Consider the following 55,362-nt stretch of genomic DNA (forward strand, 5'->3'; position numbering starts at 1 on the left):
GCAAACCCTGGCTTTCCTCACGGGCTACGTGCTGGAAAAAGCGCTGGCGGTGGATAACGTCTTTGTCTGGCTGATGCTGTTCAGCTACTTTGCGGTGCCGGCCGCCATTCAACGTCGGGTGCTGATCTACGGCATCCTCGGTGCTATCGTGCTGCGTACCGGGATGATTTTTGCCGGCAGCTGGCTGGTCTCTGAATTCAGCTGGATCCTGTATCTCTTCGGCGCGTTCCTGATCTTTACCGGCATCAAAATGGCGATGGAAGGCGGTAACGATGAAGGCAACGTCGGCGACAAGCCGGTGGTGCGCTGGCTGCGCAGCAAGATGCGCATGACCGAAACCATGGAAGGCGAGAAGTTCTTCGTGCGCCGGAACGGCGTGCTGTTCGCCACGCCGCTGCTGCTGGTGCTGATTATGGTCGAGCTGAGCGACGTGATTTTTGCCGTCGACAGTATTCCGGCGATTTTCGCGGTTACCACTGACCCGTTTATCGTCCTGACCTCTAACCTGTTCGCGATCCTCGGCCTGCGTGCGATGTACTTCCTGCTGGCGAACGTCGCGGAGCGCTTCCATATGCTGAAATATGGTCTGGCGGTGGTGCTGGTATTTATCGGTGTGAAGATGCTGATCGTCGATTTCTACCATATTCCGGTGTCGATCTCGCTGGGTACCGTCGGCGGCATTCTGGCCGTCACCCTGCTGGTTAATGCCTGGGTCAATCACCGTAACGACCAGAAGAAGCTGAGTCAGTAACGGCCTGACTGACATATGGCGGCTTCGCGGCGGCCATATGTCATTTTCCCAGCGAGGGTTTCCTTTACCCGCGCGCATCTTTAACCCCGCTCAACTTTTCGCGACTTTTCCCTTCCCCTGCCATCACATTTCCTTATACTCACCCCCGCAAACACACCAATGCCGCCCCATTCAGCGCACACGATGCTGAAGCGCCGCATTGTTATTTATCGAAAACAACACTGGTTTTTTACTATGCGTATGGAAAGAAGTCCCGGGCTGCTGCAGCGTTTGTTGCAGGGCAGCCTGGTCACCCAAATTATGATCGGTCTGATCGCCGGCATTGCTCTGGCGTGGTTCTCAAAAGAGGGCGCCCACTCTGTCAGCCTGCTGGGCACGCTGTTTGTCAGCGCGCTAAAAGCGGTTGCCCCCCTACTGGTGATGGTGCTGGTGATCTCCTCGATTGCTAACCATCAGCACGGCACCAAAACCAGTATCCGCCCAATCGTGATCCTCTATCTGCTGAGCACCTTTTGTGCCGCCGTGGTGGCCGTCGTCTTCAGCCACTTACTGCCGCAAACCCTGACGCTGAGCGACGCCAGCCAGCAGATCGTCCCGCCGTCCGGCATTCTGGAAGTGCTGAACGGCCTGTTGATGAGTATGGTGGCTAACCCGTTCGATGCGCTGATGCACGCCAATTATATCGGCATTCTGGTGTGGGCAATTGGCCTCGGCTTCGCCTTCCGTCACAGCAGCGACACCACGCGCACCTTCCTCAACGATGCCTCGAACGCCGTAACCTCGCTGGTACGGCTGGTGATCCGCTTTGCGCCGCTGGGCATTTTCGGGCTGGTGGCCTCGATCCTGGCGACCACCGGCTTCTCCGCGCTGTGGGATTACGCGCATCTGCTGGGCCTGTTGTTAGGCTGTATGCTGCTGATGGCGCTGGTGTTTAACCCGCTGCTGGTGTACTGGAAAATCCGCCGCAACCCGTATCCGCTGGTGTTTACCTGCCTGCGTGAAAGCGGCGTGACCGCCTTCTTCACCCGCAGTTCCGCCGCCAATATTCCGGTGAATATGGCGCTGGCGAAAAAGCTGGGGCTGGATGAAGACACCTACTCGGTGTCAATTCCGGTGGGGGCGAATATCAGTATGGCGGGGGCTTCAATTACCATTACCGTGCTGACGCTGGCGGCAGTGAATACGCTGGGCATTCAGGTGGATGTCAGTACGGCGATCCTGCTGAGCCTGGTGGCGTCGATCTGTGCCTGTGGCGCATCCGGCGTGGCGGGCGGTTCGCTGCTGCTGATCCCGGTGGCCTGTAATATGTTTGGTATTCCAAATGAAGTGGCGATGCAGGTTGTGGCGGTCGGCTTTATTATCGGCGTACTGCAGGATTCGGCGGAAACCGCGCTGAACTCCTCAGCGGATATCCTGTTTACCGCGGCGGCCTGTATGGCCGACCAGCGTCAGGAAGAACAGCAACGCGCCTGATGGCGTTAACCGGCTCGCTGCCTGGCGAGCCGGTCCGTATTCCCTTCCCTACAGCGTCACCCCACTTTTGAAAATCGCCAGCTCGCGGAAGTCATTCAGCTCATTTTTGGTCTGACGGCCGTTGGCGAATGCCACCAGCGTATCGACAAAGTTCTCCAGCAACACCGACATGTCGGTTCCCTTGATCAACGCACCCGCATCGAAATCAATCCAGTGCGGCTTTTTGGCCGCCAGTTCGCTGTTGGTGGCCAGTTTTACCGTCGGCACAAAGCCGCCGTAAGGGGTGCCGCGTCCGGTACTGAACAGCACCATATGGCAGCCTGCGCCGGCCAATGCGCTGGTGGCGACCGCATCATTCCCCGGCGCGCTAAGCAGGTTCAGTCCCGGCTGATGCAGGCGCTCGCCGTATTTCAGCACGTCGACCACCTGGCTTTGCCCGGCTTTCTGCGTACAGCCCAGCGACTTTTCTTCCAGCGTGGTGATGCCGCCCGCTTTATTGCCCGGCGAGGGGTTCTCGTAGATAGGCTGCTGGTGATCGATAAAGTAGCGTTTGAAGTCGTTGATCATGCTGACGGTTTTTTCAAAGGTCTGCTCATCGCGGCAGCGGCTCATCAGAATGCGTTCGGCACCGAACATTTCCGGCACTTCCGTCAGCACCGTGGTGCCGCCGTTGGCAATCATCTGGTCGGAGAACCGGCCCAGCAGCGGATTGGCGGTAATGCCGGACAGGCCGTCCGAGCCGCCGCATTCCAGACCGAACTTCAGCTCACTCAGCTTGCCCGGTTGGCGCTGGTCATCGCGCATGACGGCATACAGATGGCGCAGGTGTTCCAGCCCGGCTTCCACTTCATCATCATGTTGCTGCAACGCCATAAAACTGACGCGATCGGCATCGTATTCGCCCAGCGTCTCGCGGAAGACATCCACCTGATTGTTTTCACAGCCCAGGCCAATCACCAGCACCGCGCCTGCGTTGGGATGACGCACCATATTCTGCAACATGGTGCGGGTGTTCTCGTGATCCTGGCCCAGCTGTGAACAGCCGAAAGGATGGGTAAACAGATGCACGCCGTCGATGCCCGCCGCGTCGTCGCTCTCCTTCAGAAAACGGTTAACCATCTGTTTGGCGATGCCGTTAACGCAGCCGACCGTTGGCAAAATCCATAGCTCGTTACGGATGCCCACATCGCCATTGCGGCGGCGGAACAGCTGCACCTCACGGTCAGCGGCCTGAGCGGGCAGCGTGGCAAAATCGGGCTGATAGCTGTACTCATCCACATCGCTCAGATTGGTGCGGGTGTTGTGGGAATGCAGGATTTCACCTGCCGATACCGGCACTGTGGCGTGCCCAATCGGCAAACCGTATTTGATCACCAGATCCCCCACCGCCAGCGGCAGCAGAGCAAATTTGTGGCCGCGCTCGACGGCCTGCTTCAGCACCACGTTCAGCTCGCCGACGCTGACGGTTTCCCCTTCGGCGAGTTCCGCGAGGGCAACCGCCACATTGTCGTTTGGATGGATTTTGATATAACGCTGCATGGTGGTGTTCCTCAGTTCAAATGCGTCAGTGCCTGGCGCATATCGCCGCCGACAATACGTTGCAGGTGTTCGGTGACGGCAGCGGTTAAGCCCGGTACCGTATTAAGATCGCAGCCCCAGTGAGCAGAGTCGCGGAAAAGGGTTTCGACCAGCTGCTGCGGCGGCAGCTTGCCGCTGTCGACCTGCGGCCAGAGTTCGGCAAAGCGCGCCAGCCAGGCCGCGTCGTCCTGCAGGGGATAAACCTCGTCGCCGCGTTTACCGCGATAAAAGGCCAGCAGCGCCGCAAAGGCGAAGCTCAGACGCGGCGGAACCTCGCCGGTTTGCTGGCTGCTGGCCAGGATTTGCGGCAGCAGACGGGTGCGGAATTTGGTCATGCCGTTCAGGGCAATCGCCCGCAGCTGATGGCGGATAAACGGATTGCGGAAGCGGTTGAGCACCGCATCGGCAAAGGCATGTAATTCAGCCGGATCCTGCGACAGCGTGGGAATGATTTCCTGCCGCAGGGTGCGGTCGATAAACCCGGCGATATCGGCATCGGCCATCGCGTCACCCACCGTATCCAGCCCGGCCAGGTACGCCACCGGCACCATTGCGGTATGCGCGCCATTAAGGATCGCCACCTTCTGCTCCTTAAACGGTTTAATGTCGTCAACCAGGCGGATATTCAGCGGATAGCGATCCAGACAGAGCGCCTGCTCCAGCCACGCCGGCCCCTGGATCGCCAGCAGGTAATAGACTTCACCCGCCACCAGATAGGCATCCTGATAGCCCAGTTCGGCTTCAATCGCACTGGCTTCCTGCGGATAGCCGGTGACGATGCGGTCGACCAGCGTCGAGCAGAAGGTATTTGCCTGCTCCAGCCACTGCACAAACGCCGCAGGCAGCTGCCACTCCAGCGCGTAACGCAATACCAGCGCCTTCAGCGCCTCACCGTTGTCATCAATCAGCTCGCACGGCAACATCACCCAGCCGCGCTCTTTCGCGCCGGAGAAGTGCTGCCAGCGCGCGTACAGCAGTTGGGTTAACTTTGCCGGGAAGCTGCTGGCAGGCTTATCGTCCAGCCGATCGGCCGGGTCATACTGAATGCCCGCTTCGGTGGTATTGGAGAAGACGTAGCGAATCTCCGCTTCCCGCGCCAGCGCCAGAAACGCGTCGTGCTGCCGCCACGGTTGAATTTCCTCATTCACCGAGCGGATCAGGCGCGGTTCGCTAACCACTTCGCCGCGATCGTTGACGCCGCGGATCAGCGTGGTGTAGAGCCCGTCCTGGCTGTTGAGGCTGCGGGTGGCCTGGCTGTTACGCGGACGCACCACCACCACACCGGCGTTCAGCTCGGTATGTTCGTTTAACAGATCGATTTGCCAGTCGATGAAGGCACGCAGGAAGTTGCCTTCGCCAAACTGAATAATTTTGGTCGGGTGAGTCCGGCCAGCAAACTCCCTGCGATTGAGCGTCGACATTGCCAGATCCTTAATCGGGGTAACAAGCGAAGTCAGCCGCATCACGTGCGCTGACGAATGCCCTCATCTTTAAGAGGTATGGCAAGGGTTGTCCCTGCTGTCAGCGACTAATTGCCAGCCGGGTCACAAAATCAGGTTTTAATCCTGTATAAAAACCCGAAACGGTGGAAATGTAGCCATCACATTTTCAAGGTAAAATTGTGAAAGTGGTTAAAATCAGTCAGTCAGCCATTTTTCTGTCTCTATCGCCGATAAGTCGGATTTTTCGTGGCATCACAGTGGCCCTGCAAGCCGCAGAAACAGTGCTATAATGTCAGCCTGTGTAAAGCTTCTTTTCCCTTGTCGCTTGCCCCTGTAAAACAACGTTGGCGACACGTTTCTCCTGTCTCATTCGCCGGTATTTTGTTACAGTTACGCGCCTTTTCTTACCGTTTGAGACGGTCTTAAGGGAATACCTTATGGATATTTTTAAAGCCCTAATCCACGCCCTCTGGCAACAAGATTTCGAAACTCTTTCAGACCCTACCTTGGTCTGGGCAATCTATTTTGTCCTGTTTATGATCCTTTTCCTGGAAAACGGCCTGCTTCCTGCCGCTTTCTTACCGGGTGACAGCCTGCTGGTATTGGTTGGCGTATTGATTGCCAAAGGCACGCTGAGCTTCCCGATGACGCTGTTTATTCTTACCACCGCGGCCAGTCTGGGCTGCTGGTGCAGTTATATTCAGGGCAAGTGGCTGGGCAATACGCCCACCGTGCAAAAATGGCTTTCGCACCTGCCCGCCCAGTATCACGTTCGCGCCCACCAGTTATTTCATAAGCATGGCCTTTCCGCGCTGCTGGTCGGCCGTTTTATCGCCTTTGTCCGTACGCTGTTGCCGACCATTGCGGGCCTTTCCGGCCTGAGCAATGCCCGTTTCCAGTTCTTTAACTGGGTAAGCGCGCTGCTTTGGGTATTAATCCTGACGGTTATCGGCTTTGCGCTCGGCAAAACCCCTATTTTTCGCAAATACGAAGATCAGATGATGTTCTGCCTGATGATGCTGCCGCTGGTGCTGCTGGTCTTTGGTTTGTTTGGCTCGTTGTTCGTGCTGTGGCGCAAAAAGCGCGGCGTAAACAATGAGAAAGGAAACTTATAATGCTCGCCCTACTCAGACCCTATCTCTCCACGCGGGTACTCTGCGTGCTGGTCGTGTGCTTCTCGGCATTGATGCTGGTGGCTTTTATCCCGACCCTGTTTCGCAACGATACCGCGCTGCAAATTCGCGCCTCCCGTCAGGGCACCACGCTGCCGGACGGCTTTTATGTCTATCAGCGCCTGAATGCGGAAGGGATCCGCATCAAAAGTATTACCCCGGATAACGACTCGCTGGTGATCCGTTTCGACACCGAAGAACAGAGCGCCGCGGCGGAAAAAGTGCTGCATCAGCTGCTGCCGTATGGCTTTGATATTGGCCAGATGGATCCGTCGGGTTCTTCGCAGTTAATGAACCGCCTCAGCCTGCGCAAACAGTCCGTTGGTTGATTTTTATCCGGCTTTACTGCGCTATCCCTAAGAATCTTCTCTCTTTTTGAGCTTTTTGGGATTTCTGTCTATGCTTACTATGCCAGTATCCCCGAAGACTGTTTACAGGATTAACGGGACGTCCTGCGGCCCAACACAACGGAAGGTAACGATTAGCATGAAAACCCGCACTCTCCTTGGATTCGCTCTGTTCTCGCTGACCACCTTTGCCCATGCGGCAGATTCGTTGTGCCTGCAGAAAGAACAGGGGATCCAGCATGAAATTGAACTGGCGAAAAAGCATGACAACCAACGTCGTGTGACCGGTCTGGAGCGTGCATTAACGGAAGCGAAAGCGGGCTGTACCGACGAAAAGCTGAAGGCTCAGCATCAGGAAAAAATTGCTGCCCACAAGCAGCAGGTGGTTGAGCGTCAGAAAGAGCTGGAAAAGGAAAAAGCGGATGGCGATGACAGTAAAAAAATCGCTAAGCGTGAAGAAAAACTGGCAGAAGCAAAACATGAACTGAAAGAAGTCCAGGCCGCCCCTTACTGAGCCGGGCTCTAATTACTGAACATCAATGGAGTTTGTTATGTCAAAAGATACTACATCTGAACATCTGCGCGCTGAACTGAAAAACCTGGCCGATACGCTGGAAGAAGTGCTGAGCAACACCGGCGAGAAATCAAAAAACGAGCTGGATAAACTGCGCAGCAAAGCACAGAGCGCATTGAAAGACACGCGCGCCCGTCTGGGTGACTCTGGCGATCGTATTGCCAAAACCTCTCGCGAAGTGGCTGACCACGCTGATGTTTACGTGCGTGAAAATCCATGGACCAGCGTAGGTATCGGTGCCGCGATTGGTGTGGTACTGGGTGTCTTGCTGACGCGTCGTTAATAATGGCAGATTCTCAGCAAAGCCACGGCCCCGGCAAAGGGGTCATTAACATTGGACAGCGCATTGTCACCACCCTGGTGGGGATTGTGGAAACGCGCGTGCGGCTGGCAGTGGTTGAGCTTGAGGAAGAGAAGGCCAATCTGATACAGATGCTGTTGATGATTGGCCTTACCATGCTCTTTACCGCTTTTGGCTTGATGAGCCTGATGGTGTTAATCATCTGGGCTGTGGATGCGCAGTATCGTCTGATGGCGATCGGCATCACCACCGCAGTGCTGTTTGCCCTGGCGTTGATCTTCGGTCTGTGGACCCTGGCAAAATCACGTCGTTCCACCTTATTGAGCGCCACGCGTAAAGAACTGAAGTCTGACCGCCAGCTGTTGGAGGATGACTGATGAGCCGTGAGCGTGATGCACGTAAAGCCGATCTGCTAGGTCAGATCCAGCAGCAGCGGCTTGACCTGAGTGCCGGTAAGAAGCGCTTTCTGGAAAGCACAGCCCGCTACGATCACGGCTGGCTGACGCTGATTGGTCTGCGTCGCTATGTCGCCGTCGGCAGCGGCCTGATGGCAATCTGGTCCGTGCGTAATCCGCGTCGCCTCTCACGCTGGGCCAAACGCGGCATCGGCGTGTGGAGCACCTGGCGGATGGTCCGCAACTATCTCCCTCGTCGCTAGCCCCTTCAGCCCTCGCTGAATGGGGCTTTTCTTTTGCCCGCCATCTAAACACCTCCAGTGATTTCCGGCTCTGCCCTTCCTGTTCAATTTTCCTGATAAACATCGACAGTTTATCTCGCTTACAATGATTCCGATTCGCGAATATTATCTCCTGCAACGAACGGTACTAAGCGCTTAAGACGCTTCAGGCCTGAACTTAATACGGTGGGGAATGTTTCCTGCCAGTTAAAACTTGTTAGGGTGAATCATGAAAAAATTAGAAGATATCGGCTTTTTGGTAGCGCGTATTTTGATGCCTGTGCTGTTCATCGTGGCGGGCTGGGGCAAAATCACCGGTTATGCCGGCACTCAGCAGTATATGGAGCACATGGGCGTTCCGGGCTTCTTCCTGCCCCTGACCATCCTGCTTGAGTTTGGCGGCGGTCTGGCCATCCTGTTCGGTTTCCTGACCCGTTTTACCGCTATCGTCACCGCGATTTTCGCCGTGATCACCGCGATGATTTTCCATATCGATTTCTCGGTAGCCGGTAACTCAATCAACTTTATGAAAAACCTGACCATCGCCGGTGGCTTCCTGATGTTGTTCATCACCGGCCCTGGCGCAATCAGCCTGGATCGCCTGCTGAATAAAAAGTGGTAAGAAACACCCGCTATACTCAGTAGCATCAAAGCGACGACGATGCTGGCCCTTAGATTTCGATTTGCAGGAAGGCGGCTAACGCCCCGGCAACGCGAGAACTAAGGGCTTTGTTGCTTTCTCACTTAGGGACTGGAGGAAATATGGGACAACTGATTGACGGTGTCTGGCACGATAACTGGTATGACACCAAATCCACCGGCGGCCGTTTTAAACGCTCTGAATCGGCCTTCCGTAACTGGGTCACCGCCGAGGGTGAAGCGGGCCCTACCGGCAAAGGCGGCTTCCGTGCTGAGGCAGACCGTTATCATCTGTACGTTTCTCTTGCCTGTCCCTGGGCGCACCGCACGCTGATTATGCGCGCGCTGAAAGGGCTGGAATCGATGATTTCCGTCTCCGTGGTGCATCCGCTGATGCTGGAAAACGGCTGGACCTTCGACGACGATTTCCCGGCGGCCACCGGCGACAGCCTGTATCAGAACGAGTACCTGTATCAGCTCTATCTGCATGCCGATAATGAATACACCGGCCGCGTCACCGTGCCGGTGCTGTGGGATAAGCAGCAAAACACCATCGTCAGCAATGAATCCGCCGATATCCTGCGCATGTTAAACAGTGCGTTTGATGCGGTTGGCGCGCGGGCCGGGGATTATTATCCTGCCGATTTACGCGAAAAAATTGATGAAGTGAACAGCTGGGTGTACGACACGGTGAACAACGGCGTCTACAAGTCGGGCTTTGCCACCTCGCAACCGGCTTACGATGAGGCGGTGACCGCCCTGTTCAGCTCGCTGGATCGTCTGGAGCAGCTGCTGGGGCAACATCGTTATCTGACCGGCGATCGGCTGACCGAAGCCGATCTGCGTCTGTGGACCACGCTGGTGCGTTTCGATCCGGTGTATGTCACCCATTTTAAATGCGATAAGCACCGCATAAGTGACTACCTGAACCTGAACGGCTTCCTGCGGGAGATTTATCAGATGCCAGGCCTGGCCGAAACCGTCGATCTGGCGCATATCCGCCATCACTACTATTGCAGCCACAAAACGATCAACCCGTCCGGGGTGATCTCGATCGGCCCCGCCTTTAACTGGGACGAGCCGCATGGCCGTGACCTGCGCTTCCGCTAGTTGTCGCCTGCAGAAATAAAAACGGCCACCTCAGTGAGGGGCCGTTTTTTTGCGCGGAACGCAGTGGGATGACGCAGCCGGTTAACTCTGGCGTTTGGCCATCAGTTTCGGAATTTCACGCAGGCACCAGGCCTTCGCTTCGCCCATGCTGTCACGCCGCCACGCCATGATAATGTCAATTTCGCGGGTGTATTCCGGGCTAACCACCCGCAGGCGTCCTTCGGCGATATCCTTTTCCACCATCGGATATGGCATCGACGCCACGCCCAGTCCGGCCAGCAGGGCACGGTGTTTGTCTTCGATGGTGCTGACCGTTAGCCGTTGCTGTTTATCCAGCAGCTGCACGGTGAGCACCGGACGCTCGCGCGCGGTATCCGCCACCGCGATGCCACGGTATTTCACGCGGGTCACTTCGGACAGCGGTTCCGGCTCGTCATGAATCGGATGATCCGGGCTGGCGACAATCACGCTCATCATGCTGTACAGCTTGCGGGTGTTGATCTCCGACGAGGCGCGAAAATGCAGGTCCGGCGCAATCACGATGTCCGCTCTGCCCTGCTCCAGACGTTCCCAGGCACCGGCCAGCACTTCCGTCACCAGCGAAATCTGGGTATTTGCCTTATCGGCCAGCTTACCGATCAGTGGGAACAGGTATTCGCTGGGGATCAGCGCTTCGGTGACGATGGTCAGGTGCGTTTCCCAGCCGCGCGCCAGCGCTTCAGCATCGGTTGTCAGCTTATCTGCCGCTTCCAACAGCACCCGGCCACGCTCTAACAGCATCCGGCCGACGTTAGTAAACTTGGTGCGGTGGCCGGAACGGTCAAACAGCACCACGTCCAGCTCCTCTTCCAGCTTCTGCATGGTGTAGCTGAGCGCGGAAGGTACCCGACCCAGTTCGTCCGCTGCGGCAGCAAAACTGCCCCGGCGATCGATAGCATCCATCACTCTCAGCGCTTCCAGCGTCAGGGCGCGGTCTTTAGCCATTGCGGTTCTCTGTCAGGAATTTTGAATATACCGAGCAGATTAACTGGCTAACAATCCGGCGTCCAGAAACTTACTATAGATGCAGAATAAACGGTCGGGTAAATCACATCGACCGGGGAGGATTTATGATTACCAGTCGCACCGCGCAAGAGTGTGGCAAGGCTGATTATGGCTGGTTACAAGCCCGCTATACCTTTTCCTTTGGCCACTATTTTGACCCCAAATTACTGGGCTACGCGTCGTTACGCGTGCTCAATCAGGAAGTGCTGGCACCAGGGGCTTCCTTCCAACCGAGAACCTATCCAAAGGTCGACGTACTGAATCTGATTTTGCAGGGCGAGGCAGAGTATCGCGACAGCGAAGGCAACCACGCATTCGCGCAACAGGGCGAGGCGCTGCTGCTTTCGACGCAACCCGGCATCAGTTACAGCGAATTTAACGTCAGTAAAGAGCAGGAACTGACGCGGATGCAGCTCTGGCTGGATGCCTGTCCCGAGCGTGAGAACGCCGCGGTACAGCGCGTGAAGATGCCAGAAAACGCCCGTTATACGCTGTTGGCGTCGCCGGATGGCGCGGACAACAGCCTGCAACTGCGTCAGCAGGTTTGGGTGCATCATGTGGTGCTTGAACCTGGCGAGACGCTGACCCTTAAACTTCATGGGCCGCGCGCCTATTTGCAGTCGATTCACGGCGGCCTGAATGCGGTGACCGGAACGCAGGCAAAAGAAGCGTTGGTCTGCGGAGATGGCGCATTTATTCGTGAAGAAGTGAGCGTAACGCTGATGGCCGAGACGCTGCTGCGCGCGCTGGTAATTGATTTGCCTGTTTAATTTAAGCCGGCATCAGGGAAAGTCCAGAAACAGAAAACCCCGCCGAAGCGGGGTTTTCTGTTTCTGGCATCATCGTGAAGCGTTACTCAGGCGCGCGCTTCGCGGTCCAGTACTCATACAGCTTGAGCGCCGCCGGGCGGATGGCCTGCTGCGCCAGCACATATTCATCCGGCGTCATCTTTTCAAGCTTCGCAAACTGCTCTTCATCGCCGTGGACCGCAATCGCATCGAGCGACGGTTGCAGGCTGTCCGGTAAGCCGGACCAGTCATCCAGCGCCACGCCGCGCAGATAGCCAAAGCACCAGTCTTCGACCACTTCATAATCTTCATCATCAATGGTGCTGAAGCCAAACAGCGGTTCAAACTGGTCTGGCGCGGTCGCAAGACGTTCAGCGGTGTCATTGAGATGCTGGAAGATCAGGTCGTTGAAGCGGTTTTCATCCACATCGCTCGGCCATAGCGGGATCTGCTGTTCACCGCCCCACAGCGCGGTTAACCAGACTGAAGAAGGCAGTTTCGTCGGGCCAGACAGGATGGCCGTAAACATGCCGTCCAGTTCAGAGATATCCAGCACGGAGTTTTCGCTGCCGTGATTCATCAGCGCCTCATCCAGCCACTCCAGCTCTTCTTCGTTTAGCGGTCCACTGTTCATGCTGTTCTCCTCAGATCCTTCAATTTTTGCGGCGATAATCGCTCAAGCTTACCAGAAAAGCCTCTTTCCTGACGGAAAGGATCGGTCACCGGGGGCTAAGCAATGGGTTCAGGCACGCGAGAAGGCTGACGCTTCCAGCATCAGCGCTTCATCGGGACGCACGCCGGTATATAAGGCGAATTGTTCCAGCACCTGCAGGGCGATCACTTCCGCACCCGTCACCACGGTTTTGCCATATTCCCGCGCCAGCGCGATCAGCGGCGTTTCTGCCGGGAAGGCCACCACGTCAAAGACAAAAGTAGCGGCCTGCACGTCCTCTTTGCTGAACGGCAGCTGGTCCTGCTCTGCGCCACCGGTCATGCCAACCGGGGTGACGTTGACAAGGATATCGGCCTTCTCGCCGGTTGGCGTTTTGCTCCAGCGGAAGCCATATTTGTTGGCCAGTGCGGCGCCTTTCTCTTCATTACGCGCCAGTACCGTCACCTGAGTAAAGCCACTGTCTCGGAACGCTGCCACCACCGCTTTCGCCATTCCGCCGCTGCCCTGAATAATCACCGTCTGGTTGCTGTCCGGGAAGTTCTTCTCAATCAGCGTTTTCACCGCAATATAGTCGGTGTTGTACGCCGTCAGATGCCCATTGTCATTGACGATGGTATTGACCGAATCAATGGCTTTGACCGAGTCGGAGAGGGTGTCGAGGAAGGGAATACAGCTCTCTTTAAACGGCATGGAGACTGAACAGCCACGGATCCCCAACGCCTGCACGCCTTTCACCGCATGTTCAATATCCTGAGTGGAGAACGCTTTGTAGATGAAATCCAGATCGAGCTTTTGATACAGGTAGTTGTGGAAGCGGGTACCGATGTTGCTTGGGCGGGCTGAGAGGGAGATACAGAGTTGGGTGTCTTTGTTGAGCATATGAAGGTCCTTGTACAAAGTCTGCTGCCCGTTTGTTCAACCATCATAGTTGAAGCTGGGGGTTAAATCAGAAACCTGCCTGCCGTTTCACTCCGGGATCATCTGCTGATAATATGCTTGCCTTGGTTTTGATAGGGATCATCAAATGCCTCTTAATGAATCTGGCGTTATCGGGTCTCCCAACAGCGCGATAGCCCATCCTGACGGTCTTAAATGTTATGGGCGGATTCCCGAAATTAATACGCGGGGTGATGTTATTCCTGCCGGTGAGGTTTTCCTGCGTGCTGGCAGGCATACCGGCCCCAACAGAGGGTTTGGCGTTCGTCACATATGGGCTGAGCATCAAACTGAACTGACCCGATAAAGCAAAAACCCCGCCGAAGCGGGGTTTTTATTTGAATGAGTTGAAGCTGACCGTTAAGCCGGGTTCTGTCGTGGACAGTCATTCATCTAGGCCAGCAATCGCTCACTGGCTCAAGCAGCCTACCCGGGTTCAGTACGGGCCGTACCTGGTGAACCCCTATTTGGCCTTGCTCCGGGTGGAGTTTACCGTGCCACGAACTGTTACCAGCCGCGCGGTGCGCTCTTACCGCACCCTTTCACCCTTACCTGATCCCACAAGTGGGCCATCGGCGGTTTGCTCTCTGTTGCACTGGTCGTGGGCTTGCGCCCCCCAGGCGTTACCTGGCACCCTGCCCTATGGAGCCCGGACTTTCCTCCCCTCTGTCTGTCTCCCCCGAAGGAGGACGGCAACAAAGCGGCGACTGCCTGGTCAGCTTCGGCGCGGATAATAGGGGATCCCGCGCGATTTGTCACCCCTCTTGCTGCTCCAGGGCGTATTTATACAGCGCATTTTTTTTCACAGCGTGGATTTCGGCGGTTAATTGCGCGGCTTTTTTCAGCGGAAGCTCCTTCTGCAACAGCGCCAGGGTGCGCAGCGCTTCCGGCGGCAGCGCGTCTTCTTCGGCGTGGAAACCTTCGACAATCAATACCATCTCGCCTTTGCGGCGGTTTTCATCTTCCAGAACCCAGGCCAGCAGCTCGCCCACCGGCGCGCCCTGAATGCTTTCCCAGGTTTTAGTGATCTCGCGGGCCAGCACAACATAGCGATCCGGTCCCCAAACCGTCACCATATCCTGTAGACTCTCCAGCAGACGGTGGGTGGATTCGTAAAAGATCAGCGTGCGCGGTTCCTGTTCCAGCTCGCGAAGCGTATCGCAACGTCCTTTGCTTTTGGCCGGTAGAAATCCTTCGTAACAGAATCGATCGGACGGTAACCCCGCTGCGCTTAATGCTGTGATCGCGGCGCAGGCGCCAGGCAGAGGAACGACGCGGATACCGGCTTCACGGCAACGGCGCACCAGATGGTAGCCAGGATCGTTGATTAACGGCGTGCCGGCATCGGAAACTAAGGCGATGCTTTGGCCTTCCTGCAGCCTGGCAATCAACGTTTCGGCTTTGTACTGTTCGTTATGATCGTGCAATGCGAACAGGCGCGCATTGATGGCGAAATGTTGTAGCAACAGTCCGGTATGACGTGTATCTTCCGCTGCGATCAGATCGACGCCCGCAAGCACCGTCAGCGCACGCTGGGTGATATCGCCCAGATTACCGATCGGGGTTGGAACGATATAGAGCGTGCTGGCAGAAATATCATCGCGTTGTTTCATTGTGTGATCCGAATTGCCGATTTAATATTGAGCATCTTGAAAAAAACATCACTGGATACAGTATGCTTCCTTCGAAAGTCATTCATAACAAAGCAGGACGCTGCATGCCTGTTCTTCTGGCCGCCCTGTTCTTTGCGGGGTGTTCAAGCCAGGGTCCGCAAACGCCAGAGGCGAATGTGCAAGGCGCAGCTACAGGCACCTCTGACTATTATCTGCAGCAAATGCAGCAAAGTTCAGATGATAACAAGGTTGACTGGCAATTACTCGCAATCAAAGCGCTGCTCAACGAAGGGAAGTTCCCTCAGGCCAACGACCAGCTTTCCAGTCTGCCGCAGACGTTAAACGATACCCAACGTCAGGAAGCGCTGCTGTTACAGGCGCAGGTTAAGCTGACTCAGCAGGACGTGAATGGCGCGGCGGGCCTGTTAAAACAGGTTGATGTTAGCGCGTTATCGAAAGAGCAGCAGGCCCGTTACTACCAGCTGCAGATTGCCGCGAACCAGGGTCGTCCTTCGCTGGACGTGTTGCGTGCATACATCGCGCAAGAGCCGTTGTTGACCAATCCGGCCGACAAACAAAAGAACATAGATGCCACCTGGCAGACGCTGGTCCAGATGTCGCCTGCTCAGGTCAGCAACATGGTGATCAACGCTGACGAGAATACGCTGCAAGGCTGGCTGGATTTGCTGAGCGTGTATAAGGCCAACAGCAACGATCCCGACATGCTGAAAGCCGGTCTGCAGGACTGGCAGACCCGCTACCCGGTTAACCCGGCGGCCAAAATGCTGCCAACGGCATTGAGCCAGGTGCAGAATTTCCAGCAGTCGACCACCGGTAAAATTGCCCTGCTGCTGCCATTAAGCGGACAGGCGCAGATCTTTGCCAACGCCATTCAGAAAGGCTTTAACGACGCGAAAAACGGCGTGCTGACCCAGGCGGCCGCCCCGGCACCTGCCACGGCCAGCACACCAGCCGCCGATGGCAGCGCACAGCCGGCGGCGGCGACCAATCCAGCCGATCCGGCCGCAGCGGTCAGCCCATCCGCCGCGCCAGTGGAAGCCAATCAGAACGCCAGCGCGACGCCAGACGCCCATGCCGCTCAGGCGCAGCCTGCTGCCCAGTCCGGCAACGTCGCGCAAACCGCGCCACCGTCCAGCTCATCCCAGGTACAGGTGTATGACACCAGCACCCAGCCGATTGACCAGGTGCTGGCGCAGGCACAGAAAGATGGCGCCACGCTGGTGGTCGGCCCGTTGATCAAAAGCAACGTCGAGAAGCTCTCTTCACTGCAAACCCCGCTGAATATCCTTGCGCTGAACGAACCGGAGACGGTACAGAACCATCCGAATCTTTGCTACTTTGCGCTTTCTCCTGAAGACGAAGCCCGTGATGCCGCTCATCATATGTGGGATCAGGGCAAGCGCTCGCCACTGCTGATGGTGCCACGCAGCTCGCTGGGTGACCGTGTCAGCAAGGCGTTCGCCACCGAATGGCAGAAGCTGGGCGGCAGCACCGTACTGCAACAGCAGTTTGGCTCGACCGGTGAGCTGAAGCAGGGCATCAACAGCGGTGCGGGCCTGCAACTGACCGGCACGCCAGTCACCACCGAACCGGCTCAGCCGCAGGGTGTGACCATTGCCGGGCTGACCATTCCGGCTCCGACGCAGCCCGAGCCAGTGGCGGCAACGTCGGGCAATGGCGGCAGCGTCGACGCGGTCTACATTGTGGCCACCGAAGGTGAAATGGCGCTGATCAAACCGATGATCTCTATGCGCGTCAGCAGTCGCAGCATGGTGCAGATGTATGCCAGCTCCCGCAGCTTCCAGGCCGGTTCCGGCCCGGACTACCGTCTGGAGATGGAAGGTCTGCAGTTCAGCGATGCGCCGCTGCTGTCCGGTTCAAACCCGGCCCTGCTGCAGCAGGCCGCTAAAAACTTCAACAACGATTACTCGTTGGTTCGTTTGTATGCCATGGGCGTGGATGCCTGGACACTGGCAAACCACTTTAACGAAATGCGCCAGCTGCCGGGCTTCCAGGTGAAAGGGGAAACCGGCAACCTGAGCGCAACTCAGGACTGTGTTATCAACAGGAAGTTGACATGGAACCAGTATCGCCAGGGGCAAATCGTTCCGGCAAACTGAGTCGCCAGCAAACGGGGGCGGGCTATGAGCTTCATGCCCGCCGCCTGCTGGAGCACGCAGGGTTAACCTTTGTGGCGGCCAACGTCCGCTATCGCGTCGGGGAAATTGACCTGATTATGCGCGACCGGCTGACGTGGGTGTTTGTCGAGGTGCGGTATCGTCGTAGCGATCTGTTTGGTGGCGCCGCCGCCAGCGTGACCCGCAGCAAGCAGCGCAAGCTGCTGCGCGCCGCAGCGGTGTGGCTTCGGGGACGCAACAGCAGCCTGGATAGCGCAGACTGCCGTTTTGATGTGATTGCGATAACCGGCACCCAGGTTGACTGGTTACCCAATGCCTTTTCGGCGGAGTAAACACTCCACCAACGACTGACCAGGTGAATGAAGTGCTGGAAAGAATAAAAGTATGTTTTACCGAAAGTATTCAGACGCAGATTGCCGCGGCAGAAGCGCTTCCGGATGCCATCTCCAATGCAGCGATGACCATGGTTCAGTCGCTGTTGAACGGCAACAAAATTCTGAGCTGTGGCAATGGAACCTCAAGCGCCAATGCCCAGCATTTTGCCGCCAGCATGATCAACCGTTATGAAACGGAGCGGCCAAGCCTGCCGGCGATCGCGCTGAGTGCGGATAACGTGCTGCTGACGGCCATCGGTAACGATCGTCTGCACGAAGAGATTTACGCCAAACAGGTCCGGGCGTTGGGCCAGGCGGGTGACATTCTGCTGGCCATCTCAACCCGCGGCAACAGCCGTGATATTGTGAAGGCCGTAGAAGCAGCGGTAACGCGCGACATGACCATCATCGCGCTTACCGGTTATGACGGCGGCGAGCTCGCCGGTTTACTGGGACCACAGGATGTGGAAATTCGCATCCCCTCGCACCGAAGCGCGAGGATTCAGGAAATGCACATGTTAACCGTGAATTGCCTGTGCGATTTAATCGATAACACCTTGTTTCCCCACCAGGACGTTTAAAGGAGCTTAAATGAAGGTATTACCAACTCTGGCCGTGGTACTGACCGCGCTGATGTTACAGGGCTGTGTGGCTGCGGTGATTGGCAGTGCAGCGGTAGCGACCAAATCCGCCACTGACCCACGTACCGTTGGGACTCAGGTAGACGACAGCACGCTCGAGCTGCGCGTCAGCAATGCGCTTGGCAAAGACCAGCAGATTAAAAATGACGCCCATATCGTCGCCACCGCCTATCAGGGCAAAGTCCTGCTGACCGGCCAGTCGCCAACGGCGGATATCGCCAGCCGTGCGAAGCAGATCACCATGGGTGTCGACGGTGCGAATGAGGTGTATAACGAAATCCGTACCGGCGACAAAGCCAGTTTCGGCACCGCCTCTTCCGATACCTGGATCACCACCAAGGTGCGTTCGCAGTTGCTGTCCAGCGACCAGGTGAAATCGTCCAATGTGAAGGTGACCACCGAGAACGGCGAAGTGTTCCTGCTGGGTCTGGTGACCGATACTGAAGCGAAAAGCGCGGCTGATATTGCCAGCCGGGTGAGCGGGGTGAAGCACGTCACCACCGCCTTTACTATTCTGAAGTAAACGCTAACCGCCCGTGCAACCCTCTGCACGGGCGGACTTTATTCCTGCCGTCCTTGCCGCTACAACCGACTTAAACAGTCCATCGCCACTGCTTTAAAACTGGCAAAATCGCCACTGTCCCGCAGCCGGGTCATCGCCCTTTCGCGCATAAAAGTGACGAACAGATCGTAGATCGCCATCGCCTCTTCGTATTCCGTTTTGCTGATCGCCAGCAGGAAAATGACGTGGGCGGTCTCTTCTCCCCAGGCAATGCCCTGTGGGGCCAGCACGGTGTACACCACGGTTTTCTTCGCCAGCAGGCCAAGGGAGTGCGGCAGCGCGATGCCCTCGCCCAGCATGGTGCTGACGATCGCTTCACGCTCTTCCACCGACGGCCAGAAATCGCTGTCGACCACCCCTTCCTGCTCCAGCTGTTGGCACAGGGTCTGGAACAGTTCGGCCTGGGTCATCGGCTGGTCGATGATGCGGAAGTGGCTGGCATCGAAGTATTTTTCCAGCATATAAGGCCGGGTGCGATCCACCAGCACCAGCTTACCAATCTGCTCCAGCTGGTATTCCGTCGGGAACGGCGACATCACCACCACCGGCTTATCTTTCTCGGTCAGCCGCGCGGTAGAAATGACAAAATCTTCCTCGATGCTCTGCTTCTGCTCGTACTCCCGCAGCGAGACGATATGACTGAGGACGATTTGCGGGTATTTGCGCGTCAGCATCGCCTGGATCATCCGCACCGTCGAATTGCCGGTGTCGCAAACCAGCAGGATCTGCGGATGCCGCTGATAGCCGACGTTGTAATGCCGCTCCAGACCGACGCCAATATGCAGCACCAGGAAGCCAATCTCGTTTTCGCTGATCACATAAGGGGTGTACTTGCCCCAGCTGGAGACCGCAGCCAGCGTGACGTCATACGCCATCGGGTAGTGCTGTTTGATATTGGCCAGTAGCGGATTGGGAATATTTATCTGATAGCGAACGCGGGTGATCATGGTTTTGATGTGCGTCAGCAGGTCAGCGCGGAGTTGGGGATCGTTCTGCAGGTTGAAATTGTAGTGGCTGTTGATGTAGCTGAGGATGTAATCCACCAGCGCTTCACCATCGTCCGGGCTGATGGCGCTGGGCGCAATCTCCTCGACGCGCCGTGCCGCGATATTCACCCGCAGATAGGCCTCTTCCGACGGCGAGATAGCCTTGCCGGTGATTGGCCGCATCAGGTTGATGATGTGCCGCGCCGCATCGCGCACGTCTTCATCGACGTCTTCCGCGCTGAAGTCAGACAGCGGATAGCCTTCGCTGATACGCCTGACCGCGACCGCGCAATACAGCCGCAGATAGAACTCGCTGTCATCGGTCATGCGAATATGGAAGCGGCTGAAGCACTGATGCAGCAACGGCTGAAGCGTGCCTAACATGCCGCTGTTCAGCGCTTCCAGATTCAATAGCGGATCTTCGCTGTCTTCCTGGGCGATTTTATACAGCAGATCGGTCAGGCAGGTGCGCATCGCCACTTCGCTGCCAAACAGCTTCATGCCGTAACGCGGCTTGGTTTCAATCGCCAGCTGGTAACGCCCCAGCCACTCTCTCACTTCAGCCATATCACTTTGCAGCGTGGCGCGGCTGACAAACCACTCATCAGCCAGATCTTCCAGCTTCAGGGAAAAAGCTGAAGTGAGAAAACGGGTTAACAGATAGTGCACGCGGGCGGCGGAGGTGCGCGGCACGCGGAGATGTGACGGTGACTGATCCTGCAGCTGGCGGTAAAGCGCCTCATCATCCACTTTCAGCTGATAGCCCTCGCCCCGGTTTAACACCAGACGGACGCCATGATCGGCCAGCAGCTCATTCAGGGTGGTGATATCGGTGCGGACGGTGCGGGTGGAAACGTCAAAACGTCGCGCCAGTTCATCCTGAGGCAACGTCTCGTTTTGAAGCAGATCGAACAGTTGGGCCAGGCGTTGGTTTGGGAATCTCACACTTTATCCTGTGATTGCGGGGCGGAAGGAGAGGGCCGAACAGCGTCGGCCCCTGAATAATTACGGCGTTAACACCAGTTGAGACGGTGCCCCAACCGCGGTGTAGTCGTTGGTAAACGACAGGGCGCCATTCGCGGGATCCACCTTGAAACGGGTGATGTTATCGCTGCGCTGATTCATGGCATACAGAGTCTTACCATCTGGTGACAGCGTCAAGGTGCGCGTGTAATCGCCGCGCGTCCAGACATCGTCCTTCTGCGTCAGCGTGCCGTTGGCCTCAATGGCGAAATGCGCAATGCTGTTATGCAGGCGATTGGCGACATAGAGATTTTTCCCGGCCTTATCGATCACAAGGCCAGCGGCAAAGCTGGTGCCTTTGTAGCCCGCAGGCAGCGCCGGGACGGTCGCCGCTTCGCTAAGCGTACCCGTTTTGCGGTTCAGCAGATAGTGAGTCAGCGTCGAGGCTTCTTCGTTGATCAAATAAACCGAATGGCCGTCGGGATGGAAGACAAAGTGGCGGGGTCCGGCACCGGCCGACGATGCCGGGATCCAGGCCGGCGTATTCGGCTGCAGCTTGCCGTCGGCACTGAGTCGGTACTGATAGATACGATCCAGTCCCAGATCGGTGGAGAAGACAAATTTGCCGCTCAGATCGGTGGCGATCATATGCGCATGCGGGCCGTTATGATCGCTGACCGCAAAGCTGCCCTCAACGGCGGCTGCCGGTTTGGCGGCGCCGGCCGGTCCCTGATCCTGCTGCGTGTCGCTGGCCTCCGACAGGCGACCATCGGCCAGCACCGGCAGCACCGCTTTGCTGCCGCTGACGTAGTTGGCGACCAGCAGGAATTTACCGTCCGGCGTCAGCGACAGGTAAACCGGCCCGGCGCCATGGGTACTGACTTCATTCAGCTTGCTCAGACTGCCATCTGCGGCAATGGCATACGCCACCACCACGCCCTTCTCGCTCTCGCTGGCAACATACAGCGTCTTGCCTTTGGCATCCGCCGTCAGCTGCGCCGGATTGGCTAGCTGGCTGACCAGCGTTTTGCCACTCAGCGCGCCGTCGGCCGGGTTAACCTGGAAGCGGTAAAGGCCTTCACCATTGGGATTATAGGTGCCGACCCAGGCAAACTGCGCCTGTGCCACCAGGGGAACCGTCGCCATCAACGCGACAGACACGGCAGAGATCAAAGACCAGTTACGCATGGTGTTCCTCGCAAAGAAATGTCAGGGGACTACAGAAGCGGCGGGCAGAACGCCCGCCGTGAGCACTTAACCGACCAACTTTTTGGTCATCGCCAGCAGCGTGCTGACATCGGCCGGACGGGTATTACCGCTCTCTTTATCGATGATTGAGCTGTAAATATGCGGAATGATCTTCGGCACGCCAGCATCCAGCGCGATCTGCAGGATCGCTTCGTAGTTCTCCAGATCGATGCCGCCGGTCGGCTCCAGCCAGAAATCCTGTTCTGCACAGGCTTTAGCAACCGCCTTGAATTCGTCGATCGATTTCAGGCCGCCCATCGGGAAGTATTTTACCGAGCTGGCACCCATGTCTTTCAGCAGGGCGATGGCGGTTTCTACCGGGACAATCGCATCGGCGGCTTTGGAACTCAGCGGGCCGGTGGAGATTTTGACCAGGCCGACCTTGCCAGTTGGCGAGATCAGCGCGTTGACCACGGTCTGATCCTGTCCCAGCAAGGCGCGGCTGGTGGCGGCTCCGGTGAACACCTGGTTCACATGCTGCGGTTGGATCTCAGCGGAGATGGCACTGACCATCGCCGACTGGTTCGGATCGCCGGCACCCAGACCCACCGACAGCGCGTTATCGATCAGCGCCGCGTACTCACGCATATCGCTTACCGCGCTGGCCACGCTGTCGTAGTTTTTGGACAGTACGCCCACCAGCACATGGCCTTCCGCCGCCTGCCAGATCGCGCGGGCATTCTCTTTCGAACCGGCCAGCACGTTGAGACACACGCGGTCTTTATAAAATTTCGGGGTCAGCGTCATGCTTATTTCTCTCCTGCTAATAGGGCTTTAATGCACAGATAAATGGTATTGAGCTGCTCTGGCGAGACGCTGCGCACATCCACTTCGACGATGCCTTCGTTGGCCTTATAGCCGCGGAAGTAGATGGCGATGACGCCGGTTTTCAGCGCCTGCACCAGCTCGCCGGTGGTGTGGCCAATCACCCCCTCATCGAAATGAATTTCGGTACGGGCGATATCACGGCCCGCCGCATCCCAGACCACGCGCGAAGTGATGCCCTTCAGCGAGTTCAGGCTGTTGATAAACGGCGTCATTTTTTCCACCATCTGCGCACCCGAGACTTTCTCGTTGACCAGATAGTTTTCAATCGCCTGGGTCAGGCCAAGAATGCCCTCTTTGCCGACCTTCATCGCGCGGCCGATCCCCATCGACTGGCGTTTAACCCACTCAACGTACTGCTTACGACCCATCACCAGCCCGCTGGTTGGCCCTTCAATCGCTTTCGCACCGCTGTAAATCACCAGATCGGCACCGTACTGGTAGTAGCACTGCAAATCTTCTTCGGCGGCGGCATCCACAATCAGCGGGACCCCGTGTTTACGGGCGACGACGGCGGCCTGCTCAACGCTCAGATGGCTCTTCTGCACGCAATGGTGAGACTTGATATACATAATGGCCGCGGTCTGTGGCGTGATCGCCGCAGAAAGCTGATCGGCGGAGCATTCGTTCGCCCAGCCTGCTTCCACCAGGCGTCCACCGCCCATCGCCACCATGGTGCCCACCGGCGCACCGAAATTGACGTTATGGCCCTTCGGCACCACGATGTCGTGCGGCACAATCAGCGGCGTGGCGTGCAGGTTTTCCAGCAGCCAGTCGTCGTCTTTCACAATCACTGCCGCCACCGACTGCGCGATACCCGCAGAGGCGCAGGAGACCACCACGGCATCTTCACAGCCGAGCAGGTTGGCAATGTAAGCCCCGGTTTTGTTCACCAGGTCTTTCATTTCGAAATAGTGATTCAGGCCATAGTTGACCGTCTCAGCCACGTCGGCACTGGGCGTAGACACCCCGAGAATAGTCATGCGGCCAGAGGCGTTAATGACCTGCTTTAAGCCGTATTTTTCATAAATCGAAGACATGATTCTTTTTCCCTTCGTCGGTAATGAACCACTGACCGCCAACCACGGCGGCCAGCGGGACCAGCTGCTTCTCACCCGAAACGGACTGCCCTTCGGAGTCGGTAAACAGGCAAGTTTCCTCTTTGACGTCAAAAATAGTCAGGTCGGCATCCCTTCCCACGTCCAGCCGGCCTTTACTGTGCAGACACAGGCCTTCCGCTGCGTTAACGGTCACACAGTCGATAATCTGCGGCAGGGTCATGCCAACATTAAAGAATTTGGACATCACGTGGGCTAGCGTATACACCGGGCCGTTCAGGCGGTTGCGGCAATAGATATCGGAGCTGATGCTGTGCGGCAAAATGCCCTGCGCAATCGCCACGCGGGCCACGTCAAAGCTGAAGCTGGCGCTGCCATGACCGACATCCAGACGCACGCCGCGTTGGATGGCGCGGCTGACCGACGCACGCAGCTCGCCTGCCGGGGTCAGGATGCGGTTTGGCTTGCCGTTGTAGCAGTGGGTGATGATGTCGCCACGGGTCAGCAGATCGGCGATTTCATCCAGATCGGGCGGATTGTTGCCGATGTGCACCATCAGCGGCAGTTCGCCAATCTCATGCTGGATCTCTTTGGCGCGGAGCAAGGGTTTGATGCCGTTGGCACCGACCACGCTGCTGCTCATACGCGCCTTGATACCGATGATGAAAGCCGGCAGACGCTGCACCGCATCGCGCACGCCAACCTTATCAATCTGAGTCATATCGGCCAGTTCGTTTTGCGTCACAATCCCGGTGCGGGCAATGTTCAGCAAGGCATACACCTGGGTACTGGCGTTGCGGGTCAGGCGGTAAAATTCGTCGACATCGTCAGCGCCGGTGCTGCCGGCATCGACGACGGTGGTGACGCCGGTATCAACGCCAATGCGGTCCGCTTCGTCATGATAAATCGGGGATTTCGGGTAGCAGTGAACGTGGGAATCAATCCAGCCTGCGCTCAGCCAGTAACGTCCGGCCAGATCGCGCTCGGCAGTGGCCGTGCCCGTCACCTCCCCCAGCGCGGCGATTTTGCCGTCCTGCAGGGCGATATCCGTCACGCTGCCATCGGCAAGGCGTGCACGGCGAATAATCAGGTCATACATAACAAACTCCTTCTTGCACCGGATGGGATGACATCCGATTAAGCGGTTTACCCGAGGTGGATAAACCGCCGTTACATCAGAGCGCGACCGGGAAAATCGCACCCAGCAGCATGGCGCCGAGGATCGCGCCACCGGTAATCGGTTTGTTCCAGAGATAGAACAACAGCGCGCCTACCAGCGAACCCAGACCGATTGGAATCGATGCGGTCATTGCCGACAGGATGATCAGCGGCCCAAGGAAACGACCTGAGGAGTTACCCGCGCCCATCATCACGTCGGCACCGTAAGTGGAGTCGCTGTTGTTGATGGTGAACTTACGCGCAAGGATGATCAGGTAGCCAATCGCCACGCCAATCACCAGGCCTGTCACCAGCGAGGCGGCAAAGTTGGCGACCGGATAGACGAACCCGGCACCCAACAGCAGCGCCGGCACGCCGAGGCCGACGCCGGTCTGGATGGCACCGCCGATGTCGAGGATCCCGACCAGCGAACCTTCAATGATGCGGGCAAACAGGAAGCTGGCACCGAAGGCCGCTACCGCGCCATACACGCCGGTTTCCATGCCGGAACGCAGCATTGAAACGAAGGCCACTTCGTTAAACGCGCCCAGGCCATAGGTGTAGTACATGTGCGTTCCCGCAAACACCCCGGCTGACAGCAACCCGACGAAAATCGGGAAAGACCAGTCGGCATACCAGAAACCGCTTTTTGACTCTTCCATTGACCGTTCCTCTTATTTGCCGCTCAGGGAGTTGTGGATCATATCCAGCCAGCCTGGGACGCCCAGTTGGAAGGACTGCAGCACTTTCATATCAAAGCCGCGGAAGAAGCCGCTCAGCACGAACAGCAGCACAATCGCCGCCATCATCACCTTGGTGACTTTGTTCCAGCCGGCTTCTTCAACGCCTTTACCTATCAGGATACCGAGCACCAGGCCAGGGACGGAGTTACCCATGATCAGCTGCGCCAGGCCGCCGAAGATGGTGGCCCAGAAGCCCGATTTTTTGCCGGCATCAATCGCCGCCAGCCAGAAGATCACCGGCATCACGGTGTTCACCAGCAGGTTAGCCGCAGGTACCAGCACTTTTACGGCGGTCACCTGCAGCGCGGCCGGTACCGCTGAGGCGGTAGAGTTGAGGAACGCCACGACGATCATGCCGATGATGCCGCAGGCAATCGCCATTTTTTTCGGGTCATGCAGGGTTTCTGCCACGTTGCGGTTTTTCACCATCAGTGCCGCCGCGCCCCAGTGCGGGATGATGCGGTGGTCAACGTCCTGGGTAAAAGAACCGGCTGCAACGGACGATGCCCAGGCGTTAAAGAAGAAGCCCAGGCCAAAGGAGAAGTGAGAAGCAGGATCGCCTTCACAGGAATTCAGTTCACCCAGTGTACGAAATGCCCCCATCCCCTGCGTTGTTGGCGCGTGGAACATGCGCGCCGCTCCGGCGCCAACGCCCACACCGACAAGACCGCCGATAATAAGTGACTTAAAGAGAATAATTAAAAACATCAGTCTTCCTTTCAGGCTTTCGCCAACGTTTTTAAATCAGGTTATTGCTGCCCTTACGGACAGTGCTTTATTGCGAAACGAAGCTGACTTTGTCAGTGTCGATCACCGTTACGTTGACGGTAATATCCAGCTCGACGCTGTAACTCCGCCGTTGTCTTGCCAGAAAGAAGAACAAAAACTTCTCCTGTCTGACACTCTCCCGGGCCTGAACCACCTTCACATCCTCTGGTTCAATCCGCAGCAGAACCTTGTTGGTCGATTTCAGCACGGTGTTCTGAACCCGGCTTAGCGCATCGGCAAAGGCGCGCTCTTTGCTATCGCCTTTGCCGCTGACGTTCACCGTGGTAGTGAATTGTTCCTTCATCGATCAGCTACCGTGCTTCTTGTTCCACGCCTGAACCAGACGCTCGCCCAACTCTTCTTTGTCCATAAAGCCGAAGCCCAGTACGGTGGCACCCTCGTTGATGGCGGTAACGCCTTCGTCGACGGAACGCATACCGTGCTTCGCCTTGTAGCCATATTTGTTCTGTGCGGTGATCGCACCCGCACCGCCGCTGCCGCAGAAGGAGATGCCGAAAGAGGCGCCTTCCGCTTTCATCACGTCGCCCAGCTTCATATCTGCCGCCACGCCAGGCACAACCACGGCTTTACCGCCCGCTTTCTCAACGCCTGCCGCCACTTTCTGGCCTTTACCTAAACGATCGCCGATTACTACGATGACTTGTGACATGGTGAATTCCTCAATGTTGAATTTTTACCAGACCTGGCTGGCAGGCCCTGCGGGGTTAATCGTTTTCTTTCGCCACTTCAAAGTGGACGGAGAGCAGCCAGGCCTCTTCTTTTGGCAAATTGCCAAACAGATCGACCACCTGCTGCGCCAGAGCCATGGATCCCGGGGAGATATCTTCAAACAGCTCCTCTTCCACTTCAGGCAGCGGCTCGCCGGTCAGTGAGCGCAGCGCCATGGCCTTAACATGCGAAGCCAGCATCTGCTGCTGCACAGCGTTAGGGACGATAGCTTTTGCCGCAAAGAGGTCGGCAATCTGCGCCATCACTTTGTCTGCCAGCGCCTGAATAGCGTGATCGTCGTCGGTCGTGCTCACGGATGCCGCTCCATTATTCACTCTCTGCTCCTCATGTTCCGCTCGGACTCTGGCCTGAAACGGGGTTTATTCGCGTTACAAACAAATTAGTCCTCCGGCAGGCAACTGTGTAGACCGACTTTTTCCACTTCGAAGTGGAAATAGCACCGAGCGGTGTGGCTTGTGCCACAGAATCGTTAATTCATGCATAAAAGAGAAAGAAATGAGAGGAAAGTCACAGAATAGGGCTGGTATTCGCTAAGCCAATGCATTGATAGTAATTTTTTGCCGCGAAAAATGCGTAATACAACACCGGGGATATAGGAAAAACTTATCTCAGGGATATTTCAGCATACATTTAGCCGGAAACGGGCGTGCTGCGGGATAATGTCGGCAGGATAAAAGGGCGTATTTTTACGTGGGGGTTCAAAATGCAAAATAAATGGGCTCATGCGAGCCCGGGAAATTAACGAAACTTTTTGTGGTTCTCATTACGGGTGGCGGTGAATTTCTTCGCTTCCGCTTTCGCACCGGCCAGATCGCCGGCGTCGGCCAGTTTCATGCTGCTGTCAATCTGACCAATCAGCATGTCGAGACCCGCGTGGTAATCTTTGATTTCGGCACTGTCCACGGGTTTGCCTTTCAGCTTATCCGGGGTTTGCGTTTTTGCATTTTCCGCCGCACCGCGCATGCTGGTCAGGGCTTTTTTAAACTCACCGACATCGTCGGTTTTACTGACGGTATGTAAACCCGCATTCAGGGTATCCATATCGTCTTCCAGGCTGGCCATCGCCGATACGCTGGAGAACAACAGAGAGGCGGTCATCACGGCTAATAGGGCTCTACGCATTGCTCAATTCCTTCTTGTTATATGAGAAGTAAGACAATTTTTATTGGAAAAGCACGACAAAAAAGGGTGACCAAAAGGCCACCCCATAATAATACGCAAAAATGACGAAATTACTGCCCGGCGATTTTCATTTCTGGCAGCAGCACCGATCCACACTGGATATTGCTGCGCAGCTCAATGTCGCTGCCGACGGTGACCATGTTCATCCACATGTCTTTGAGGTTGCCAGCGATGGTCACTTCGCTGACCGGATACTGAATCTCGCCGTTTTCAACCCAGAAGCCAGCCGCACCGCGAGAATAATCGCCGGTCATGCCGCTAACGCCCTGCCCCATCAGCTCGGTGACCACCAGGCCGGTACCCATTTTCTTCAGCAGCTGATCGAAGCTGTCGCCCTGACCGGCGATGCGCCAGTTATGGATGCCGCCGGCGTGACCGGTGCTTTGCAGCCCCAGTTTGCGCGCCGAGTAGCTGGTTAACAGCCAGGTTTGCAGCACGCCATCTTTGACGATGTCACGCTGCTGGGTGCGCACGCCTTCGCTGTCGAACGGCGTCGAGGCCAGCCCTTTCAGCAGATGCGGCTGTTCCTGAATGGTCAGCCACTCCGGCAGGATCTGCTGGCCCATTGAATCGAGCAGGAAAGTCGATTTACGGTAGACGCTGCCGCCGCTGATGGCCCCCACAAGGTGACCAAACAGGCCGGTGGCCACTTCCGCAGCAAACAGCACCGGTGCTTTCATGGTGGACAGCTTGCGCGGAGAAAGACGGGACAGGGTGCGACGGGCGCACTCTTCACCGACCCATTCCGGGGATTTCAGATCGTCAATCGCCCGGCCAATGGTATAGGCATAATCGCGTTCCATATCGCCATTGGCTTCAGCAATCACGCTGCTGGAGATCGAGTGGCGGCTGGAGGAGTATCCCTGGATCATGCCGTGGCTGTTACCGAACACCTTCATGCCGATATGGCTGTTAAAGCTGCCGCCTTCGGTGTTAGTGATGCGCTTGTCGGCCTTGAGCGCGGCCTGCTCTGCGCGGGCCGCCAGTTCGATCGCCCGATCCGGATCGAGATCGGTCGGATGGAACAGATCGAGATCCGGCGCGTTGAAGGCCAGCAGCTCACGATCCGCCGGACCGGCAAAGGGATCCGCGGTGGTGAATTTGGCGATATCAATGGCCGCCTGCACGGTGCGTTTGATCGCCTCCGGGCTAAGATCGGTAGAGGACGCGCTGCCCTTGCGGTTCTGATGATAGACGGTGATGCCGAGGGCACCATCGCTGTTGAATTCTACGTTTTCCACTTCGCCAAAGCGTGTGCTGACGCTGATGCCGGTGGTTTTGGTCACGGCGACTTCCGCTCCATCGGTGCTGACTTTTGCCAGTTCGAGTGCTGTTGCTACCGCCTGTTCGAGGGTTTTACGCTGTTCTGCAACTTGGGAGAGTAATTTCATCGACCTACCATATAATTAACAGAGGGCTTTTCTGGAGCGGGTAAAACGCCAGATTGCCTGACTCTTTAGTGATTAAGGTTCATTTGAGTCTAACAGACTCAGAGAACAATTTCGCAGTAGCCACGTAACCTGATAGCATGAGCCTCTTTTTTAGGGAGCCCCCAATGACCAAACAGCCTGACGACTGGCTTGATGATGTACCAGATGACAAAGAAGAAGAAGACGAAGAGATTATCTGGGTCAGTAAAAGTGAAATCAAACGTGATGCCGAGGAGCTTAAGCGCCTGGGTTTAGAATTGATGGAACTGAGCAAAAACTCGCTGGATAAAATCCCGCTGGATGAAGACCTGCGCACCGCCATTGAGCTGGCTCAGAAGATCAAGAAAGAAGCGCGCCGCCGTCAGCTTCAGCTGATCGGTAAAATGCTGCGCTCCCGCGATGAAGAGCCGATCCGCCTGGCGCTGGATAAGCTGAAGAACCGTCACAACCAGCAGGTTGCGCTGTTCCATAAGCTGGAAGTGCTGCGCGATCGTCTGGTTGCCGAAGGTGATGAGGTGGTGCCGGACGTGCTGGCGCTCTATCCCGAGGCCGACCGTCAGCAGCTACGTGCGATGATCCGCAATGCGCAGAAAGAGAAAGCCGCCAACAAACCGCCAAAAGCCTTCCGCCAGATCTTCCAGTATCTGCGTGAGCTTGCCGAAGCCAAATAAACAGGGCGGAAACCGTTCCGCCCTGTTGTTGCGCTTCTGAACTCTGGCAAGAGACTTTCCTGCCAGGGTTACGCCCGATTATTTCGCCAGTCTGTCCAGCAGCTTCTGATGAATGCCACCAAAGCCACCGTTGCTCATCACCAGAATGGTGTCGCCCGGCTGCGCCACTTTCACAATCATCTCAACCAGCACATCCACGTCCGGGCTCCAGTGTGCCGGCTGCGAGCAGGCTTCCGCCACTTCTGAAACCTGCCACGGAATATGATGCGGTTGCAGCAGGAACACTTCATCCGCACGCGCCAGCGCCGGCGCCAGATCGTCCTTGCTGATGCCCATTTTCATGGTATTGGAACGCGGTTCCAGTACGGCCAGAATCCGGGCGGTGCCGCCCACCTTGCTGCGTAATGCGGTCATGGTGGCGAGGATCGCCGTGGGGTGATGGGCAAAGTCGTCATAGACTTTGACGCCGTTGGCTTCACCGCGCAGTTCCAGCCGGCGACGGGCGTTGATAAAGTCGTTCAGCGCCAGACCGGCATCTTCCGGTTTAATGCCGACGTGACGTGCGGCGGCGATCGCCATCATGCCGTTATGCATGTTGTGTTCACCCACCAGCGCCCAGTTCACTTCCGCCACGCGCTCACCGTCCAGCCAGACTTCCCAGCGGGAAGCATCCGGCGTCAGCTTTTTCGCCTGCCAGTGACCGGAATCGCCGACGGTTTCCTGCTCGCTCCAGCAGCCCATCGCCATCACCTGCTTGATGTTGACGTCGTGATCCGGCATCAGGATTTTGCCCTGGCCCGGAACAATGCGCACCAGATGGTGGAACTGACGCTGGATCGCTTTCAGATCGTCAAAAATATCCGCGTGATCAAACTCAAGGTTGTTGAGGATCAGCGTGCGCGGGCAGTAATGCACGAATTTGGAACGCTTGTCGAAGAAGGCGCAGTCATATTCGTCGGCTTCAATCACGAAGAATGGGCTTTTTCCTAAAGTTGCCGAGACATCGAAGTTTCCCGGCACGCCCCCGATCACGAAGCCCGGTTCGAGGCCGCACGCCTGTAAAATCCATGCCGCCATCCCCGCCGTGGTGGTTTTCCCATGGGTTCCGGCCACCGCGATGACCCAACGGTCACGCAGCACGAAATCATGCAGCCATTGCGGGCCTGAGAGGTAAGGAATGTTGCGCTCGAGTACCGCTTCAACACAGGCATTTCCGCGCGTCATCGCATTACCGATGATCACTAAATCTGGCGCAGGATCGAGCTGGGAAGCATCATAACCCTGAATTAAATCAATACCTTGCTTTTCAAGCAGCGTGCTCATCGGCGGATAAACGTTCGCATCTGAACCCGTCACTTCATGGCCCAGTGCCCGGGCCAGTACGGCCAGGCCACCCATGAAGGTGCCACAGATACCGAGGATATGAATACGCATAAAATGATCCGTTAACAGGAAAGTCCGGCGCACAGTGTAGCGCCCTCATCGCGAGGAAGAAACGGATTTGCCCTATGTTCTTTAGTGTCCAATCGGCTAGACTGCTTACGCATACGTTGGCAGTTTGTTCATCAGGCTGCTGTTCAACCGCAGATTCAGGGATAGTGTTATGAAAACGTTAGGCGAATTCATCGTCGAGAAGCAACACGACTTTCCTCACGCCACAGGTGAACTGACGGCGCTGATTTCAGCCATCAAACTGGGCGCGAAGATTATCCACCGTGATATCAACAAAGCCGGTCTGGTGGATATTCTCGGCGCCTCCGGCGTAGAGAACATTCAGGGCGAGCAGCAGATGAAGCTCGATCTGTTTGCCAATGAAAAACTCAAAGCAGCATTGAAAGCGCGCGGGATCGTTGCCGGTATCGCCTCCGAAGAAGAAGATGAGATCGTGATCTTCGAAGGTGTCGAGAACGGCAAGTACGTGGTGCTGATGGATCCGCTGGATGGCTCGTCAAACATCGACGTTAACGTCTCTGTGGGCACCATCTTCTCCATCTACCGTCGTATCACCCCAGCCGGCACGCCAGTCACGGAAGAAGACTTCCTGCAGCCGGGCAACCAGCAGGTTGCTGCGGGTTATGTGGTTTACGGTTCGTCCACCATGCTGGTTTACACCACCGGCTGTGGCGTTCACGCCTTCACCTACGACCCGTCACTGGGCGTATTCTGCCTTAGCGCGGAAAAAATGGAGTTCCCGGAAGCGGGCTACACCTACTCCATTAACGAAGGAAACTACATCCGTTTCCCTCAGGGCGTGAAGAAATACCTGAAGTTCTGTCAGGAAGAAGACGTTGCCACGCATCGTCCGTATACCTCACGTTACATCGGTTCTCTGGTGGCGGATTTCCACCGCAACCTGCTGAAAGGCGGCATCTACCTCTACCCAAGCACTGCCAGCCACCCGAAAGGCAAGCTGCGCCTGCTGTATGAGTGCAACCCGATGGCCTTCCTGGCCGAGCAGGCCGGCGGTAAAGCCAGCGACGGTAAAAACCGTATTCTGGATCTGACCCCACAAACCCTGCACGAACGTTCACCGTTCTTCGTTGGTAATACCGCGATGGTGGACGATCAGGAACGTTTCCTGCGCGAGTTCCCGGACGCGTAACGCCTCCTGCGAGCCAGATAAAAAAAGGGCGATCTGACGATCGCCCTTTTTATTTCCCGTGACCCGTCAGGCTGGGCTGACCTTAAACACCGCCATTGACTGCACCAGCTGCTGCGACTGCTCCTCCAGCGACTGGGTGGCGGCCATCGCCTGCTCGACCAGCGCGGCATTCTGCTGTGCCACCTCATCCATCTGCGTCACCGCCTGGTTCACCTGCTCGATGCCGTGACTCTGCTCCTGAGACGCGCTGGAAATCTCCTTCATCAGCGTGGTCACCCGCATCACTTCGCTGGCGATTTCGTCCATGGTCTCTCCGGCTTTGGTCGCCATGTCCGAGCCTTCGCTGACCCGGCTTTGCGATTCAGCGATCAGCGTGCGGATCTCTTTCGCTGCCGTCGCGCTGCGCTGCGCCAGGTTGCGCACCTCGCTGGCAACCACGGCAAAGCCTCTGCCCTGTTCTCCGGCCCGTGCGGCCTCTACAGAGGCGTTCAGCGCGAGGATGTTGGTCTGGAAGGCGATGCCGTCAATGACACCGAGAATATCGCCAATGCGCTTAGAGCTGTTGGAGATCTCCTGCATCTTATCCATCACGTAGCTGACCACTTCGCTGCCACGATCGGCGCTGTCAGAAACCGACCTTGCCAGCTGGTGCGCCTGGCTGGCGTTATCGGCATTCAGCTTCACCGTCGCCGTCAGCTGCTCCATGCTGGCGGCAGTTTGCTCCAGCGACGCCGCCGACTCCTCGGTGCGCTGAGAGAGGTTGATATTGCCTGAGGAGAGCTCACGACTGCCGATGTCAATTTGCAGGCTGGCATCGCGCACCCGGCTGACCGAGAGCTGCAGAGAGCTCTGCATCGCCGCCAGCGCCGCGTTGAGTCGTCCCAGCTCATTGTTGCCACTTTCCGGCAGCGCCTGGGTTAAATCGCCTGCGGCGACGAATTCCAGATGCCCGATGGCGGACTCGAGCGGTTTCAGCAGGATCGCCCGCAACAGCAGCCAGGCGACGGAAAGCAGGATCACCGTCAGAACACCGCAGCACAGGATCAAAAGGGTCAGCATTTTCTGGTTGTGAGCGGCTTCCGCCAGCTGCGCATCCGTTACCTGATTGGCATAGACGTTGAAGGCATCGGCCGCTTTGGTAAAGCTGTTATTTAACGCGGTGAGCTTTTCTTCAAGAACGGTGTAATAACCGTCGGTGTTCTGCTTTTGCAGCGCATCCAGCATCGGCATGATGCCCTGCTGCAGATAGAGGTCATAACTGGCGACAATCTCATCGGAGAGCTTTTTGCCATGCGCGGTCACCGTGCCGGCATCAACAAAGGTTTTTAAGCCTTTTCTGGAGAGGTCGATATAGGTACTGACCCGCTGAGTGGCCAGGGTGGCCTCATCAATCATCCCTATTTCCATCTTCCTTACCGATAACGCTGCCGTGGTGCGTGCACGAAGCAGGCTGTTATTGGTAAGCGATAAGCTGTTTAACTCGATACCCTGAATGCGGTTGACCACCTCCAGCGATCGATTCCCTTTGTTTATTGCCACGATGCCCATCAGGCTGACGCCCAGTAGCATCAGCGTCATCAACGCCAGCAACACTAATAACCCAGTGCGAATTGAAATTTTTCTAAGCATGATTTTGTGTGACCCTCGAAAAAGCAAATAGTCCAGGAACCCAAAAAGCGAAGAAGGTATCGGCAGGGTCGCGGGCAATCTTTAGCGTTGATGAAGTGAAAAGGATTGACGACTGCGGCTGACTTGATAAGGATCAATTTTTGCCTATGGCCCTACAGAAGGAATTGTCCGATGAAAAAAACCATTGCGATTACAGGCCTGTTAATGGCGTTTTACGGCCACGCAGACGTGAGCCCGATCGATACCGCCCAGCAACAATGCCTGGATAAAGCCTCTACCACCGTGGCCATGCAGCAGTGTTTTAGCGCGGCGAATAAGGCCTGGGACAGTGAAATGAATCAGCAATACGCCAAACTGACAGCCACGCTAAACAGTGATCAGAAAGCCAAATTACGCACCGCGCAGCGTGCCTGGCTGAAATACCGGGACAGCTGGCTGGATGCCACCAAAGCGCGGCTGAGCGATGGCGGCACCATGGCGTCATTGCAGGTGGGCGCGCAAAGCGTAAGCCTGGTAAAAAGCCAGGCCTTAGCGCTGAAATCGTTGGCGGATGGCAACAGCGGCAACCCTTAACAAGGGGCCATTCGCGCGTCCGCGGTGGAGATTCTCCCTACAGGCCGTAAGGCCAGTACTGGAGCATTCCTAAAGGGCAAAAAGGGGGGATACTTTCCAACTCAGTTGGCTATAATGAGCGTCACTTGTTTAAGGCTGAATGAAGGAATTGACCATGAGTTTGACCCAGGTTCCAGCGGGCAAAGACCTGCCAGAAGATATCTATGTTGTTATTGAGATCCCGGCCAATGCCGATCCGATCAAATATGAAGTCGACAAAGATACCGGCGCCCTGTTCGTTGACCGCTTTATGTCTACCGCGATGTTCTATCCGTGCAACTACGGTTACATCAACCACACCCTGTCTTTAGACGGTGACCCGGTAGATGTTCTGGTCCCTACCGCTTATCCACTGCAGCCGGGCTCGGTTATCCGTTGCCGTCCCGTTGGCGTGCTGAAAATGACCGACGAATCTGGCGAAGATGCCAAGGTTGTTGCCGTTCCGCACAGCAAACTGACCAAAGAATACGATCACATCAAAGATGTGAACGACCTGCCAGAACTGCTGCGTGCGCAGATCACTCACTTCTTCGAGCAATATAAAGCGCTGGAAAAAGGCAAATGGGTGAAAGTTGAAGGCTGGGACGACGCGGCCGCAGCGAAAGCTGAAATCGTGACCTCTTTCGAGCGCGCTGCGAAGAAGTAATTCTCGCGACGAAGACGAAAAAAAACACCGCTCACTGAGCGGTGTTTTTATTTGCAGCAACCTCAGGTGGGTTTGGGTGCATTTTGTTGCAGCCAGTCGCCGCTGACAATATGCTCTCTCCCGACGATCGAACGCTGATACACATAGAGCCAGGCGCTGCCGTAAGGCGTTTGCACCAGCTCACGCTTGTACTCTCCGCCTTTGGTTCTGAGTGCATCGAGCTCGCCCAGTGTGGACGCATCGATACGGTAAACTTCACAGGCAACCTGCCCGCTACCCGCAACAACGCCGGGGTAAAGACCTAAACTATAAAGCGCGTAGCCGTCGATCTTATGATCGCCCAGCCACTGCCCGTTGGTCATCCAATGACTGTTGCCTTGCTTCCGTCTTAAGGTGCCGTAGACAATTATTCGCATTGCTAGAACTCAAACTGATAAAGCAAATCCAGGGCCTGGTCGAGACCAGACACTGCTTCCAAATAGAGCTTGGGCATCAGGCGATAACGCAGGGTTAAGGTCGCCAGTGAATCAAATATGCCAACACCGTATTTTACCTGTAGACCCGGCAGAACGTAGCCACTGACCTGGACCTGCTGGCTGTCCCCGACGCCGGCCGTATCCAGGGCGAGATTGCTTACGCCGAAGGTCTCCCCGATTTTACCCACAACCTGACCACTTTGCGCAAGCCCCAATCCCACTAATGCTGAGGTTACTGCACTGCTGTCGCTGCCATTCGCGTCCAGACCCTGGCCGCGAAGCAGGTAGGACAAGGCTTCCTGCTGTGACATCGCCGGATCGGAGAACACTTCCACCTTCGGCTCATCGGCCAGCCCGGTAACGCGCACGCCGGCGGTAACATCGTTTTCCGTCGCTTCCGGGTTACGGATCGCTTCAATATTCAGGTACGGCTGATCCGCCGGGCCGGAGAATTGCAGCTCACCTTTGCGCACAATCAGGTCCTGTCCGTAAGCATGGAAGCGGCCGGAAGGAATGTTGATCTGGCCGTTCAGCCCCAGGCCACGACGGTCTTGCACCATTTTCAGATCGCCATTCAGCTTGGCTTTCAGACCAAAGGCGCTGATGCGCACATCGTCACCGACGTGGATCACCAGGTTGCTGTTGATCGGAATAGCGGTCGATTTCGGCGCGATAGGCTGCAGGTTTTTATCCAGCAGCACTTCATCCGACGACACGCCCACCGCACTTTCCGGCACTTCCTGCACGTTGATGCGCGCCCATGGAATATCGACGCGGCCGTCGAGGTTGAACATTTCCGGCGTCGCTTCAAAGACCAGATCCGGCGAGACGTCCATCCGCACCATCGGCGGCACCGTCACGCGGATTTTATCACCCTTCGCGGCGATCCGTGCCCGCCAGGCATCCAGCACACTCCAGTCCGCGCCACCGCTTAAGGTCAGCTGGCCTTTCGAGGTCTGGATCAGACCTTCCAGCGTCGAGCTCATGCCGTTGAATACCATATTGAGGTTGGCGCTGGTCAGGTCGACCGGCATAAAGCTGCCGTCGACATCCACGTTCTTCAGCCCAAGCTGACCGAACACCTGCGGTTTCTGCAGGCTGCCACCCAGACGAAGGTTGGAACTGACGATCCCCGCCACCTTTTCGCCCCTCATCAGCGCCGGGTTCAGCAGCGCCAGCGACAGGTTGGCGATATTCACATTGCCTGAAAGGGTGCGTTTGCCTTCGGGATCGGCAATTTGCACGTTGCCATCCAGCTGGCCGTTATTGGCAATACGGATCAGCCAGTCCAGCTGAGCGCGGCCATTGCGCATCGCGGCATTCAGGTTCAGGGTGTCGAACGCAATCGGCAGCGTGTTTCCCTGCACGTTCTGCTCGACCTTCACGCCGTTGCCTTTCAGCGAGACGCGGCCCTGCGGTAAGCCACCATCGGCGGTCCAGCTGACGTCCGCATCCCCGCTGAACACGCCACGAAGCTGGGTGTCTTCACCGAGGAACGGCTTGGCCATCGCCAGGTCGAAGCGATTAAGCTGCACTTTGGCGTGGCCGGAAGGACCGGCGTCAATGGTTTGCGGCACGCAGAGCTCGGCATTCGGGTTGAGCCAGCAGTGCGGCCCGATGCTGACGGTCTGCTTGCTGTTGAGATAATCCAGCGCGATTGGGCGCGTCAGGCGCCATTCACCGACCGGAGTATCGAAGCGCGTATTGTTCAGCGTGCCTTTCCAGCGCTGCTCCGCGCGGTCAAAGCTGCCGTTCAGTGCCAGCTGGCCCGAGACCGGCTTGCCGTCGATATTCAGCTTCAGCTGATGCTGTTTTTCGCTGCCGCTGGCATCCAGGGTGATCTGCGAGATATCCAGCGCATCCTGCTTCAGTCGATCGACCTTCAGCGCCAGCTTGCCCTGAATTTGTTCGCCAGAACTGACATCGCCGTTCAGCGCGACGCGGGCAATGGTCAGCGCCTGCCAGCGCAGTCCGGTGGCGGTCAGATCCGCCAGCAGCTGTGGCTTTTTCAGATCGCCACGGGCTTTGATGGTGCCTCTCGCCACGCCGCCAAGGCCCGGCAACGCGTTGTCCAGATGCTGCGCATCAATATCCGCATCCAGGTTGAGCGTGTCGCCCAGCGATCCCTTCAGATTGATATTGTTGCGGCCCAGCACCAGCTTGAGACCCGGGATATCCCACTGGTTGTAGCTGTTGCCGTACAGGGAACCGTCTGCGGTGACCGCGTTTTGCTTGACGTTGCCGCGCAGTTTCAGTTCCGGCACGCGCATCTGCCAGCTGCCGCCATACAGGCTGCCGCGCGTGGAGATGTGACCGTCCAGCCTCGCCGGCCAGTCGGGGTATTGCTTCGCGGTATTGATGCCAGACAGCGTCAGATCGCTGCGCCAGCTGATTGCTTTGCTCCAGTCCACCAGCGCAGTCAGGTCAATATTACCTTCCAGCGCCGCAAGACGCAGTTTATCCAGCGAGAACTGCTCGATATTGCCTTTGCCGTCCAGCGCCACCGTGGCGGGCGGGATGCTCTGCCCCTTAAGCGCGGCCTTCAGCGACATCACGTAGTCCGTCGCCTTGCCTTTAAAGCTGAAGTTGAAATTATCTGCCTCGTACTGAATTTCACCGGTCAGCGGCCAGCGCAGCTGCGGGCTCTTCACGTTCATGGCCAGTGGCAGGCCCACGTCGGCCAGCCGGGTGTTGGCGTCCATCTGCACCTGAACCGGACCAGAAAGATTCAACGCCATATTGAGCTGCTCGCGCAGGCCCCCATCCAGCGTCATTTTGATCTTCTCACCTTTGATTGGATCGACGTTGACGGTGCTGTTCAGCGTGAATTTCACCGGCCAGTTGTCAGACAGCGTTGCCTGGCCCTGGGCGCTCAGCTGTCCCTGTGGCGAGTCGACATCCAGCGTTTCCAGATGCAGCAGTTTGTCCTGGGTTTTCGCTTTCACTAACAGGCGGTTAACGGTGATATCGGTATCGCCGGTGATGCGCAGCTGCTCGCCAAGGATCTGTTGCACATCGACATCCAGCGGCATGTTGAAATCAGGCAGATCCGGCAGCAACGGTTTGGCAAACATCGCTTTCAGCGTTTCGCCCAGCGGCGGTTCGTCGGCCTTCGGCTGCTGCACTTTTGGCTGCACGACCTGTTCATCGGCCACTTTCGCCGCCTTTGGCAGTGCGATCAGCAGCCCCTGAATATGGGTAGGATTTAGCGTCAGCGCACGGCCCTGCCAGCTGATGCCGGAGGTGAAGTCGGCGAGGGAAATCGCCGTGTCATCCACCTTCACATTGATATTGTGCAGCGCAAGCTGACGCAGCGTGATCGGATACGGCGTGCTGAGATCGCCAGAGGACGGCTCTTCTTCCGCCGGTGCAGGTGCCGCCGGCGCCATTTTCTTGCTGTCGACCACCACATTCACATCTTTCAGCGACAGGTCGTTGACGCAGAACGCACTGTGTTTCAGGCAGCCCAACTGTACCGCGAGGTGGAACTCGCCGGCGTTAACCGTCACGCCCGGCATTTCATACTGCACGCCGGTCAGCGTCAGGTTTCGCCAGCCGCCCTCGACCTGTTTGATTTGCAGCCCCGGAACCCAGCGCGCGGCACCGTTAAGCAGCAGATGCAGGCCGGGCGTGGTGCCAATTAAAAAGGCGATGCCGCCCAGCAGCACCAGCAAGAAGATCAGGATTCCAATAAGGACCTTTTTCCAACGACTCATAGTTCAGGCCCCAATCCGATATAAAACTGTACGTCACGATGTTCGTCATCGCCGATAGGACGGGCGATATCCAGCTTGACCGGGCCGACCGGCGACTGCCAGCGCACGCCAAAACCGGCACCGGTTTTCAGATCGGTCTGTTTGATGTCATTCACCGCTTCGCCGGAGTCGACGAACACCGCGCCCCACCATTTGCCGGTTACGTTGTATTGATATTCCAGCGAGCCGGTCGCCAGCTTGGACGCACCGGTCAGCTTGCCATCGTCATCACGCGGCGAGATGCCTTTGTATTTATAACCACGAATGCTGCGATCGCCACCGGCGAAGAAACGCAGGTCCGGCGGCACTTTGTCGAAGTCGTTGGTTTCAATCCAGCCGAGGTTGCCACGGGCCACAAAGCGGTGTTTGTCTGCCAGCGTACGGATCCAGACGTTCTGGGCTTGCACCACCGCGAAGTCGATATCCGATCCCCACGTGGTGTCAGAGACATCTAACGAGTAACGCTGCGAATCGCCCCAGGTGGGCATCAGTCCGCCACGTGAGCGGGTGCGGTTAACGCTGACGCCAGGGTAGATCAGCATGGTGGTGTTGGTGACGTTACCCTGAGTAAAGTGATCGAGGCTCCAGCGCAGGTTAATCGCGCGCTGCCAGCCGGAAGACGAGTCCCAGTAACGGGAGGCCGCCAGCGTGGAGGAGTCAGACTTGGTGTCGTTGAGGTCGGTTTTTTTCAGGCCGCCCTGCAGCAGGTAGTACTGCTCAATGGGATTTTTCAGCAGCGGGATTTTATAGCTGAAATCCAGCTGCTGTTCAGGGGCGGAGATATTGGCGCTGGTCGTCAGGCTGTGGCCGTAGCTGTTGACCCACGGCTTTTTCCAGGTGGCTTTCACCCGGGGCCCGACATCGGTGGAGTAACCGACACCGGTTTCAATGGTGTTCTCGGTGCGTGGGCTGACGACGCCATGCAGCGGCAGAATTTTGGTTTTTCGCGATTTACTGAATTCCGGTGCCACTACCACCGAGTTAAACCAGCCGGTGGCGGATAAACGGCGGTTCAGTTCCGCCAGGTCACGAGAGCTGTAATAGTCGCCCTTTTTAAACGGCACCAGGTTTTGCAGATACTCTTCACGAATTTGCGAGCCTTCAAAGCTGACGTCGCCAAAGCGGTAACGCTGGCCGCTGTCGTAATCGATATCCCAGAAGGCCTCACGGCGCTCTACAGAGACACCCAGCTGACTTTTTGTGTAGTCACCATCGAAGTAGCCTTTGCGCAGCGCCATGTTGCTGAGAGAGCTTTTAAAGCCGTCATAATCACTGTGGTTCAGTACGCCGCCGATTTTGCCACGGCCATTTTTGACCAGCGCCAGGTAATCTTTATCGGTGCGGGCTTCACCACGCAGGACCACCGTTTCACCGGCCAGCTTCACCGGTTCGCCGGCGGTGACTTTCGCCACCAGCACCGGCCTTTTACCGCCAGCCGGCGGCGGCTGTAGGTCGAACTCGATGGTCGGTTCGTAATAGCCCAGCGCCTTCAGGCCTTCTTTTACCGCATCACTGACACGGGCACGAAAACGTCCATCCGCCGAGACTTCATCGCTCGAAATGGTGGACAACCGCGCACGGACGTTCCTTTGTAACTCCCCCGATAACCCCGTCACCTGCAAACGCACGGTCGCTGCTTCAGCGAACGGTGCAGCAGCTAAAAGACCTAACATGCAATAAACATGAATTCGTGGCACGCTGACTCCTGATTATGATGCCGGCCCTTATTCCAGTTGGGCACAACGCTTTCTTTACGTTCTTTCCAGGCGCGGGATCCTGTAAGCATGGCAACTTTTTGCCGCTTATGGCCCTCTATTTGCCCGTAAAGCCAAATTTATTAACTTATTGTGTGCAAAGTATCGACACGTTACAACACAGGATCGTGATCGAATGTTACTTCGGCGCTCTCCTCAACCAGACTCGGATTAATCTCACCCAGCCCATCGCCGCAATTGTAAGCATGCGGCGGCACGGCTATAATCCTTTGCACAAGTCGTCTGACGGCTTGTTGACTGACTTCTGCCCCGGCAATCTTGCCGAACAGGCGCAGACATTTTTGGCACGGATAGCCGAGCTCTTATCACGGGACATGACGTCCGCAGATCCTCAAACGCTGCCCAGGCCAAAAATGACAAGTAATTAAACTCAAGGCCGGTTCCGGGCACTTTCACCTGATCGTTACTGAATCGAGCCATTTTATGGATGTTTTATGTTAGACAGTTTGCTTGTCATCGTACTGCTGATTGCGATCAGCTCATTTTTCTCATTGTCAGAAATCTCGCTGGCTGCAGCGCGTAAAATCAAGCTGAAGCTGCTGGCGGATACCGGCAATATCAACGCGCAGCGCGTGTTGAAGATGCAGGAAACACCCGGGATGTTTTTCACCGTGGTGCAAATCGGCCTGAACGCCGTGGCTATTTTAGGCGGTATTGTGGGCGACGCCGCCTTCTCTCCGGCATTTCGTTCTCTTTTTCTACGCTTCACCTCCCCGGAACTCGCCGAGCAGCTGAGTTTTATCTGTTCATTCACCGTGGTGACCAGCCTGTTTATCCTGTTTGCTGACCTGTTCCCAAAACGCCTGGGGATGATCGCGCCAGAGCAAGTCGCGCTGAAGATCATCAACCCCATGCGTTTTTGTCTGTTTATCTTCCGTCCGCTGGTGTGGTTCTTTAACGGCGGCGCTAACATCATTTTCCGCCTGTTTAAAATCCCGCTGGTGCGTAAAGACGACATCACTTCCGATGATATCTACGCCATTGTGGAAGCGGGTGCGCTGGCTGGCGTGCTGCGTAAGCAGGAGCATGAGCTGATTGAAAACGTGTTTGAGCTGGAGTCACGCACCGTGCCTTCTTCGATGACTTCCCGTGAGAACATCGTTTGGTTCAATTTGCACGAAGACGAAGACAGCCTGAAGGAAAAAATCGCTAATCATCCGCACTCCAAGTTCCTGGTGTGTAATGAAGATATTGACCATATCGTCGGCTATGTCGATTCAAAAGAGTTGCTGTTAAGGGTGCTGGGCCATCAGAGCATGGCGTTGAACAGCGGCGTGCAGATCCGTTCCGCGCTGATCGTGCCGGATACCTTGACGCTGTCAGAAGCGCTGGAAAGTTTCAAAACCGCCGGGGAAGATTTTGCGGTAATCATGAACGAGTACGCACTGGTGGTCGGCATTATCACGCTGAACGACGTGATGACCACTCTGATGGGCGATTTGGTCGGTCAGGGCATGGAAGAGCAGATTGTGGCTCGTGACGAGAATTCGTGGCTGGTTGAAGGCGGTACGCCGATTGATGACGTGATGCGCGTGCTGCATATCGATGAGTTCCCGCAGTCCGGAAACTACGAGACCATTGGCGGCTTTATGATGTTTATGCTGCGTAAGATCCCGAAACGCACCGATTTTGTGAAGTTCCACGGCTATAAGTTCGAGGTGGTGGATATCGACAGCTATCGTATCGATCAGCTGTTGGTGACGCGGATTGATGCCCGTCCAACCACCGCGGCGTCGGTGTTAACGTCGGTGCCGGAAGAGTCGTAGCGGAAAGCAGGAAACAGAAAGGCGCGAGAATTCGCGCCTTATTTTTTTAGTTAAATTCGGTCTGTAATCGCAGTACCTGGCGGTTCACTTCTGACATCACGCTGTAATGCTGTTTGTCTTTAACGCGTGGGATCAAGATTTTGCCTTTATCGAACTCAAATGCGCCTACGTCTTTGATGTATATCCTGCCGCGAAACAGTGTTTTTACGTATTTGGCCACCTGCAGCGGATTATATCGCTGAAAGATCTTCATGCTGGTAATACTCCTGAAAAAGATATGTGCGCTGCGTCGTGTCCAATTTCGGTACGAATCCTTGCAGCGCAAAGTGGATTCACTATAGACCAACATCGCCTTCCTGAAGTCCGAAAACCGACTTTTTTTCCTGTTTTTACACATCATGACAGTACAGACTGCCTGCTGGTTATGTCGAAACAGTATAAACCTTCAATTGAAAGGGATTTGTGCTGTGTGTTGCAAAGATGTTATTCCGATGCGACAGCAGCATCTTCTGCGCTTATTATTGCAGGAACATGACTAACTGGTCGGATCACATCAAAAGGTCGAGTCCATGAATACCGTTCGCTTATTTTTTGTTCTTATCGCGCTTTGTTTCTCCTCGTTTGCCGGCGCACATGGTTTTGCAGAAGGTCAACGCGTGCCTGCCGTCGGCATCACGGATAAAGGTGAGCTGGTGTTGAAGCAGGATGATTTCAGTTATCAGAACTGGAACAGTGCAAAGCTGCCGGGCAAGGTGCGGGTGATCCAGCATATTGCCGGGCGCTCTTCTTCCAAGGAGAAGAATGCGGCATTGATTGAAGCCATTAAGTCGGCGAAGTTTCCGCATGATCGTTATCAGACCACCACCATCGTCAACACTGACGATGCGATCCCCGGCACCGGGATGTTCGTTCGCAGCAGCATCGAGAACAACAAGAAGCAGTTTCCGTGGTCGCAGTTTATCGTCGACAGCAACGGCGTAGCCAAAAAGGCCTGGCAGTTGGATGATGCCGGATCGGCGATTGTGGTGTTGGATAAAGACGGTAAGGTACGCTTCGCTAAAGACGGTGCGCTGACGCAGGATGAAGTGAAGAACGTAGTGGCGCTGGTACATAAGTTACTTGAGTAGGCGCGATAGCTGGGGTCGGGTTAGGGTTAGGGTTAGGGTTAGGGTTAGGTCAAAACCGGCTCAGTGGTATGGCGTCAGCATAGAGCGCGTTATCCGGGACGCCGTAAATCCATCCCTGGAGGCTTGGCTGCGGCATCCCTGCCGCAGACACCCGGCTAACGCGCTCTATGCCGCCACCCAATAGCATTGGTGTCGCTGAGTGGCTTGGTGGACGCACAGGTCAAAAGCAGGCTGTTGGGTGGGTTTTGAAGTCTGTTGCTCGTGACGCTGAGTGGGTTTTGAAGTCTGTTGCCCGATAAGAACAGGCAACGCTGAAGCTTTGGGGAAGGGAGAGAGGGGGGAAAAGCAAAGCATCGGCGACAGGGATGTCGCCGCTGAGCCCCCAGGGATGGGTCTACGGCGTCTTTGTGTTCCCCCCTCTCTCCCTGAGCAAATCACCAGAACATCCAGACGACTTGCTCAATAACAGCAAAAGCGCGCTCTAACCTTGCCACCGAAACATCCAGACGACATACCTCACCACACAACAATCAGAACAGCGAAACGCGGAAGCCCGGATTCAGGAAGGATTCACGCGGCGTGTAGTCGAGGGTTTTGCCCTGCCAGTCATGCACATAGGCACCGGCAGCGATGGCGACCGCGTGACCTGCGCCGGTGTCCCAGATATTGGTTGGCCCGAAGCGTGGATAAAGCTGCGCTTTGCCTTCTGCCACCAGGCAGAACTTCAGCGAGGAGCCGATGGCCGTGGTCTGGTGCTCACCCAACTGGCTTAAATAGTCTTCCAGCTCGGTATCTGAGTGGGAGCGGCTGACGACCACCAGCGGCGGATGCGCTTCACGCACCTGAATCTGCTCGTGATGACCGCCCTCGTCTTTCCATGCCTTACCGTCAGCAGCGGAATACATTACCTGCAGCACCGGCGCGTACACCACCCCCAGCACCGGCTTGCCGTTTTCGATTAGCGCGATATTGACGGTAAACTCGCCGTTGCGCTTAATAAATTCCTTGGTGCCGTCCAGCGGATCCACCAGCCAGTAACGCTGCCAGTGCTGACGCACATCCCAACCCGCCGGATCTTCTTCCGACAGTATCGGGATTTCCGGGGAGAGGTCGGTAAGCCCCTGAACAATCACGTTATGGGCCGCAATATCCGCCGCCGTCACCGGCGAATCATCGGATTTGTGAGCCACATCCATCGGTGCCTGTCCGTCATACACCTTCATGATTGCATCGCCTGCTTCCCTGGCCAGCTGGCAAATTTTGTCTAACATATTCCACCTCTTGATTAGCATCTTGATGCCGGACTCTGCCGGCAGGTGTTACCTATCAGGCCGCCTTTTTTACAGCTGAAAACCTCTACTGATCATAGCAGCTGAATTTTAGCCGCCTGTCGCGCTGCGGCTCGGGTCCGCTAATTTCGACAGATTAAGTAATAAGTTGACCTTAGTTATCAACAGCATAATTCATTTTCTCTCCCGGAACCCCCTGTTTATCCCACCAGGGTCATAAGAGGTAAATATTTGTGGCAGATCACAGTTATGTGAGACACAACGTAACAGTTTCATAAAAATTTGAGATGTTAGGGAGTGATGGCATCGAAATTTACGGAGAAATGATGATTAAGCCTGTTTATACCCTCGCAGCTCTGCTGGTTGCGACCTCACTGCCTGCGGCCACGGTGGATTTTCGCCTGCTGGAAACCACCGATCTGCACAGCAATATGATGGATTTTGACTATTACAAAGACACGCCGACCGAAAAATTTGGCCTGGTGCGCACCGCTACGCTGATTGACGCCGCGCGCAAAGAAGCGACCAACAGCGTGCTGGTCGACAACGGCGACATTATTCAGGGAAGTCCGCTTGGCGATTATATGGCGGCCAAAGGCCTGCAGCAGGGTGAAGTGCATCCGGTGTATAAAGCGATGAATACCCTCGATTATACCGTCGGCAACCTCGGCAACCACGAATTCAACTATGGCCTGGACTACCTGCATAAAGCGATTAGCGGCGCGCGGTTCCCGTATATCAACGCCAACATCATTGATGTCAAAACCGGCAAGCCGCTGTTCACCCCTTATTTGATTAAGGACGTCGAGGTCACCGACCGTGACGGGAAAAAACATACGCTGAAGGTCGGCTATATCGGCTTTGTGCCGCCGCAAATTATGGTCTGGGACAAAACCAACCTGACCGGCAAAGTCACGGTGAATGACATTACCGAAACCGCCCGCAAGTGGGTGCCGGAAATGCGTAAAGCCGGTGCCGATCTGGTCGTCGCGATTCCGCACTCCGGGTTGTCAGGCGATCCGTATAAGGCCATGGCCGAAAACTCCGTCTACTACCTCAGCCAGGTGCCGGGGATTGATGCAATCCTGTTTGGACATGCTCATGCGGTGTTCCCGAGCGCCGACTTTGCCAGCATTAAAGGCGCTGACATCAAGCAGGGCACGCTGAACGGCATTCCGGCCGTCATGCCCGGCATGTGGGGTGATCACCTCGGTGTGGTCGATCTGGTGCTGGATAATCAGCAGGGTCACTGGCAGGTCAGCAGCGCGAAGGCCGAAGCGCGCCCGATTTACGACAAGACAGCGAAAAAATCGCTGGCGGCGGAAGATCAGGCCTTGTTGAAGGTGATGAAGCACGATCACGATGCCACCCGCGAGTTTGTTAGCAAGCCAATCGGTAAGTCGGCGGATGTGATGTACAGCTATCTGTCACTGGTGCAGGACGATCCGACCGTGCAGATTGTGAATAACGCCCAGCGCGACTACGTGCAGCGCTATATTCAGGGCGATCCGGATCTGGCTAACCTGCCGGTACTGACCGCAGCCGCGCCGTTCAAGGCCGGTGGACGCAAGAACGATCCCGCCAGTTATGTCGAAGTGGAAAAAGGACAGCTGACCTTCCGTAATGCCGCCGATCTGTATCTTTATCCTAATACGCTGGTCGTGATGAAAGTCAGTGGCAAAGAGGTTAAAGAGTGGCTGGAATGCTCTGCCGGCCAGTTCAATCAGATTGATATCCACAGCAGCAAGCCGCAGTCGCTGATTAACTGGGATTTCCGCACCTACAACTTTGATGTGATTGACGGCGTTAATTACCGCATTGATGTCACCCAACCGGCGAAATACGACGCCGAATGTCAGCCGCTCAATGCCAATGCCTCACGTATCAAAGATCTGACCTACAACGGCAAAGCCATCGATCCGCAGGCGACGTTCCTGGTGGCCACCAATAATTACCGCGCGTATGGCGGCAAGTTCGCCGGCACGGGTGAAAGCCATATTGCCTTTGCCTCGCCGGATGAGAACCGCTCGGTAGTGGCGGCGTATATCAGCGCGCAGACCAAAGCGCAGGGAGAAGTGAAACCGCAGGCGGATAATAACTGGAAGCTGGCGCACATAGAGAGTGCCACGCCGCTGGATATTCGCTTTGAAACCTCACCGGGTGAGAAAGCCGCTCAGTTTATTCGCGAGCACGCGCAGTATCCGTTACAGCAGAAAGGGACTGATGAGGTAGGGTTTGCCGTTTATCAGCTAGATTTGCAGAAGTAATGATGAGTGGGCCAGGCGTCCCTGGCCCGAAATCTTACAGGATTTCTAACAACTCAACTTCAAACACCAGGGTGCTGAATGGCGGGATAGAGGCACCCGCACCACGCTCACCGTAAGCCAGCTCATGAGGGATAACCAGCTCCCACTTGGAACCGACTGGCATCAGCGTCAGCGCTTCAATCCAGCCTGGGATAACGCCGCTAACCGGGAACTCAGCCGGCTCGCCACGCTGTACAGAGCTGTCGAACACGCTGCCGTCGATCAGTTTACCGGTGTAATGCACGCGTACGCGATCCTGACGGGATGGGATAGCACCCTCGCCCTGCGCAATCACGCTGAACTGCAAACCAGACTCGGTGCTGCTCACGCCTTCACGCTTGATATTGTCTTGCAGGAATTTCTGACCTTCTACTGCCATTTCCTGCTGGCGCTCACGACGCACGGCATCCGCACGCTCATGAACTTCACGCAGCGCACGGTGAACAACGTCAACAGGTACAGCAGGGGCGTTCCCTTCCAGCGCATCGCGCAGGCCTGCCAGCAATGCTTCTGGCTGCAGACCCTGCAGTCCAGATTCCAGCAGCTGCTGGCCAACCTGTAAACCGATACCGTAACTTGCTTGCGCTTCTACGCTGTCAAAAGAAGGGGTAGTCATGGAATTTCCTTTCATCATTGATAAAAACAGAAGACGAAGCATAACAGCGCAGGCAACGGGCGTAAAATGGCATCTTCTTCAGGTGACTTTTGCTGGCTAAAAGGAAACAATACGCGGATCCCACGGGCGGAATAAACTCCGCACGCACAATGCGTTATCAGCTATATTTTAGTCGAGGTCAAAATGGGCCATCTTGCCCGCAGGCGAAGGAAAAGCCAGTCGCTTTCTCTAAACGGGTGGTTTCACCGGATAGCAAAAAGCTCACTATTTGCGCGTGGTTCGCGCCAGGAGGATGACGCAATGCCCAAAGCGTCTTCAGCATCACGAGTACCCCACTTCTTCCGCCAGATCTGGCATCTGCCGGATTCCGTCCGCTGGATGGACCCGCTGCCGCCGGGCCATCGTCGGGGGATCATTCTCGCTATCATTGTGATATTACTGGCGTTCCTCTGGCCAGCGCCCTCACCTATGCAGCCGCAAAGGCCTATCACGGCCGACTCGTCGTCCGGAACAGAGGTGCCGATGCAGGCGGAGATTAGCGACCAGCAGCCGGAAACGCCTCAGGCGCCGGCGAAAACCAGCAATGATTCTCAGGGCACCTGGCACAGCTATCAAATCGCATCCGGCCAGACGCTGGCGCAGCTGTTCCGCGACAATAATTTAGCCGTGAATGATGTGTTCGCGATGGCGCGGGTGGAAGGCGATGATAAGCCACTGAGTAATCTGAAAACCGGTCAGGCAGTGCGTGTGCGTCAGAATGCGCAGGGCGTGGTGAATGGATTAACGGTAGAGACGGACAACGGGCAGATTTTGTTTACCCGCCAGCCAGACGGAACCTTTATTCGCGCGCAGTAAAGCCCGATCGACAAAAACAAAAACGCCGGCACGTGGCCGGCGTTTTTATGCGGTAGCGTTAGCGATTAAGCTGCTGAAACCACGTTTACAATCAGTTTTGCCAGCACATCGCTGTGAACCTGGAACTCAACTTCATGCTCACCGGTAGTACGCAGAACGCCGTTCGCCAGGCGAACTTCGCTCTTGTTCACTTCAACGCCAGCTGCAGTTACTGCATCAGCGATGTCGCGAGCACCGATGGAACCGAACAGTTTACCTTCGTCGCCTGCTTTAGACGCGATAGTAACGTTGCCCAGTGCGTTGATTTTCTCAGCACGTGCATTAGATGCAGCCAGAACGTCAGCTTGTTTAGCTTCCAGTTCTGCACGACGTGTTTCGAAGAACTCAACGTTTTTCTTGGTAGCAGGAACAGCTTTGCCCTGTGGTACCAGGAAGTTACGAGCGTAGCCCGCTTTAACGTTAACCTGGTCACCCAGGTTACCGAGGTTTGCTACTTTATCAAGCAGAATAACTTGCATTACCTTATCCTCTTAAAGTCGTTAATAGACAGCGGCCAATATTACTGATGACGATCAGTGTATGGCAGCAGGGACAAGTAGCGAGCGCGCTTGATGCAGCGGGCCAGCTGACGCTGGTATTTTGCACGAGTACCGGTAATACGGCTCGGGACAATTTTACCACTTTCGGTAACGTAGTTTTTCAGCGTAGCGATATCTTTGTAATCAATCTCTACAACGCCTTCCGCGGTGAAACGGCAGAACTTGCGACGACGGAAATAACGTGCCATTAGGCTAGTCTCCAGAATCTATCAATTCAATCTGCTCGGCATGCAACACCGTCTTATTCAGTCCATTACGCCCTTGATGGCTGCTAATGAAACCTGAAACGGTGAGAGGCGTGCCGACCGTTATACTTTGAGTAATGTGCTGATGCGCTTTGCCGCTAATAATGACCGGCATACGACACCACGCTTGCCGGGTAAAACCGGCTTCCACCTGCTCGGAACGGTGCTCAAGCACGAACTGGCAATGTGGAATACCTGACGGGCTCACTTTACGCATCGGTGTCTTGCACACGGTGCCAGACAACGTCAGCCGATTAGCCGTCACGGTAAATTACTCTTCAGAATCCCCAGCATCTGCATCATCAGAGGTTTCGTTAGCAAAATCTTCGCGACGATCACGACGCTCATCTTTCGCTTTAACCATCGGAGATGCTTCAGTTACCGCGTGCTTAACGCGCATAACCATGCTGCGGATAACGGCGTCGTTGAAGCGGAAGTTAGTTTCCAGCTCATCGATCACTTCCTGCGGAGCTTCTACGTTCAGCAGAACGTAATGTGCTTTGTGCAGTTTGTTGATCGGGTAAGCCAGCTGACGACGGCCCCAGTCTTCCAGACGGTGAATCGTGCCTTCTGCACCAGTGATAGCACCAGTGTAACGCTCGATCATGCCAGGAACCTGTTCGCTCTGGTCAGGGTGTACCATAAATACGATTTCGTAATGACGCATCGAATTTGCTCCTTACGGATTATTCAGCCTCCTGTCAGGGTCAGCCGCGGCCCATGGAAGCAAGGAACGTGTATGTTTGAGCGGCTGAAAAAATTGACGCGTAATCATACTGGCGGGGCGGGGAAAACTCAAGGTAATGTCGGGGCGGGGAGTAAATAATTTGTCAATTTCGCGGCCAGGCACAGGGGCATTCTGTGCTAACTGAATAAGATCATCAGCTTAGCCTAAAAGTCGTTCAAAAAAGTTGATCTAAAACAGCAAGAATTACTAATACCTTTTAGGTCGCAGTGGGCTAAACTATACAGGTTGCTTATGACACGACCCTGACGTCCGCGTCAGACGGTATTACCAGATTGTGGAGTTATTATGAAAACCATCGCAATCGCCTCCTTACTAGGTCTCTTCCTTTCCACATCCGCCTTTGCCATTTCGACCGGCACCGAGCAGCAGGTGAAAAGCTACACCAGCAATGCGGCGAACAGTTATGTCTATATTAACCGGATACCTTCTCCGTTAGACAAAACATCGCATAAAGCCCCAACTACCGCAGCAGAGCGACTGTCCAAACAGTTGTAGCGGTGAAGGGTCCCGGGCTTCCCCGGGAACTTGCCTTATAAATGATGCTTAAAAAACGCCGCTATCGCTGTCAGTGCTGGCGGAGTGATGCGATGCCCGATGCCGCTTTCGACGATATACGTCAGATTCGCATCGAGCTTCGCCTCGCGCATCGCTTTTTCTAACCTGACGCTCTCAGCGGCAGGCACCACCTCATCCGCTTCGCCATGCCAGACCAGCAACGGTCGGTTAGCCAGTTTTTCCAGCTGGCCGCTGACGTCATACGCCGCTAACGGCGCCAGTCGGTCTGCCAGTTCCTTTTTCTGCTCAGCGGTTTTGGCCACCCGCGGCGGGAACAGCGTGTGCGACAACGACATAAAATAGCCCGACCCCATCATACTGGCGACACAGGCTATCTGGCTGTAACGGGCCATTGCGCCCAACGCGGTCATGCCGCCCATCGACGCCCCCGCCACCGCAAACCGCCCCCCTTCGATCAAATGCTGCTCGCGTAATGCCGCCTCAATCCGTGGCACCTCATCAATATTGCTTTTCAGGATCTCCCAAAAGTGCGTTAGCCGGTGTTCCGTGTCGCCGTTATACCGCGCGCCGTGCATATCAGCATCCGGCATCACCACCCGGAAACCGGCCTGAGCCAGCTCGACGGCAAAATAGGCGTACACCTCTTTGGAAGAGGTGAAGCCATGCCAGAACAAAATGGTCGGTAAGGGCGTGTGGCGTTTACCGGCTGGCGTGGCGTGCAAACAATCGATGCCGGCAAAAGATTCGGTAGCAATCTCAATCATTAAGCCTCCATGGGAAACAGGGTGTAGTGACAGGGCGCCAGCGGGTTGCGCTGGAATTTGAGTTTATTATCTAAACCGTTAGCCTGCTCACAAAATTAAAAACTAAAAGTTTCAGGTCTGTTGCCGTTAACCGATGCAAGCCCCTTAAACCTTCAACAGGCCTCCCATGAAAAAAATCTCATTCAGGCGCTGGAGCCTTGGCGTCAAGCTCTCGGTGATCACCTCATTCAGTGTCGCCATATTGTTCCTGATCCTGACGCTGGCGCTGACCCATAATGCGGCAAAACAGCTGCAGGCGTTGACCCAGGAAAATATGGATAACCAGGTCAGCGGCATTGGCGATATGGCGTCGATGTTTGACAGTACGCTTAGCGAAGAAGTCGCCAATTATACCGCGCTGTTCCAGAGCTTCTTACCGAAGCGTTTTTCCGTGGACGACAGCCAGCAAATCACCGTTGGCGCGGAACAGACCCCCACGTTACGCGCCGGGCTGAAAACCCTTAACCTCGATCAGGTGCTGGTTGATGACTTCCAGCAGCGTACCGGCGCGATCTCCACCATTTTTGTGCGCATGGGCGACGACTTTATGCGTATTTCCACGTCTCTGCGCAAGCAGGACGGCGAACGGGCAATCGGCACCCGCCTGGATCACACCAGCCCGGCCTGGAAGCTGATGCAGAAAGGGGAAATCTATCAGGGCGTGAGCATGCTGTTCGGCAAGCGCTATATCACCCAGTATCAGCCGGTAAAAGACAGCGAAGGCAAGGTGATTGCCATCCTGTTTGTCGGCGTGGACATTACCAAGCAGTATGCCGAAATTCGCCAGAAGGTGCTCGTCAAGAAACTGGGCGAAACCGGCCATTTTGTGGTGCTGGACAATGCGGCCGGTAAAAATCACGGCAACTTCGTGTTCCACCCAACGGAGGAAGGCAAGCAGCCACGTTGGTCAGACGCGGTCCAGCAGCAGCTGTTGACGCAGGACAAGGGCACGCTGGAAGCGGAAGGCGAAGATGGCAGCCGCCAGATCATGACCTGGCGCCATCTGCCGGAGTGGAACTGGGTGATCCTCGGCGAAGTGAACAAGGCCAGCCTGCTGGCACCGATTGATCAGACCCGCGATCTGTTCCTGCTGATTGGTGCCGCGCTGGTTCTACTGTTTGCCCTCGGCTTCGTCATCACAACCCGCCACTGGCTGAGCAAGCCGCTGCAGGAAGTGATTGAACTGGCGCGTCATTACTCTGCAGGCAACCTGCAGGCGAACCTGACCACCCAACGCCATGATGAAGTCGGGCAGCTGATCCTGGCCATCAATGGCATTGGCGACGGGCTGGAGCGGATTGTTTCGCAGGTCCGCGCAGCCGCAGAAGAGATCAGCAGCGGGACGGATGCCATTGCACTGAGCAGTGAGAACATCAGCGAACAGATCTCCCGCCAGGCCAGCAGCGTGGAAGAAACCTCTGCCAGTATGGAGCAGATAAGTGCGACCGTGGCGCAGAACGCCGCTAACGTCTCTGAGGCGCTGACGCTGGTCGATGAAGCCTCTGCGGTGGTGCAAAACGGCGGCGAGACCGTGTCGCGCTCCGTAGTCACCATGACGGATATTAAAAGCGCCTCGCAGAGCATTGCCGACATCACTCACGTAATTGAATCGATTGCCTTCCAGACCAACATCCTGGCGCTGAACGCGGCGGTGGAAGCGGCACGGGCGGGTGAGCATGGCAAAGGCTTCGCGGTGGTGGCGGCCGAAGTGCGTGCGCTGGCACAACGCAGTGCGCATGCGGCGAAAGAGATCGACGGACTGATTGAAAACTCGTTAAGCAAAGTGGTTCAGGGGCACGATCTTTCCGAGCAGACGCGCAAGGCGATGGAGGATATCGTGGGGCGCATTGGTCAGGTGAAGGTGTTGATGAGTGAGATTAATATCGCCTCGAAAGAGCAGTCCGCCGGAATTGGTCAGGTCAACATTGCCATGAACCAGATCGGTCAGGCGACGCACCAGAACACCGAGCTGGTATCGACCTCTGAACAGACTGCACACGAACTGAGCCGCAAAGGCCACCATCTGACTCAGCTGGTGAGTGTATTTACGCTGAAAGGCTAATAATCACGGTGGGATAGCTTACACTATGAGCTATCCCATTGCTGAGATCGCACTATGAACCGGTTACTGACAGTCCTCTTGGTTTTGCTGACCGTTGGCTGTAGCCAGTTACAGACCCAACCTCAACCGCCACCTCCACCGACTTCACACGCGCAGGAAGTCACGCGCGCGCAAAGCCTTAACCTGCGAAAAATCGGCACCGTCAGCGTCAATGAGCGCGGTTCCCCGGATGATGCGCAACGCGCGATTGCCGCGAAGGCCAATGCAGCGGGTGCAACCTATTACTATATCCAATTGGTC

The 55,362-nt window shown here is 56.1% G+C and carries 57 protein-coding genes and 1 other RNA gene (2 of these 58 cut by a window edge); 26 read left to right on the forward strand and 32 right to left on the reverse strand.

All coding sequences use genetic code 11. The features are described from left to right. Positions 1–751, forward strand: partial view of a TerC family protein gene (locus AC1UKS_RS19545; RefSeq protein WP_482434932.1) — the 3' portion only. Its footprint begins 221 nt before the window's first position; only the last 751 of its 972 coding nucleotides appear in the window; its start codon lies off the left edge, out of view; its stop codon occupies positions 749–751. A gap of 240 nt (positions 752–991) precedes the next feature. Next, complete coding sequence (gene sstT, locus AC1UKS_RS19550) at positions 992–2,224, forward strand: serine/threonine transporter SstT (protein WP_265911557.1); 1,233 nt, start codon at positions 992–994, stop codon at positions 2,222–2,224. A 48-nt stretch (positions 2,225–2,272) separates the two neighbouring features. On the opposite strand, the gene AC1UKS_RS19555 is transcribed toward sstT, so the two are convergent. Together AC1UKS_RS19555 and AC1UKS_RS19560 are read right to left on the reverse strand one after the other, a co-directional pair. After that, positions 2,273–3,763, reverse strand: coding sequence for a UxaA family hydrolase (locus tag AC1UKS_RS19555; RefSeq protein WP_482434933.1), 1,491 nt, complete (start codon positions 3,761–3,763; stop codon positions 2,273–2,275). Positions 3,764–3,774: 11 nt separating this feature from the next. Further along, positions 3,775–5,223 carry a tagaturonate reductase gene (locus tag AC1UKS_RS19560; protein ID WP_482434934.1) on the reverse strand — a complete coding sequence of 483 codons (1,449 nt, stop codon included), beginning with the start codon at positions 5,221–5,223 and terminating at the stop codon, positions 3,775–3,777. Between the two features lie 458 nt (positions 5,224–5,681). Here AC1UKS_RS19560 and AC1UKS_RS19565 point away from each other — a divergent pair, with 458 nt between their 5' ends. The 8 genes from AC1UKS_RS19565 to AC1UKS_RS19600 all read left to right on the forward strand — a co-directional run bounded on the left by AC1UKS_RS19565 (position 5,682) and on the right by AC1UKS_RS19600 (position 10,063). Further along, positions 5,682–6,359, forward strand: a complete 678-nt coding sequence (locus AC1UKS_RS19565) for a DedA family protein (RefSeq protein WP_013200547.1) — start codon at positions 5,682–5,684, stop codon at positions 6,357–6,359. Further along, positions 6,359–6,745, forward strand: a complete 387-nt coding sequence (mzrA, locus tag AC1UKS_RS19570) for an EnvZ/OmpR regulon moderator MzrA (protein ID WP_106381821.1) — start codon at positions 6,359–6,361, stop codon at positions 6,743–6,745. Before AC1UKS_RS19565 ends, mzrA begins: the two co-directional genes overlap by 1 nt. Before the next feature lie 157 nt (positions 6,746–6,902). Continuing rightward, positions 6,903–7,277: a DUF1090 domain-containing protein gene (locus tag AC1UKS_RS19575; RefSeq protein WP_482434935.1), complete on the forward strand. Its 375-nt coding sequence runs from the start codon at positions 6,903–6,905 to the stop codon at positions 7,275–7,277. Between the two features lie 37 nt (positions 7,278–7,314). Further along, positions 7,315–7,620 (forward strand): ElaB/YgaM/YqjD family protein, encoded by a 306-nt coding sequence (locus AC1UKS_RS19580; RefSeq protein WP_013200544.1) that lies wholly within the window; start codon positions 7,315–7,317, stop codon positions 7,618–7,620. Between the two features lie 2 nt (positions 7,621–7,622). Next, the gene (locus AC1UKS_RS19585) at positions 7,623–8,015 is read left to right on the forward strand and encodes a phage holin family protein (protein ID WP_013200543.1); all 393 of its coding nucleotides are present in this window, start codon (positions 7,623–7,625) and stop codon (positions 8,013–8,015) included. Continuing rightward, the gene (locus tag AC1UKS_RS19590; RefSeq protein WP_482434936.1) at positions 8,015–8,296 is read left to right on the forward strand and encodes a YqjK-like family protein; all 282 of its coding nucleotides are present in this window, start codon (positions 8,015–8,017) and stop codon (positions 8,294–8,296) included. The genes AC1UKS_RS19585 and AC1UKS_RS19590 overlap by 1 nt, the downstream gene beginning before the upstream one ends. A gap of 247 nt (positions 8,297–8,543) precedes the next feature. Next, on the forward strand, positions 8,544–8,936 hold the full coding sequence (locus AC1UKS_RS19595; RefSeq protein WP_265911482.1) for a DoxX family protein: 393 nt from the start codon (positions 8,544–8,546) through the stop codon (positions 8,934–8,936). 140 nt (positions 8,937–9,076) lie between these two features. Beyond that, on the forward strand, positions 9,077–10,063 hold the full coding sequence (locus AC1UKS_RS19600; protein WP_265911483.1) for a glutathione S-transferase family protein: 987 nt from the start codon (positions 9,077–9,079) through the stop codon (positions 10,061–10,063). 81 nt (positions 10,064–10,144) lie between these two features. Here the strand turns inward: AC1UKS_RS19600 and AC1UKS_RS19605 are convergent, their stop codons facing one another. Beyond that, entirely contained in the window at positions 10,145–11,047 is a 903-nt protein-coding gene (locus AC1UKS_RS19605; protein ID WP_013200539.1) for a LysR family transcriptional regulator, read from the reverse strand. 125 nt (positions 11,048–11,172) lie between these two features. Between AC1UKS_RS19605 and AC1UKS_RS19610 the strand changes: the two genes are divergently transcribed. Continuing rightward, complete coding sequence (locus AC1UKS_RS19610) at positions 11,173–11,877, forward strand: pirin family protein (RefSeq protein WP_482434937.1); 705 nt, start codon at positions 11,173–11,175, stop codon at positions 11,875–11,877. 82 nt (positions 11,878–11,959) lie between these two features. On the opposite strand, the gene AC1UKS_RS19615 is transcribed toward AC1UKS_RS19610, so the two are convergent. The 4 genes from AC1UKS_RS19615 to rsmI form a co-directional block, all read right to left on the reverse strand. Further along, complete coding sequence (locus AC1UKS_RS19615; RefSeq protein WP_106381826.1) at positions 11,960–12,529, reverse strand: UPF0149 family protein; 570 nt, start codon at positions 12,527–12,529, stop codon at positions 11,960–11,962. A gap of 108 nt (positions 12,530–12,637) precedes the next feature. Continuing rightward, complete coding sequence (locus AC1UKS_RS19620) at positions 12,638–13,447, reverse strand: shikimate 5-dehydrogenase (RefSeq protein ID WP_482434938.1); 810 nt, start codon at positions 13,445–13,447, stop codon at positions 12,638–12,640. A 402-nt stretch (positions 13,448–13,849) separates the two neighbouring features. Further along, an RNA gene (rnpB, locus tag AC1UKS_RS19625) (RNase P RNA component class A) lies at positions 13,850–14,227 on the reverse strand. Between the two features lie 32 nt (positions 14,228–14,259). Then, the gene (gene rsmI / locus AC1UKS_RS19630) at positions 14,260–15,117 is read right to left on the reverse strand and encodes a 16S rRNA (cytidine(1402)-2'-O)-methyltransferase (RefSeq protein ID WP_013200535.1); all 858 of its coding nucleotides are present in this window, start codon (positions 15,115–15,117) and stop codon (positions 14,260–14,262) included. A 62-nt stretch (positions 15,118–15,179) separates the two neighbouring features. Between rsmI and AC1UKS_RS19635 the strand changes: the two genes are divergently transcribed. From AC1UKS_RS19635 to dolP, 4 genes are read left to right on the forward strand one after another with little or no spacing between them, the layout of a single operon-like run. Further along, positions 15,180–17,258, forward strand: coding sequence for a penicillin-binding protein activator (locus AC1UKS_RS19635; RefSeq protein ID WP_482434939.1), 2,079 nt, complete (start codon positions 15,180–15,182; stop codon positions 17,256–17,258). Continuing rightward, entirely contained in the window at positions 17,216–17,608 is a 393-nt protein-coding gene (locus tag AC1UKS_RS19640) for a YraN family protein (protein WP_265911491.1), read from the forward strand. Before AC1UKS_RS19635 ends, AC1UKS_RS19640 begins: the two co-directional genes overlap by 43 nt. Positions 17,609–17,640: 32 nt before the next feature. Continuing rightward, positions 17,641–18,231 (forward strand): DnaA initiator-associating protein DiaA, encoded by a 591-nt coding sequence (gene diaA / locus AC1UKS_RS19645; protein WP_013200532.1) that lies wholly within the window; start codon positions 17,641–17,643, stop codon positions 18,229–18,231. A 10-nt stretch (positions 18,232–18,241) separates the two neighbouring features. After that, positions 18,242–18,814: a division/outer membrane stress-associated lipid-binding lipoprotein gene (gene dolP / locus AC1UKS_RS19650; RefSeq protein WP_013200531.1), complete on the forward strand. Its 573-nt coding sequence runs from the start codon at positions 18,242–18,244 to the stop codon at positions 18,812–18,814. A 59-nt stretch (positions 18,815–18,873) separates the two neighbouring features. Here the strand turns inward: dolP and AC1UKS_RS19655 are convergent, their stop codons facing one another. The 12 genes from AC1UKS_RS19655 to pmbA form a co-directional block, all read right to left on the reverse strand. Then, positions 18,874–20,784 carry a BglG family transcription antiterminator gene (locus tag AC1UKS_RS19655; RefSeq protein WP_151038404.1) on the reverse strand — a complete coding sequence of 637 codons (1,911 nt, stop codon included), beginning with the start codon at positions 20,782–20,784 and terminating at the stop codon, positions 18,874–18,876. Between the two features lie 60 nt (positions 20,785–20,844). Then, complete coding sequence (locus tag AC1UKS_RS19660; protein WP_265911493.1) at positions 20,845–21,990, reverse strand: lactonase family protein; 1,146 nt, start codon at positions 21,988–21,990, stop codon at positions 20,845–20,847. A gap of 66 nt (positions 21,991–22,056) precedes the next feature. Further along, positions 22,057–22,797 carry a 2-dehydro-3-deoxy-phosphogluconate aldolase gene (gene dagF, locus AC1UKS_RS19665; RefSeq protein ID WP_482434940.1) on the reverse strand — a complete coding sequence of 247 codons (741 nt, stop codon included), beginning with the start codon at positions 22,795–22,797 and terminating at the stop codon, positions 22,057–22,059. A 2-nt stretch (positions 22,798–22,799) separates the two neighbouring features. Further along, on the reverse strand, positions 22,800–23,915 hold the full coding sequence (locus AC1UKS_RS19670) for a DgaE family pyridoxal phosphate-dependent ammonia lyase (RefSeq protein ID WP_482434941.1): 1,116 nt from the start codon (positions 23,913–23,915) through the stop codon (positions 22,800–22,802). Next, on the reverse strand, positions 23,899–25,032 hold the full coding sequence (locus tag AC1UKS_RS19675) for an amidohydrolase/deacetylase family metallohydrolase (protein ID WP_482434942.1): 1,134 nt from the start codon (positions 25,030–25,032) through the stop codon (positions 23,899–23,901). Before AC1UKS_RS19675 ends, AC1UKS_RS19670 begins: the two co-directional genes overlap by 17 nt. Before the next feature lie 76 nt (positions 25,033–25,108). Beyond that, a complete protein-coding gene (locus AC1UKS_RS19680; RefSeq protein WP_482434943.1) occupies positions 25,109–25,753 on the reverse strand; it encodes a DUF4310 family protein in 645 nt (214 codons plus the stop codon). A 12-nt stretch (positions 25,754–25,765) separates the two neighbouring features. Continuing rightward, positions 25,766–26,542 carry a DUF4311 domain-containing protein gene (locus AC1UKS_RS19685; protein ID WP_482434944.1) on the reverse strand — a complete coding sequence of 259 codons (777 nt, stop codon included), beginning with the start codon at positions 26,540–26,542 and terminating at the stop codon, positions 25,766–25,768. A gap of 67 nt (positions 26,543–26,609) precedes the next feature. Next, on the reverse strand, positions 26,610–26,906 hold the full coding sequence (locus AC1UKS_RS19690) for a DUF4312 family protein (protein ID WP_013200523.1): 297 nt from the start codon (positions 26,904–26,906) through the stop codon (positions 26,610–26,612). A 3-nt stretch (positions 26,907–26,909) separates the two neighbouring features. Next, the gene (locus tag AC1UKS_RS19695; protein WP_013200522.1) at positions 26,910–27,272 is read right to left on the reverse strand and encodes an SFCGS family glycine-rich protein; all 363 of its coding nucleotides are present in this window, start codon (positions 27,270–27,272) and stop codon (positions 26,910–26,912) included. A 55-nt stretch (positions 27,273–27,327) separates the two neighbouring features. Further along, the gene (locus AC1UKS_RS19700; RefSeq protein ID WP_482437053.1) at positions 27,328–27,594 is read right to left on the reverse strand and encodes a glycine dehydrogenase; all 267 of its coding nucleotides are present in this window, start codon (positions 27,592–27,594) and stop codon (positions 27,328–27,330) included. A gap of 496 nt (positions 27,595–28,090) precedes the next feature. After that, the gene (cybC, locus tag AC1UKS_RS19705; RefSeq protein WP_482434945.1) at positions 28,091–28,474 is read right to left on the reverse strand and encodes a cytochrome b562; all 384 of its coding nucleotides are present in this window, start codon (positions 28,472–28,474) and stop codon (positions 28,091–28,093) included. 110 nt (positions 28,475–28,584) lie between these two features. Further along, positions 28,585–29,925: a metalloprotease PmbA gene (gene pmbA, locus AC1UKS_RS19710; RefSeq protein ID WP_482434946.1), complete on the reverse strand. Its 1,341-nt coding sequence runs from the start codon at positions 29,923–29,925 to the stop codon at positions 28,585–28,587. 164 nt (positions 29,926–30,089) lie between these two features. Between pmbA and yjgA the strand changes: the two genes are divergently transcribed. Further along, a complete protein-coding gene (gene yjgA, locus AC1UKS_RS19715) occupies positions 30,090–30,635 on the forward strand; it encodes a ribosome biogenesis factor YjgA (protein ID WP_013200518.1) in 546 nt (181 codons plus the stop codon). Positions 30,636–30,713: 78 nt separating this feature from the next. Here yjgA and mpl read toward each other — a convergent pair whose 3' ends face one another. Continuing rightward, positions 30,714–32,069, reverse strand: coding sequence for a UDP-N-acetylmuramate:L-alanyl-gamma-D-glutamyl-meso-diaminopimelate ligase (gene mpl, locus AC1UKS_RS19720; RefSeq protein ID WP_013200517.1), 1,356 nt, complete (start codon positions 32,067–32,069; stop codon positions 30,714–30,716). Positions 32,070–32,238: 169 nt separating this feature from the next. Between mpl and fbp the strand changes: the two genes are divergently transcribed. Continuing rightward, the gene (fbp, locus tag AC1UKS_RS19725) at positions 32,239–33,237 is read left to right on the forward strand and encodes a class 1 fructose-bisphosphatase (RefSeq protein ID WP_265911498.1); all 999 of its coding nucleotides are present in this window, start codon (positions 32,239–32,241) and stop codon (positions 33,235–33,237) included. Between the two features lie 66 nt (positions 33,238–33,303). Here fbp and AC1UKS_RS19730 read toward each other — a convergent pair whose 3' ends face one another. After that, entirely contained in the window at positions 33,304–34,866 is a 1,563-nt protein-coding gene (locus AC1UKS_RS19730) for a methyl-accepting chemotaxis protein (RefSeq protein WP_482434947.1), read from the reverse strand. Positions 34,867–35,037: 171 nt separating this feature from the next. Here AC1UKS_RS19730 and AC1UKS_RS19735 point away from each other — a divergent pair, with 171 nt between their 5' ends. Further along, a complete protein-coding gene (locus AC1UKS_RS19735; RefSeq protein ID WP_482434948.1) occupies positions 35,038–35,439 on the forward strand; it encodes a lysozyme inhibitor LprI family protein in 402 nt (133 codons plus the stop codon). Between the two features lie 154 nt (positions 35,440–35,593). Continuing rightward, the gene (ppa, locus tag AC1UKS_RS19740; RefSeq protein WP_013200513.1) at positions 35,594–36,124 is read left to right on the forward strand and encodes an inorganic diphosphatase; all 531 of its coding nucleotides are present in this window, start codon (positions 35,594–35,596) and stop codon (positions 36,122–36,124) included. Positions 36,125–36,186: 62 nt separating this feature from the next. On the opposite strand, the gene AC1UKS_RS19745 is transcribed toward ppa, so the two are convergent. From AC1UKS_RS19745 to tamA, 3 genes are read right to left on the reverse strand one after another with little or no spacing between them, the layout of a single operon-like run. Beyond that, the gene (locus AC1UKS_RS19745; protein WP_013200512.1) at positions 36,187–36,540 is read right to left on the reverse strand and encodes a gamma-glutamylcyclotransferase family protein; all 354 of its coding nucleotides are present in this window, start codon (positions 36,538–36,540) and stop codon (positions 36,187–36,189) included. A 2-nt stretch (positions 36,541–36,542) separates the two neighbouring features. Further along, positions 36,543–40,316, reverse strand: a complete 3,774-nt coding sequence (gene tamB / locus AC1UKS_RS19750) for an autotransporter assembly complex protein TamB (RefSeq protein WP_482434949.1) — start codon at positions 40,314–40,316, stop codon at positions 36,543–36,545. Continuing rightward, on the reverse strand, positions 40,313–42,028 hold the full coding sequence (gene tamA / locus AC1UKS_RS19755) for an autotransporter assembly complex protein TamA (RefSeq protein WP_482434950.1): 1,716 nt from the start codon (positions 42,026–42,028) through the stop codon (positions 40,313–40,315). The genes tamB and tamA overlap by 4 nt, the downstream gene beginning before the upstream one ends. Before the next feature lie 536 nt (positions 42,029–42,564). Here tamA and paeA point away from each other — a divergent pair. Next, positions 42,565–43,896, forward strand: a complete 1,332-nt coding sequence (gene paeA, locus AC1UKS_RS19760) for a polyamine export protein PaeA (protein ID WP_265911507.1) — start codon at positions 42,565–42,567, stop codon at positions 43,894–43,896. Between the two features lie 46 nt (positions 43,897–43,942). Here paeA and AC1UKS_RS19765 read toward each other — a convergent pair whose 3' ends face one another. After that, complete coding sequence (locus tag AC1UKS_RS19765) at positions 43,943–44,149, reverse strand: DUF1107 domain-containing protein (RefSeq protein WP_013200508.1); 207 nt, start codon at positions 44,147–44,149, stop codon at positions 43,943–43,945. A gap of 316 nt (positions 44,150–44,465) precedes the next feature. Here AC1UKS_RS19765 and AC1UKS_RS19770 point away from each other — a divergent pair, with 316 nt between their 5' ends. Continuing rightward, the gene (locus AC1UKS_RS19770; protein WP_013200507.1) at positions 44,466–45,023 is read left to right on the forward strand and encodes a YtfJ family protein; all 558 of its coding nucleotides are present in this window, start codon (positions 44,466–44,468) and stop codon (positions 45,021–45,023) included. 530 nt (positions 45,024–45,553) lie between these two features. Here AC1UKS_RS19770 and cysQ read toward each other — a convergent pair. After that, entirely contained in the window at positions 45,554–46,294 is a 741-nt protein-coding gene (cysQ, locus tag AC1UKS_RS19775; RefSeq protein WP_482434952.1) for a 3'(2'),5'-bisphosphate nucleotidase CysQ, read from the reverse strand. Between the two features lie 344 nt (positions 46,295–46,638). Here cysQ and AC1UKS_RS19780 point away from each other — a divergent pair, with 344 nt between their 5' ends. Continuing rightward, on the forward strand, positions 46,639–48,579 hold the full coding sequence (locus tag AC1UKS_RS19780) for a bifunctional 2',3'-cyclic-nucleotide 2'-phosphodiesterase/3'-nucleotidase (protein ID WP_482437054.1): 1,941 nt from the start codon (positions 46,639–46,641) through the stop codon (positions 48,577–48,579). Positions 48,580–48,613: 34 nt separating this feature from the next. On the opposite strand, the gene bamJ is transcribed toward AC1UKS_RS19780, so the two are convergent. Continuing rightward, positions 48,614–49,234, reverse strand: coding sequence for a BamJ family beta-barrel-assembly machinery protein (gene bamJ, locus AC1UKS_RS19785; RefSeq protein ID WP_013200504.1), 621 nt, complete (start codon positions 49,232–49,234; stop codon positions 48,614–48,616). Between the two features lie 300 nt (positions 49,235–49,534). Here bamJ and AC1UKS_RS19790 point away from each other — a divergent pair, with 300 nt between their 5' ends. Beyond that, complete coding sequence (locus tag AC1UKS_RS19790) at positions 49,535–50,089, forward strand: LysM-like peptidoglycan-binding domain-containing protein (RefSeq protein WP_482434953.1); 555 nt, start codon at positions 49,535–49,537, stop codon at positions 50,087–50,089. Positions 50,090–50,154: 65 nt separating this feature from the next. Here the strand turns inward: AC1UKS_RS19790 and rplI are convergent, their stop codons facing one another. From rplI to rpsF, 4 genes are read right to left on the reverse strand one after another with little or no spacing between them, the layout of a single operon-like run. After that, complete coding sequence (gene rplI, locus AC1UKS_RS19795; RefSeq protein ID WP_013200502.1) at positions 50,155–50,607, reverse strand: 50S ribosomal protein L9; 453 nt, start codon at positions 50,605–50,607, stop codon at positions 50,155–50,157. A gap of 41 nt (positions 50,608–50,648) precedes the next feature. Beyond that, entirely contained in the window at positions 50,649–50,876 is a 228-nt protein-coding gene (gene rpsR / locus AC1UKS_RS19800) for a 30S ribosomal protein S18 (RefSeq protein ID WP_004392491.1), read from the reverse strand. A 4-nt stretch (positions 50,877–50,880) separates the two neighbouring features. Beyond that, entirely contained in the window at positions 50,881–51,198 is a 318-nt protein-coding gene (gene priB, locus AC1UKS_RS19805) for a primosomal replication protein N (protein ID WP_482434954.1), read from the reverse strand. Between the two features lie 6 nt (positions 51,199–51,204). Beyond that, the gene (rpsF, locus tag AC1UKS_RS19810) at positions 51,205–51,600 is read right to left on the reverse strand and encodes a 30S ribosomal protein S6 (RefSeq protein ID WP_013200501.1); all 396 of its coding nucleotides are present in this window, start codon (positions 51,598–51,600) and stop codon (positions 51,205–51,207) included. 366 nt (positions 51,601–51,966) lie between these two features. On the opposite strand from rpsF, the gene AC1UKS_RS19815 reads away from it, so the two are divergent. Beyond that, on the forward strand, positions 51,967–52,176 hold the full coding sequence (locus AC1UKS_RS19815; protein WP_041691874.1) for a hypothetical protein: 210 nt from the start codon (positions 51,967–51,969) through the stop codon (positions 52,174–52,176). A gap of 35 nt (positions 52,177–52,211) precedes the next feature. Here the strand turns inward: AC1UKS_RS19815 and yjfP are convergent, their stop codons facing one another. After that, positions 52,212–52,961 (reverse strand): esterase, encoded by a 750-nt coding sequence (gene yjfP / locus AC1UKS_RS19820; protein ID WP_482434955.1) that lies wholly within the window; start codon positions 52,959–52,961, stop codon positions 52,212–52,214. Positions 52,962–53,127: 166 nt separating this feature from the next. Between yjfP and AC1UKS_RS19825 the strand changes: the two genes are divergently transcribed. Then, positions 53,128–55,062 carry a methyl-accepting chemotaxis protein gene (locus AC1UKS_RS19825; RefSeq protein ID WP_482434956.1) on the forward strand — a complete coding sequence of 645 codons (1,935 nt, stop codon included), beginning with the start codon at positions 53,128–53,130 and terminating at the stop codon, positions 55,060–55,062. A 54-nt stretch (positions 55,063–55,116) separates the two neighbouring features. Next, positions 55,117–55,362 carry the 5' portion of a biofilm peroxide resistance protein BsmA gene (gene bsmA / locus AC1UKS_RS19830; protein WP_265911518.1) on the forward strand. The gene runs 78 nt beyond the window's last position, so only the first 246 of its 324 coding nucleotides appear in the window; the start codon lies at positions 55,117–55,119; its stop codon lies beyond the right edge, outside the window.

The sequence above is a fragment of the Erwinia sp. AK-PDG3-5 genome, from assembly GCF_056821705.1.

What these genes read in the sequence shown, in the direction of transcription:
- sstT (WP_265911557.1), top strand. Translation starts at nt 992, where the DNA reads ATGGAAAGAAGTCCCGGGCTGCTGCAGCGTTTGTTGCAGGGCAGCCTG.
- AC1UKS_RS19555 (WP_482434933.1), bottom strand. Translation starts at nt 3,763, where the DNA reads ATGCAGCGTTATATCAAAATCCATCCAAACGACAATGTGGCGGTTGCC.
- AC1UKS_RS19560 (WP_482434934.1), bottom strand. Translation starts at nt 5,223, where the DNA reads ATGTCGACGCTCAATCGCAGGGAGTTTGCTGGCCGGACTCACCCGACC.
- AC1UKS_RS19565 (WP_013200547.1), top strand. Translation starts at nt 5,682, where the DNA reads ATGGATATTTTTAAAGCCCTAATCCACGCCCTCTGGCAACAAGATTTC.
- mzrA (WP_106381821.1), top strand. Translation starts at nt 6,359, where the DNA reads ATGCTCGCCCTACTCAGACCCTATCTCTCCACGCGGGTACTCTGCGTG.
- AC1UKS_RS19575 (WP_482434935.1), top strand. Translation starts at nt 6,903, where the DNA reads ATGAAAACCCGCACTCTCCTTGGATTCGCTCTGTTCTCGCTGACCACC.
- AC1UKS_RS19580 (WP_013200544.1), top strand. Translation starts at nt 7,315, where the DNA reads ATGTCAAAAGATACTACATCTGAACATCTGCGCGCTGAACTGAAAAAC.
- AC1UKS_RS19585 (WP_013200543.1), top strand. Translation starts at nt 7,623, where the DNA reads ATGGCAGATTCTCAGCAAAGCCACGGCCCCGGCAAAGGGGTCATTAAC.
- AC1UKS_RS19590 (WP_482434936.1), top strand. Translation starts at nt 8,015, where the DNA reads ATGAGCCGTGAGCGTGATGCACGTAAAGCCGATCTGCTAGGTCAGATC.
- AC1UKS_RS19595 (WP_265911482.1), top strand. Translation starts at nt 8,544, where the DNA reads ATGAAAAAATTAGAAGATATCGGCTTTTTGGTAGCGCGTATTTTGATG.
- AC1UKS_RS19600 (WP_265911483.1), top strand. Translation starts at nt 9,077, where the DNA reads ATGGGACAACTGATTGACGGTGTCTGGCACGATAACTGGTATGACACC.
- AC1UKS_RS19605 (WP_013200539.1), bottom strand. Translation starts at nt 11,047, where the DNA reads ATGGCTAAAGACCGCGCCCTGACGCTGGAAGCGCTGAGAGTGATGGAT.
- AC1UKS_RS19610 (WP_482434937.1), top strand. Translation starts at nt 11,173, where the DNA reads ATGATTACCAGTCGCACCGCGCAAGAGTGTGGCAAGGCTGATTATGGC.
- AC1UKS_RS19615 (WP_106381826.1), bottom strand. Translation starts at nt 12,529, where the DNA reads ATGAACAGTGGACCGCTAAACGAAGAAGAGCTGGAGTGGCTGGATGAG.
- AC1UKS_RS19620 (WP_482434938.1), bottom strand. Translation starts at nt 13,447, where the DNA reads ATGCTCAACAAAGACACCCAACTCTGTATCTCCCTCTCAGCCCGCCCA.
- rsmI (WP_013200535.1), bottom strand. Translation starts at nt 15,117, where the DNA reads ATGAAACAACGCGATGATATTTCTGCCAGCACGCTCTATATCGTTCCA.
- AC1UKS_RS19635 (WP_482434939.1), top strand. Translation starts at nt 15,180, where the DNA reads ATGCTTCCTTCGAAAGTCATTCATAACAAAGCAGGACGCTGCATGCCT.
- AC1UKS_RS19640 (WP_265911491.1), top strand. Translation starts at nt 17,216, where the DNA reads ATGGAACCAGTATCGCCAGGGGCAAATCGTTCCGGCAAACTGAGTCGC.
- dolP (WP_013200531.1), top strand. Translation starts at nt 18,242, where the DNA reads ATGAAGGTATTACCAACTCTGGCCGTGGTACTGACCGCGCTGATGTTA.
- AC1UKS_RS19660 (WP_265911493.1), bottom strand. Translation starts at nt 21,990, where the DNA reads ATGCGTAACTGGTCTTTGATCTCTGCCGTGTCTGTCGCGTTGATGGCG.
- dagF (WP_482434940.1), bottom strand. Translation starts at nt 22,797, where the DNA reads ATGACGCTGACCCCGAAATTTTATAAAGACCGCGTGTGTCTCAACGTG.
- AC1UKS_RS19670 (WP_482434941.1), bottom strand. Translation starts at nt 23,915, where the DNA reads ATGTCTTCGATTTATGAAAAATACGGCTTAAAGCAGGTCATTAACGCC.
- AC1UKS_RS19675 (WP_482434942.1), bottom strand. Translation starts at nt 25,032, where the DNA reads ATGTATGACCTGATTATTCGCCGTGCACGCCTTGCCGATGGCAGCGTG.
- AC1UKS_RS19680 (WP_482434943.1), bottom strand. Translation starts at nt 25,753, where the DNA reads ATGGAAGAGTCAAAAAGCGGTTTCTGGTATGCCGACTGGTCTTTCCCG.
- AC1UKS_RS19685 (WP_482434944.1), bottom strand. Translation starts at nt 26,542, where the DNA reads ATGTTTTTAATTATTCTCTTTAAGTCACTTATTATCGGCGGTCTTGTC.
- AC1UKS_RS19690 (WP_013200523.1), bottom strand. Translation starts at nt 26,906, where the DNA reads ATGAAGGAACAATTCACTACCACGGTGAACGTCAGCGGCAAAGGCGAT.
- AC1UKS_RS19695 (WP_013200522.1), bottom strand. Translation starts at nt 27,272, where the DNA reads ATGTCACAAGTCATCGTAGTAATCGGCGATCGTTTAGGTAAAGGCCAG.
- AC1UKS_RS19700 (WP_482437053.1), bottom strand. Translation starts at nt 27,594, where the DNA reads ATGGCGCAGATTGCCGACCTCTTTGCGGCAAAAGCTATCGTCCCTAAC.
- cybC (WP_482434945.1), bottom strand. Translation starts at nt 28,474, where the DNA reads ATGCGTAGAGCCCTATTAGCCGTGATGACCGCCTCTCTGTTGTTCTCC.
- pmbA (WP_482434946.1), bottom strand. Translation starts at nt 29,925, where the DNA reads ATGAAATTACTCTCCCAAGTTGCAGAACAGCGTAAAACCCTCGAACAG.
- yjgA (WP_013200518.1), top strand. Translation starts at nt 30,090, where the DNA reads ATGACCAAACAGCCTGACGACTGGCTTGATGATGTACCAGATGACAAA.
- mpl (WP_013200517.1), bottom strand. Translation starts at nt 32,069, where the DNA reads ATGCGTATTCATATCCTCGGTATCTGTGGCACCTTCATGGGTGGCCTG.
- fbp (WP_265911498.1), top strand. Translation starts at nt 32,239, where the DNA reads ATGAAAACGTTAGGCGAATTCATCGTCGAGAAGCAACACGACTTTCCT.
- AC1UKS_RS19730 (WP_482434947.1), bottom strand. Translation starts at nt 34,866, where the DNA reads ATGCTTAGAAAAATTTCAATTCGCACTGGGTTATTAGTGTTGCTGGCG.
- AC1UKS_RS19735 (WP_482434948.1), top strand. Translation starts at nt 35,038, where the DNA reads ATGAAAAAAACCATTGCGATTACAGGCCTGTTAATGGCGTTTTACGGC.
- ppa (WP_013200513.1), top strand. Translation starts at nt 35,594, where the DNA reads ATGAGTTTGACCCAGGTTCCAGCGGGCAAAGACCTGCCAGAAGATATC.
- AC1UKS_RS19745 (WP_013200512.1), bottom strand. Translation starts at nt 36,540, where the DNA reads ATGCGAATAATTGTCTACGGCACCTTAAGACGGAAGCAAGGCAACAGT.
- tamB (WP_482434949.1), bottom strand. Translation starts at nt 40,316, where the DNA reads ATGAGTCGTTGGAAAAAGGTCCTTATTGGAATCCTGATCTTCTTGCTG.
- tamA (WP_482434950.1), bottom strand. Translation starts at nt 42,028, where the DNA reads ATGTTAGGTCTTTTAGCTGCTGCACCGTTCGCTGAAGCAGCGACCGTG.
- paeA (WP_265911507.1), top strand. Translation starts at nt 42,565, where the DNA reads ATGTTAGACAGTTTGCTTGTCATCGTACTGCTGATTGCGATCAGCTCA.
- AC1UKS_RS19765 (WP_013200508.1), bottom strand. Translation starts at nt 44,149, where the DNA reads ATGAAGATCTTTCAGCGATATAATCCGCTGCAGGTGGCCAAATACGTA.
- AC1UKS_RS19770 (WP_013200507.1), top strand. Translation starts at nt 44,466, where the DNA reads ATGAATACCGTTCGCTTATTTTTTGTTCTTATCGCGCTTTGTTTCTCC.
- cysQ (WP_482434952.1), bottom strand. Translation starts at nt 46,294, where the DNA reads ATGTTAGACAAAATTTGCCAGCTGGCCAGGGAAGCAGGCGATGCAATC.
- AC1UKS_RS19780 (WP_482437054.1), top strand. Translation starts at nt 46,639, where the DNA reads ATGATTAAGCCTGTTTATACCCTCGCAGCTCTGCTGGTTGCGACCTCA.
- bamJ (WP_013200504.1), bottom strand. Translation starts at nt 49,234, where the DNA reads ATGACTACCCCTTCTTTTGACAGCGTAGAAGCGCAAGCAAGTTACGGT.
- AC1UKS_RS19790 (WP_482434953.1), top strand. Translation starts at nt 49,535, where the DNA reads ATGCCCAAAGCGTCTTCAGCATCACGAGTACCCCACTTCTTCCGCCAG.
- rplI (WP_013200502.1), bottom strand. Translation starts at nt 50,607, where the DNA reads ATGCAAGTTATTCTGCTTGATAAAGTAGCAAACCTCGGTAACCTGGGT.
- rpsR (WP_004392491.1), bottom strand. Translation starts at nt 50,876, where the DNA reads ATGGCACGTTATTTCCGTCGTCGCAAGTTCTGCCGTTTCACCGCGGAA.
- rpsF (WP_013200501.1), bottom strand. Translation starts at nt 51,600, where the DNA reads ATGCGTCATTACGAAATCGTATTTATGGTACACCCTGACCAGAGCGAA.
- AC1UKS_RS19815 (WP_041691874.1), top strand. Translation starts at nt 51,967, where the DNA reads ATGAAAACCATCGCAATCGCCTCCTTACTAGGTCTCTTCCTTTCCACA.
- yjfP (WP_482434955.1), bottom strand. Translation starts at nt 52,961, where the DNA reads ATGATTGAGATTGCTACCGAATCTTTTGCCGGCATCGATTGTTTGCAC.
- AC1UKS_RS19825 (WP_482434956.1), top strand. Translation starts at nt 53,128, where the DNA reads ATGAAAAAAATCTCATTCAGGCGCTGGAGCCTTGGCGTCAAGCTCTCG.